This window comes from Pseudohongiella spirulinae, from assembly GCF_001444425.1.
GTDB classification, from domain to species: Bacteria; Pseudomonadota; Gammaproteobacteria; order Pseudomonadales; family Pseudohongiellaceae; genus Pseudohongiella; species Pseudohongiella spirulinae.
The window spans coordinates 1553307-1610454 of sequence record NZ_CP013189.1 but is presented as its reverse complement, the minus strand read 5'-3'; the positions used below and the strand labels follow the sequence as shown (position 1 = coordinate 1610454).

Below are 57148 nucleotides of genomic sequence, written 5' to 3'. Positions count from 1 at the left end.
CCGGCTCCAAGAAATTCGCCCGCCTGATTCGTGAGGAACACTACGCTGAGGCATTGGATGTGGCCTTGCAACAGGTCGAGAATGGCGCACAGATTATCGACATCAACATGGACGAAGGTATGCTTGATTCACGGGCCGCCATGGAGAAGTTCCTGCGCTTGATTGCTGCCGAACCCGATATCTGTCGTGTGCCAATCATGATCGACTCCTCCAAGTGGGAGGTGATAGAAACAGGTCTGAAAAATATTCAGGGCAAGGGCATTGTAAACTCCATCAGCCTTAAAGAAGGCGAACAGGACTTTCTGGAGAAGGCCCGCCTCTGTCGCCGCTATGGCGCAGCGGTTGTGGTTATGGCCTTTGACGAAAGCGGCCAGGCCGATACCCTGGAGAAAAAGCAGGCCATCTGTCAACGCAGTTATGACCTGCTGGTGGAAGAAGCCCGCTTCCCTCCTCAGGACATCATTTTTGATCCCAATATTTTTGCGATCGCTACAGGTATAGAAGAACACAATAACTACGCAGTCGATTTTATTGAAAGCTGTCGTTATATCCGCAAAAACCTGCCACACGCTCTGATATCGGGCGGGGTCAGCAATGTGTCGTTCTCCTTCCGTGGCAACGATCCTGTGCGGGAAGCCATTCACTCTGTGTTCCTGTTTCACGCCATACAGGCGGGCCTGAATATGGGAATCGTGAATGCCGGGCAGTTGGCTGTTTACGACCAGATTCCCGATGAATTGCGAGAACGGGTTGAAGATATCGTGCAGAACCGCAGGCCCGACGGGACAGACCGGCTCATGGAAATCGCTGCCAAATACAGTGGCGGGGCCAGCAATGAATCTCAGGAAGACCTGAGCTGGCGCGAACGTCCGGTTCAGGAGCGCATCACTCACGCACTGGTCAAGGGTATTACACGCTATATTGACGAGGATACTGAACAGGCTCGACAGCTGTTTGACAAGCCGATACAAGTCATCGAAGGCCCGTTGATGGACGGCATGAACGTAGTTGGTGACCTGTTTGGCAGCGGCAAGATGTTTTTACCACAGGTGGTCAAAAGCGCCCGGGTCATGAAGCAGGCAGTGGCCTACCTGCTACCCTATATTGAGGCGGAAAAGCTCAAGTCAGGTGACCAGCAACAGTCCAAGGGCAAGATGTTGCTGGCGACCGTAAAAGGCGATGTTCATGATATCGGTAAAAATATTGTAGGCGTGGTACTGGCTTGCAATAACTACGACATCATCGATCTGGGCGTCATGGTGCCTTGCGAAAAAATTCTGCAGCAGGCTCGTGAGCATAATGTTGATGTCATTGGACTTAGCGGATTGATCACGCCTTCATTGGACGAAATGGTGCATGTTGCGAAAGAAATGCAGCGGCAGAATTTTGATATCCCGCTCTTGATTGGTGGCGCAACAACCTCCAAAGCACACACAGCGGTCAAGATCGAGCAGCACTATAAGAACAATGCAACCATTTATGTTCCGGATGCATCACGCAGCGTTACAGTAGTCAGCAATCTGTTAAACAAGGAAAGTTACGGTCCTTTTGTTGACAATGTCAGAGCCGAGTATGACAAGATTCGGGCGCGTACGGCCGGGCGGGATCAACGCAGTTCCCTGCTGCCATTCAGCGAGGCGGTGGATAATGCCGGACGATTCAACTGGCATAACGATACCATAACCCGCCCGACCCTGATCGGCAGCCAGGTATTGGATGATTACCCTCTGGAGGCACTGGTCCCGTATATAGACTGGACCCCCTTCTTTATCACCTGGAGCCTTGCTGGCAAGTATCCAGCCATCCTGCAGGATGATGTTGTCGGGCAGGCAGCGCGCGACCTCTTTGACGACGCCCAAGGCCTGCTGTCTGATATCATCAAACACAAAAAACTCAAGGCCCAGGCCGTTTTTGGATTCTGGCCAGCCGCCCGAACGGCGCCCAATGATGTGACATTGTATGCTGACGAAGGCCATAGACAGGCGCTGCACACCTTTAACTTCCTCAGACAACAAAGTGTAAAGGGACAAGATATACCGAACCTGTGCCTGGCTGATTTTGTTGCCTCAGAAGAGCAGGCCGAAACTGACTATCTGGGTGCCTTTGCAGTGACTGCCGGAATTGGCGCACAGGAGTTGGCTGAGCAGTACCAACAGGAGAACAACGACTACAACGCCTTGATGGTGAAGGCATTGGCAGATCGATTAGCGGAGGCATTTGCAGAGCATCTGCACGAAAGGGTTCGCAAAGAGTTCTGGCCTTACGCCGTCAATGAGACTCTGGATAATGAGTCACTGATAAAGGAAAAATATCGCGGAATTCGCCCGGCCCCAGGTTATCCCGCCTGCCCTGAACATTCGGATAAAGTCGCAATATTTGAATTATTGGGTGTCAAAGACAAGATCAATATGTCTTTAACAGAGAGTTATGCCATGTTGCCGGCAGCGGCTGTGAGCGGTTTCTATTTTGCACACCCAGAGTCCCGCTATTTTTCAGTAGGCAAAATTAACGATGATCAGCTCGAAGATTTCGCTTCCCGGCGCGGTGTAGACATTGCCACAGCGAAGCAGCTACTGCAGCCAAATCTTCTTGATTGAATTTAAAATGAACAGGACATCTAATGACTGAGCATCAAAATCAGCCTGACCAGAAGCAGTCTCAAGAACCGCAGAAAGAAAATAGAAAGTTGTCATTCTGGCAAACCATGGGCAGTGTCATTGCCGCCAGCTTTGGTGTACAGAGTCAGAAAAACAAAGAGCGCGACTTCGAAAAAGGCTCCATTTCGGGCTTTATCGCTGCCGCGCTCATTTTTACGGTTGTGTTCGTGGTAACTTTGGTCGTGATAGTCAGGCTGGTCTTGCCTTGAGTTAACCGGCGACGTAAAAAATCACTAACCCCACAAGCACAACCACTATTGCAAAAATCGCCAGCGCATCAACGCTGCTGTTAGCCTGCAATTCTTCTTCGGTATAGCCGTTGTCAGTGTGATCGCTCATAAAGTCCGCCTGTGCGTAAGGTTTTTGGATGCGAAGGCATTTTAATGGATTCCACCCTAATATCAAGAGTCCCGCAGAAATCACTTCTGGTCATACTGATATGAAAAAGCACCATATTCCATTACGTAGTAATCAGTATATGTTTTTATTACAATAAGAACCTAAATTAAATGAGCAGTACTGATCTATGTACCGATATGACAACTACGATCACCAGATGCTGGCTGATCGGGTCGCTCAATTCCGTGACCAGACCAATCGTTATCTTGCAGGCAAACTGTCAGACGCCGAGTTCCTGCCCCTGCGACTGCAGAACGGATTATACGTCCAGCGCCTCGCCCCTATGCTGCGCGTTGCCATCCCGTACGGCATGCTGTCCAGTCACCAAATGCGCAAGCTGGCGTTTATTGCCGATCATTACGATAAGGGTTACGGCCACCTGACGACACGTCAGAACATACAGTTCAACTGGCCCAGGATGGCGGATGTGCCTGATATCCTTGCACACCTGGCCGAGGTTGAAATGCACGCCATTCAGACCAGCGGCAATTGCATCCGCAATACAACAACCGATCAGTTTGCTGGTGTGGCGGCCGAAGAGACCGAAGATGCGCGCCACTATTGCGAAATCATCAGGCAGTGGTCCACCTTCCACCCAGAGTTCGCTTACCTGCCGCGTAAATTCAAGATCGCCGTTTGTGGCACAAAGCAGGACCAGGCAGCCACCCAGGTGCACGACATTGGTCTGTACATCATAAAAAACGCCGAGAATGAAACCGGCTTCAGGGTCCTGGTGGGCGGCGGCCTTGGCCGCACCCCGGTTATTGGCAGTGAAATCTGCGACTTTCTGCCCAAACGGCATCTGCTGAGCTATCTGGATGCGATACTGCGCGTTTACAACAGCGAGGGGCGAAGAGACAACAAATACAAGGCTCGCATCAAGATACTGGTTAAAGAAACGGGTGTAGAGGCATTCCGGGATAAAGTAAACCAGGAGTGGCAGGCCGTAAAAGACGGACCCTTGACGCTTACTGATGAAGAAATAGCTCGTTGCGCCGCCTTTTTCCACGACCCGGCCTATAAAGTGCTGCCCGATAGCAGCGACACCCTCTCCGCCTCCGTGCATTCAGATTTGCTGTTCGCCTCCTGGTTTGAGCAAAATGTCAGTCAGCACAAACGTCTGGGCTACAGCATTGTGACCCTTTGCCTTAAGCAGACCGGCTTCGCGCCCGGGGATATCACTTCCGATCAGATGCGGTTTATCGCCAACCTGGCGGACGAGTTCAGTTTTGGTGAAATGCGCATCACACACACTCAGAACCTCGTGCTGGCTGATGTGGAATCAGACCGCCTTTACGAACTTTGGCAGGCACTCAAGGCGTTTGACCTGCAGGCCGATAATCTCGGTTTACTCAGCGATATCATCTGCTGTCCGGGAGGTGACTTTTGCGCCCTGGCTAATGCCAAGTCCATCCCGATTGCTGAGTCCATCCAGCGTTCATTCAGTCGTCAAGAGCTGCAAGACCTGGGGCAGGTATCATTAAATATCTCCGGCTGTATGAATGCCTGTGGACATCACCATGTTGGCAACATTGGCATTCTGGGTGTTGATAAAAAAGGCGAAGAGTTCTATCAAGTATCGCTTGGTGGTTCTGCCAGTAACACCACGGCACTTGGCAAAATTGTAGGTCCGGCATTCTCGGCTGAGGAAATCCCCGGCGTTATTCGCTGTATCATGAATGTGTATCAGCAGCACCGGACTGGCAAAGAGAGCTTCCTGGACACCTACGACAGGATTGGAATGGAACCTTTCAAATCGGCGCTTTACAGCAAGCCGACAACCGATACAGCTGCTCTGTCACACATGGCCTGACAATGAGCAGAGCGACAGGACATCAACTATGACAGTTGCAGCAGACTGGATTATCAAAGACGCACAACAATTACCACAGCCATGGCGCATTCTGGACGAGTCACTGGGCGTTGATGCGCTGGCGGAGCTGGAGGGTGTGGATATTATCGTGCCTCTATGCTGCTGGCTTGCAGAACAGGGATTCATCAGCAGCCGTCCAGGTCGGACCGGAGTGTGGCTGGACAGTCATGAAAAAACTGACACACTGCTGAGCGCCCCCGAGGTCGATATTAACGGGATTGACATTATTGCCGTGCATTTTCCGGTGTTCAGTGACGGGCGTGGATACAGCCTTGCCCGATCGCTGCGGCAAAATCTTCGCTACCAGGGTGACGTGATGGCATTCGGCGACATTCTTCGCGATCAGGCTTTTTACTTGACGCGATGCGGCTTTAATGTGCTGGCACCAAGGCCAGATCAGAACCCTGAAGATATGATAAGAGCCCTGTATGATTTCAAGGACGCTTATCAGAGCAGCTCCGTGCAGGAGCTGCCCCTGTTCAGACGTCGCGCCTGATAGCTGTATCCGACATCAGGCGTCTGATCAGTCGTGCAGGCTCAATACCAACCGGCCTGTTGAGCGTCCCTGAAACACCTGATCAAGAGCATCAGAAAGATCTTCCAGCTTCACACTCGAGTGGAGCCTTCGTAATTGCGCCGGTTTCCAGTTGCCTGCCAGTTTATTCCACATCTGGCGCTTGTGCTCAATCGGCAGATTGACAGAATCGACACCCAACAGATTCACACCACGCAAGATAAAAGGGAAAACCGACGCCTCAAAATTCGGCGATGCAACCAGGCCACAACAGGCCACGCTGCCACCGTAGCGTAATGACTTGACGACGTTGAACAGAATATCTCCGCCGACGGCATCGACCGCCCCTGCCCACTGTTCTTTCAGCAAGGGTCTCGGATTGACCGATTGAAAGTTTTCGCGACCAATAAGCTCAGTTGCACCCAGCTCTCTCAGAAACTGCTGCGCAGACTCTGAGCCAGTCATTGCTGTCACCTGAAACCCAAGCTGAGACAACAAGGCGACCGCAAAGCTTCCAACTCCACCGCTGGCGCCGGTCACCAGGACCGGGCCCTGATCTTGGTGCAGACCGTTTAACAGCAATTTTTCAACGCATAGCGCAGCAGTAAAGCCCGCCGTGCCAATGATCATGCTTTCTTCAAGGCTCAATCCAGCCGGTTTTTTGACGATCCAGCTTGCCGGCACACGAATGAACTGGCCAAATCCTCCATCGGTATTCATACCAAGGTCATAACCGATGACAATTACCTGATCACCGGCCTGGAAGGCCGGATCCAGAGATTCTGCGACGATGCCGGCTGCGTCAATACCTGGCGTATGCGGATACTGTCGAGTCACCCCCTTGTTGCCCCGGGCAGACAAAGCATCTTTGTAATTCAATGAAGAATAAGCCACTCTGATGAGCACTTCTCCCTCGGGCAACTCGGCCACCTTGCGAGTGACCAGCTGCGAACTGTAAGTAGCTTTGCCTTGATCCGACGTCTGTTCACTAACTCTCAATGCCCGAAAGTCCTGTTGATCCAGTTCCATGTTAAATCCTTACTTGATAGGTGCCTAGAATTGTTCAGGTGTGCGCGCTCTTTGCCACCAGCGCAGTAATGTTTTATCCATCGCATGATGCAGGCTGGCACCGATTTTCTCGCCCAGAGGAATGCGTATTTCATAGGTGACTTCATAGACATCAGCCTGGTCACAGGCCTGGACAATGTAGTCATCACTGGTGCCGATCATATCCACCATATTCCGGTCCTGAGCTTGCAGTCCAACCCAGGTTTCTCCGGTTGCTATTTCATCAATATCAACAACCGGGCGGTACTTTTTAACCCAGTCTTTGAATAGTCCATGCATGTCCTCAACATCCTGCCGGACCTTATCACGCCCCTTTTCAGTGACTTCTGTAAAGGGTGTCAGCGTGCGCTTGTATTCTCCGGCGGTGATCATTTCGAAGTCCACATCGTTCTTTTTCAGCAAGCGATGCACATTAGGCATCTGCACCAGCACCCCGATGGAACCGAGAATCGCAAAAGGTGCCGCCATCACCCGGTCTGCAACACAGGCCATCATGTAACCACCACTGGCCGCCACCTTATCGACACAGACAGACAGCGGAATATCCTTCTGTTTAATCCTTAGTAACTGAGAGGCCGCAAGTCCATAGGCATGCACCATCCCGCCCGGACTTTCCAGTCGCAACATGACCTCATCCTGTGGCTCTGCCATGGTCAGCACAGCCGTAATCTCCTCTCGTAGCGAATCCAGTCCACTGGCTTCCATGTCACCATCAAAACTCAGCACATAAACCCGGCGGCGGCGCGATTCTTCAGCGCTGCTGTTCTGTTTATGTTGTCTGGCTTCTGCTTTTTCCTGTTTTTTATGTTGTTTGAGTAACTTTTTAAAGGCAGTTTTGTCGAGCACAGTTCGTTGCAAAGACTCCTTGAGGGACTCAATTTCTTTATTAAGGTGCACAACACTGAGAGTGCCGCGCTGCATGCTGCGCTTGCTTCGCTGACCTGCCGCAACGATAAGCGTGACTACTGCAAAGACCGCAACAACTATAGTCACTGCCCGTGCCAGAAACATCAAATAGTCAATCAAATATTCCAATGCCTAATCTCCTTTAATCGCATTTATTCGCTGTACAAATTGCTCGATTAGCTGCCCCGCCACGCTGATGGCTGCCGAGGGAATCCGGGGCAGATGATCGACTGAAAACCAAGCCGCATCGGATAATTCTTCCGGACAAGGTGTGATCTCTCCGTCCAGGTAGTCTGCATAATAAGCCAGCATCAGCTGAGAGGGAAATGGCCAGGGCTGGCTGCGCACGTAGCGGATATTATGTATCCGGATACCCACCTCTTCATAAACTTCGCGGGCCACCGCTTCCTCGGCACTTTCGCCCGGCTCAATGAAACCCGCCAGACAACTGTAAAAATCCGCACCCGGGCGACTGCTTCGGGCCAACAGAACCTGCTCTCCCCTGGTTACCAGAACAATAATGCAGGGATTTATACGCGGATAATACTCACGGCCACAGTCTGCACAGCTCAGAAACCGTCCGGACTCCGCAATGGTGGTGGCGGCGCCACAGGCCCCACAATACCGATGTGTCATATACCAATGACTAAGCTGGCTGGCTCTGCCCAGCAGGGAGAATGCTTCGAAGCCATTATCCAACAGGAAGTTCCGGACTGAAATTGGCTCTGCACCATCAAGGTTGCAAAGTGATTCAAGCTGAACCAACTGGCATGCGTCGTCGTGTCCGAATACACCATCCACAGGCAGAACAGACTCCACGTCCAGTTGCCTGGTTTGGCAGATATCAGCGGGCCATAAAAACTGCTGCCCGTTAAGTATCACTTTGCCTTGATATAGAAGGATAACAGCAGCTGGCATCAAGCGGTGGGCTCTTGCAACCAGAGACAGCCTCCGCCGCTGCTCTTGTTAATCCGCTCGAGTAATTTTTTGTGAGCCAGTTCCTCTTCAGCGCTGACCCGGGAGATAAACAACTGCACCCCGTCACGATTTACCCGTTGCGTCGTCAACCTCTCTCCATGTGCAGAACTCTCATCGGCGCCGAGACCCAGGTCGGTTTGACCACCAGTTAACAGCAGATAAACATCGGCCAGAATTTCAGAGTCCAGCAGTGCCCCGTGCAGTTCGCGGTGCGAGTTATCAACCTCGTAGCGCTTGCAGAGTGCGTCAAGACTGTTTCGTTGACCAGGATGTTTGCGTCGAGCCAGTGCCAGGGTGTCAGTAACCTGGCAATAGTCTGACATGCTCCCGTATGTACTGCCCAAACGCTCCAGCTCTGCATCCAGAAAACCGATATCAAACGCCGCGTTGTGAATCAGCAATTCGGCACCGGACACAAAAGCCAGAAATTCGTCAGCAATACCGGCAAAGTCTGGTTTATCAGCCAGAAACTCATTGCTGATACCATGCACCTGCTGCGCCCCTTCGTCGATCTCCCGATCCGGCCTGATATACTGATGATAGTGCCTGCCAGTCAAACGACGATTTTCCAGCTCAACACAACCGATTTCGATAATACGATGTCCCTGGGAGGCTTCCAGGCCTGTCGTTTCAGTATCCAATACAATCTGACGCATTAGTTCATCGCTCCGCTTGATTCATCAATACCCTGATTCGCCAGTTGATCAGCCAGCTCATTCAAAGGATGTCCGCTGTGTCCTTTGACCCAGTGCCAGCTAATCCTGTGCTGCTGACTCAACTCATCAAGCACCTGCCATAGATCCTGATTAAGTACCGGCTTTTTTGCTGCCGTCTTCCAGCCACGCCGCTTCCAGTCGCTCATCCACTCACTGATGCCGTTCAGCACGTAGCGCGAATCGCTGTAAAGTTGAACCTCACAATCATCACGTTTAAGTGCCTGCAGCGCCTTAATTACCGCAGTAAGTTCCATACGGTTATTCGTTGTTGCCAGCTCACCACCATAAAGTCGCTTTTCAGAGCCTTTGTAACGAAGCACAGCACCCCATCCACCGGGTCCAGGATTACCCCTGCAGGCTCCATCTGTATATATTTCAATTACATCCTGCAAAATACTAACCTTGATTATTTATTTGGAATTGTTCTCGCCAGGCTCTGTTCTGGGCCGAAACGGCAACACACGGCTTTCCCTGACTGGCTGAACGCGCGCTGTATCTACCAATGACACACCCAGTGTCGGGCGCCGCAATTTGCGCCAGCGCGGCGTAACCGGGATAAGAGGCGTACGCTGCTTGCTGGCAACTACCAGGTAAAACGCGCCTGTGGGATTACCCAGGCGATCAAGCCAACGTTCAATATCATGCGCCCGGGCCAGTAACCGTGGGTGTTTAAGCGGGGGCAGAAATCCACCATAACTCACGGAGTCAATGTGGAAGTCCAGCAGGCTCAGCCAATCGGCCAGACGCCTGCGTGACAGAAACCTGGCATTCCAGGGGGTTGTTGGACGCCAACGTATCAAACGGGCCAGGCCCCATAAACTCAGTGGATTAAACCCCACTATCAACAGTCGACCGCCCGGTCTCAGTACGCGCGTCGCTTCGCGCAACAAGCGGTGACTGTCCTGGGTATAGTCCAGCGCATGATGCACAAGTACTGCGTCAATACTGTCTGTCTCCAGGGGCAAGGCTTCGATGCTGGCAACAGCATGACGACGCTCGGGGCGCCAAACGGGGGCAAATTTGATTTTATGAGCGACCAGACAGTCGCCCAGCATGTCGACGTCCGGGGCACAGCTCAATTGCAGAACGTGATAGCCAAATACTCTGCTGAGCACGGGCGACAATGAGCGCCGCTCGGCCTCAAGCAGGGCGCTGCCCAGCGGCGAACTCAGCCACTCGGTGAGAGCTGGTTCCAACGCTGCCGCATCTGGCAGCGCGGCACGGCGATCAGATCTATTCGTCATTTGAGATTCCTTGATCCAGGGATTCTAGCACCCACCCGGCTCGGGACCAAAGCGGATCTGTTATCATTCAGGTTAATTGTATCGGAGGCAGACTATGACTTTAAGCGTTTATCCCATACCGGCATTTAACGACAATTATATATGGGCCATCCATGATGGCACTCAGTGTGTAGTTGTTGATCCAGGTGATGCAGCACCGGTTCGCGATTTTCTGCAACAGCACTCACTTGGGCTGAGCACGATTCTGATCACCCATCATCACCCTGATCACACCGGCGGTTTGAAGGCACTGCTTACGGATTATGACGCTGAAGCGTTTGGCCCACAGGGTGATCACATTGCCGGAATTCAGCATCCGCTGGGAGAGAATGACGAAATAGTAGTTCTTGGTTCCTTGCGTATGCGAGTGTTGGAGGTTCCTGGTCATACGCTGGACCACATTGCATTTTACGCCGCACCAACTCCTACAACCCCCGATGCAGCCACCGCACAGCCCATGCTGTTTTGTGGGGACACTCTGTTCGCTGCTGGTTGCGGTCGGATATTCGAGGGTAACGCAGAGATGATGTATCAATCACTGCAAAAACTCGCCAGACTACCCAAAGATACCTTAATATATTGCGCTCACGAATATACATTGAACAACTTGCGCTTTGCAGCGATGGCGGAGCCCGGCAACAATGCCATTACTGAGCGCGTTAAAAATGAATCGGCCAAACGGCAACGAGATGAGCCAACCCTGCCATCAAACATTGACCTTGAGCTGCGAACCAATCCGTTTTTACGTTGTCACATTGAAAGTTTGGGCAATCACCTGGCCGCCAATAACAAACTTTCCGTAAGTCACAGCGACCAGCAGGTTTTTGCTGCGCTACGGAACTGGAAAGACAGCGTTTGAGTCGCCGTTATAAAACAGGAACAAGCCGTTAAATGATATCAGTTTTACATAAACCCCGTTTCCGTCGCCGGCGATTGGCCGCTCTGATCAGTTTTACACTTCTGATTAATGCCTGCTCCACCCTTCAGGATGAAATTCCGGAAGAGCCAGGCTCCCTCAGCGAAGCCCGCAATCAGACAAGCACTGCAAACCAGACCAGACGCCGGGACATCAACCGGCCACTACCAACAGCTGAACAGGCAACCCCCTTGTCAGAGGCTGAAATTGCCTTCCGTGACAGCATCTGGTCCAGAATCAGCGAGGGTATGCAGTTTTACCACCGTCACTACAACGATGATATTCAGGAAGCAATCGACTGGTTTGTCGAAAACCCGGACTATTTAACAGAGGTCAGCGAACGAGCTACCCCGTTTATATTTGAAATTACAGACGAGATTGAGCGTCGCGGTTTGCCAATGGAACTGGCGCTGCTGCCTGTCGTGGAAAGCGCTTTCCGGCCGGAAGCAAGATCCAGGGCTAACGCGGCTGGACTCTGGCAATTTATGGCCCCTACCGCCCGCAGCATGGGCTTAAAACGAGACTGGTGGTATGACGGCCGTCATGACCCGATTGCATCAACCTCTGCAGCACTTGATTACCTTGAACGACTGTATCAACAGTTTGATCAGGATTGGCTGTTGGCCCTGGCGGCCTATAACGCCGGTCAGGGCAACGTATCCAGAGCGCTCAGCCGTAATCAGCAACGTGGTCAGAACAGTGACTTCTGGTCATTGGCATTGCCCCGGGAGACTCGGCGACATGTACCCAGGTTACTGGGTTTATCGTATGTGATGGCTGACCCGCTCAAGTATGGTCTGACTCTCAGCCCGGTGCCGGATGAACCCTGGCTGGCGCGGGTAGATGTAGGAAATCAGATTGATCTGACACTGGCAGCACAATTGGCTGACCTGGAGCCGGAGGTCTTCTATCAGTTAAATCCAGGCTATCTCCAATGGGCAACACATCCTGACGGGCCTCACATCGTGAACCTGCCAATCGACAGACAGGAACTCTTTGAAAGCCGGCTAGAGGATCTTGGAGACCAGCAGATTACCTGGGATCGCTATCAAATCAAGCCGGGTGACACCTTGATAGCCATCGCCCGCAACTATCGCACGACGGTCGGTGCCCTGCAGCAGGTCAATAATATTTCCGGCAGCCGGATTCGTGCAGGCGACTCACTGCTCATTCCTCGCGCCTATCGTGAGGGCGACCTGCTGCCGTCGATACAGCTGGCAGCCGATAATCAAAGCCCCATCCCGGCCGGTATTTACACAGTAAGAAGCGGCGATAGTCTCTGGGGAATTGCTAATCGCTATCGGCTGACGGTAGCGGAACTGATCAATTGGAATCAACTGAGCTCTGAAGCCATCCTGCAGCCGGGTCAGCGTTTGATGTTGCAGGACCCTGCGCTGACTGCATCCACCAATATACGCAGCAGCCAGAATCCTGACATGCAGGTCACCCGCTACGAAGTGAGATCCGGTGATACCCTGGTCAGAATTGCCCGCAGCCACGGCATCAGCGTCGATCAGATCCTTCAGTGGAATAACATACGCCGCAATGCGCTCATCCATCCTGGCCAGGAACTGCGGCTGTATCTTAATCAATAATCAGCTAATCCCGCGCTTACGGCATATCGGGCGCCTTCCTGTTACAGGAAGCGCGCCCCGAGCAATATCACCACCAGCATGGCAGTTACCCACAGCAACATGCTGCCGGTAGGCCAGCTTCTGGCCAATGGACCATCAGGTCCATGATAGCGCATCAAAAACGCCGGAATACCGCGAGCAGGTGCTGACAGCAGATTAGTCAGCAGTGTCGAGCCTGCTTTTAAAGCGGACTCGAATGACCGCCATATCACTGGCCCAAGTCGACGGTAAAAGAAGTCAATATCCAGGCTGATCGTCAGCGTGCGTTTCATCAATGGCAAGGTGACAAAGAACGCCAGCCCCGCAAACAACAACAACTGCAGTTGAGTGACCAGATGATCCGCTGTATAGGGCTCATAAGTCGCTTCAAACGGCAGGAAGGTGTACAGCAACTGCGGGAATACACCGATCAGCACACAAGCTGCCGCAAAGAAAATCATGGCTGCCTGCATATTCCAGGACGGATCTTTAGGCCGCAGACCAGAGTCTTTCTGGAAAAATACAAACCACGGGAACTTGATACCGGCGTGCAGAAATACACCCGCAGATGCTGCCACCAGACAGTACCAGACAAAGGCATACTGCTCGTAGGCTGCGCCGGAGCTGATCATGGACTTGGAAATGAAACCGGAAGTGTAAGGAAAGGCGGAGATTGCCAGAGCTCCGATTATGCCACAAACCGCCGTTACCGGCATGGTCCGGTAAAGGCCGCCCAGGTCAGTACATTTGCGTTTACCGGTCTGCACCATAACTGCACCGGCGCTCATCAGCAGCAGGGCTTTGTAGATGATATGCGAAAAGGCATGTGCCGCCACGCCATTCAACGCCATCTCTGTCCCTATACCCACACCAACTACCATGAACCCGACCTGGTTAACAATCGAGTAGGCCAGAATTCGACGCATATCATTTTCCATGAGCGCATAGATGATGCCATAGAAAATCATATACAGGCCTACCCAGATCAGCACCTGCTGGCCCGGGAATAACAGCCATAATGCCAGAACAGCCGTCTTGGTGGTGAACGCTGATAAAAACACCGAGCCCGTCGGACTGGCTTCAGGATAGGCATCTGACAGCCATGCGGATACGGGTGGCGCGGCCGCATTGATAAGCACACCGATCAGCATCATCCACGTGGCAAAGCTGTCCAGTTGCAGCGGCTGAATCGCGATCGACCCCGTCTGAACGGCAACCCCTTCAATACCAATCTTGAGAATAATACCGCCTATCAGGTGCATGATACCGTAGCGTATACCGGCCCGCCTCGCCTCTTCGGTGCCGCCACACCATACAACAACAGTCGAGAACAGAGCCATGAATTCCCAAAAAAGGAACAAAGTGATCAGATCACCTGCAAATGAGACACCCACAGCACCTGCGGCGTAGGCCATGGCAGCAGACAATTCAGCAACTTTGGCATGACGGAACGCAAAAAAGCCGCCAACCATTGCCATCAGTGCAAAAATTGTAGCGAACAGCCTCCTGACGTTGCTGGCTTCGACCAGTTCTACTTCATAACCCAGAAAGCGAGCTGTCAATAACACGCCATCATCCAGATTCCAGATCATCAGCAGAGTCAGAAGCGGAACCAGGATCATCAGTACAGGTCTGAAACTCTCGCGCACGACCGGCATCAGCATCGCGCCGAATATCATGATGAACGCGGGTGGGAACATTAATTCAGAGATCGTCATAATACGTATCCGGACGCTTTAACAATACACCCAGCAGTTTGGCGAATACCACCATGCCCAGGCAGCTGACAAAACCGTAGATGGCATAAAAACCAAACCAGCCATCTATAGAGAAATACTCATGTACATGCACAAAAAATTGCGCAATCACAGTCAGGGCCAGAATGCCCGAGAATACCCACCACAGAATTTTTATAGTGCCCTGGCGCACCAGCCAGTGCGGCTTGCCATCATGCAGCTCCGGCACCTCTATCCGAGGACAATCCGCACCATATTCATTGGCGACCAGGCCGCGACCGGCCTTCGGCGAAATATGCTTTATCTCGTCAGTGTTCTCAGCCATCACGGCATCCCTCCGACAATCTGAGTTTCGAGATCCAGAACCGGACCGTTAAAGAAGAAGAACAACAAAGTCAGAGATGCAGTTACACACAGCGCGATAACCATATTAGCAGGCGCCTCGCTATGGTCTTTAGCCGGAGTCACGTCCTCTGCCTTGAAGAAAGCATTAAATATGATTGGCAGGAAATAGGCCGCGTTCAGTGCTGTTGACAGGATAAGTACCAGCAAAACGAAGTAGTTATCAGTCTGGAACGCGCCGGCAATAATAAACCACTTTGATACAAAACCGGCAGTTGGCGGCACCCCTATCATGGACAAAGCACCCACTGCAAACGCTGTCATGGTGTATGGCATTCGCCATCCGATCCCGTTGAGCTGGGTCACTTCGGTCTTTTTGGAAGCGACATATATAGCACCTGCCGTAAAGAACAGTGTGATCTTTCCGAAAGCGTGCGCGGCAATGTGAATGGCCGCGCCAACTTCAGAGAATGGCGCCAGCGCCATGGCAGCCATTACGATGTAGCCTAACTGCCCGACAGTCGAATAAGCCAGCAGACGTTTGATGTTTGTTTGCCGAAGCGCGATACAGGATGCCGCAACCACGGTAAAGCCTGCCAGGTAAACCGCGATCTGTTCGTAGGGCACCTGGGCAAGGTAGTCGGTACCAAAAATGTAAATCACGACTTTGATCAGCGTGAAAACACCCGCTTTTACAACTGCTACCGCATGCAACAGCGCCGACACCGGGGTGGGAGCCACCATGGCTGCCGGCAACCATCGATGTACCGGCATTACGGCTGCCTTGGCGACACCAAACAGGAACAACAGCAACAGAAGCGTTGCAGAGGTTGCTTCCAGCTTGCCATCCAGAATCCCGCCAGGAACAAAGTCCAGCGTCCCGGCCGCCGCATATGTCCAGATGACGGCAGGCAGCAAAAACACAATAGACGTAGTCATCAGAATCCCAAGATAGGTCCGACCACCAGCCTTGGCTTTGGCATCACCTTTGTGTGTCACCAGTGGATATGTAGACAGCGTCAAAACTTCGTAAAAGATGAACAGCGTCAGTAGATTTGCAGAAAATGCCACACCCATGGCGCCAAACAGTGCTAACGCAAAACAGACATAGAAGCGCGTCTGTTTGGTTTCGTGTGTGCCACGCATATATCCAATTGCGTAAACAGAAGTAACAACCCATAGTCCACTGGCAATCATGGCGAACAGAATGGAAAGCGGCTCTGTATTGAAAGCAATTGGAACGCCAGAGAATACAGTGACAACTTCAACGCTAATATCGTCTCCGGCATTCAGCCCGAGTAAAACCCGAATGACCAGGCCGAACAGACTCAGCGCCGTGACAATAGTGACTGTTTCTCTCAGATTAGGCCATCGTCCGGCAAGACCAATCAGAATTGCGCCCAACAAAGGCACAATCAGGGTCAAAATCAATGCGGTGTTAGCACTCATCGGATTACACCTCCGGACATCAGCTGCGCAGCCGCCGCTTCGGCTATATCCACGGTCAGACGAGTATCAATACCGAACCAGATATTCGCGATAATCAGCACCCAAAGCGGTATCAGCAACCCCAGCGGTGCTTCGCGTCGCGTCGTATCTTCAGGCTCACCGAAAAAGCCAACCTCTACGACTCGGCCTACATACAAGACGGCCAGCATGGAGCCAACAAGAATCACCACAACTACCGGCCACCATCCCAGCTCCATTGCAGCCAGAATCAAATGCCATTTACTCACAAATCCGACAGTCAAAGGGACACCGATCAAACTGAGCCCGCCGATAACAAAAGCCCAGAACGTCAGTGGCATGGTTTTGGACAGGCCGTTCATATTACTGATGTCTGTACCCCCCATGCGATAGGCTACCGCACCCATAACCATAAACAGCGCACCTTTCATCAAGCCGTGATTGAACATATGCAGCAAAGAAGCGGTAAGCCCCATGGCGGTCCCCATGGCCAGGCCTAGAACAATGTAGCCAATCTGCGCAACACTGGAATATGCCAGCATTCGCTTGATGTTGGGCTGCGTGATGCTGACAGTTGAAGCACTCAACAATCCAATAATTGACAGCGGGATCAATACTTCTGCCAGAGGTTCCATGCCAAAGCTGAAATCGACGCCGAAAATCGTGAATACGAATCGGATCAGGACGTAGACGGCTACTTTAGTCGCTGTTGCGCCGAGAAAAGCGGTTACAGCGGAGGGGGAATAGGTATAGGCATTGGGAAGCCAAAGATGCAAGGGAAATAACGCCAGCTTCAGGCAGATGCCTGTGACTATAAACGCGAAAGCCGTTCTGACTGTGCTGCTGTCACTCATGGCAGGCAGGCGTTCAGCCAGGTCAGCCATATTAAGCGTGCCAGTCATCACATATAAAAAGCCAATGCCAATCAAATAGAATGTCGCGCCGATGGTGCCCATGATCAGATACGAGAATGAGGCAGTCAGAGCCCTTCGATCACGTCCCATGGCAATCAATGTGTAAGTTGCCAGTGAAGATATTTCAAGGAATACAAATACGTTAAAAGCGTCTCCGGTGGCACTGATACCACACAAACCCAGAATCAGCAGCAACAGGGCCGCGTAAAACAGCGGGCTTTTCTCAGCGCCAATCTCCTGCTCAACACTAAGACGTGCATAAGGCAGTACAACGCTGGCTAAACCGGTTATGAGTACCAGTAACAGCGAGTTGGCAAAATCCAGACGATACTCAATACCCCAGGGAGCTTCCCAGCCGCCCATTGTATAGATAATGGTACCTTCATTATTGACCTGCATAAGTAACAGTACACTGCAGATCAATGAAAACCATGATATCAGGGTGGCAAGAAGCCACGGCCAATTAGAACCACGCAGCAGCGCAGCAACCGGAGCACCCAGCAAGGGCGCCAGAACTATCAATACAGGCAGGTGCGTTAACATTAGATAGAGGAGTCCATATTGTGCAAATCGTCTTCTTCAATAGTTCCGAACGATTCTTTGATTCTTATAGACAGCGCCAGACCAACAGCCGTCGTTGCAACACCCACAACAATCGCTGTCAAAATGAGCACATGAGTCAGCGGGTTCGAGTAAAGAGTAACGCCTTCAGCCAGAACCGGACCGGCACCGCCGTCGATGTAACCGAAACTGATGTAAAGAAAAAACACAGAGGTCTGAAACACATTCAACCCAATCAGCTTCTTCACCAGGTTGCTGCTCGACATGACCATGTAAAGACCTATCATCATAAGCGCGACGATAATGACGTAATTCCAGATTCCCAATCCACTCACGCCTGTTCTCCCCTGTCGGCGAATGTAAAGAACAACAGCATCATCACTGATGCCACTGTCAAACCGACACCGAATTCAACAAGAATAATTCCGATATGCTGACCGGCAATCGGGTCTGCAGCCAGCACATCGTAATCAAGATAAAGTCCACCCATAAGGAGAGTAGCAACACCCACGCCGGCGTACAGCAATACACCAGAGGAAGAGATAATTTTAAGCACCCATGGCGGGGCAATTTTCTGGGTGCTTTGCACCCCAAACAGCAAGGTGTGAATCACGAATGCCGAGGCGAATATAACCCCGGCCTGGAACCCACCGCCCGGCCCGAAATCACCATGAAACTGCACATACAGAGCAAACAACATTATGTACGGTATCAGGAACTTACCGACAATCCTCAGAATCAGGTGATCGCTCACGATGCACGCTCCTTTTTCTCATCTCTGCGACGGCGCCCGATCAGCAATAGAACCCCCACACCAGCCGTAAAGATCACCACAACTTCACCCAACGTATCAAAGCCTCTGTAACTGGCCAGGACTGCCGTCACAAAATTCGGCACGTCGATTTCCTCGGGAGACTGTTCGATATAACGCGGCGTAACATGGGTATGAGGCGGATTGTCGGGCGCTCCAAATGGCGGCAAATCCAGAATGCCGTAAATCAATGTAGCACCGGTCACCAAAACGATAATCAAGGGCAGCATTTTGGCTTTCTTCTGCAGGGATTTTTCCTTGCGGCCCGTCAACGACAATGTGCAGAGCATAAGAATTGTCGAAATACCTGCCCCTACTGCCGCCTCAGTAAATGCGACATCGGCGGCATCTAGCACCATAAACAATGACGCGGATGTCAGGCTATACAATCCGAATAACATGACGGCGCCGAATAGATCGCGCATTCTCAGCACGGCAATCGAAATAACGGCCAGAAACGCCAACAAAAACACATCAATTAATTGTTCCAGGATCACTGACTCGCACCCCCGTTTGCAGCACTATCGCGAGTCCAGGGCTTCAGACCGCCATGACGGGCTGACTTGGCCAGTGCATGAGAGGCTGTCGGACAGGTAAACAACATGAAGAGGAAAATGAGCAACAATTTGGCGCTGGCCAGCGTTAATCCGAAATGAATCATCAGACCGCCGAAGAACAGACCCGCACATAATGTATCCGTCACGCCCGCGGCGTGCATGCGCGTGTAGAAATCAGGAAAACGGATTATGCCAACACCACCAATTATGCCCAGCGCACAACCAGACAACAGCAGGATGGCTGACAGCCATTGCAGAATATCCATGACTTACTCCTTGGGACTGTCAGACTGGTCGGCAGTCAGGGCATCCTGACCTGAATGACCAAGGTTGCCGTATTCAAAAAACTTCATCACGGCAATCATGGCAATGAAGTTAATCATGGCGTAAACCAGCGCTATATCCAGATAATCGCCTCGACCTGCCAAAGCGGCAATCAGGGAGATTAACATAACCGTTTTGGTGCCAAACATATTGACCGCCAGCATCCGGTCGTAAATCGTCGGACCCAAAAAAGCCCTGATCATGGCGAGCGTCATGGTCACCAATATCGCAATTGCGGCAGCAGCCAGAATCATGATTTAACCTCAATTCCTTGGGGAACACGACGATCCATATCACCCTGCGTTACACCATCAGCCGCAGCCTGGTTTATAGCATGAGCCTCGATCTCATCACCGGCAATTTCCAGGGTCACCGTACCGGGCGTCAGCGTAACAGAGTTACCCAGAACCACGCGTCCCAGTGCACTGTCCTGAGTAATTCTGGTTTTTACGATACGGGGATCAATATCAGGACGCACGCTCAGGATTATCTTGATGGTCTGGAAGTTGGCAATAACGATTTGCCATAACAGATAGGCCCAGTAGCGAACCAGTTTGCCGCTCAGATGAAGAGGATGACTCTCGTCATCAACTACGTCCATGCGAATCGCGAGCCAGGTCGTAAACAGAACAGAGACTGTACCAAGAGATATAAGCAATACTTTGGTGTAACCCGACAGTATCCACCAGAGAACGGCCAGAATGACCAACAGAGCTGTAAAATGTTTCATTATTAAGGCGCCTCAGGATGGTAACTTAAAACGACACCACCCAATCTGACCAATTTCTTATACCGGATTTTAACTCCGGAACAGACCACTTGGCTGCACCAATCTGATAACAAATTACAGCAAATTGTGTCAGCGATCTGCCTGAATGACAAAAACGTCAATATGCTGTCAATAATCCGACTGACGGACAAAACAGCCAAAACTTAGCAGGTGAAAACTAGCAAACCCGGCAATTCTTGGCAAGAAAATCCGGGTTTATTCGCGCCTTATCGAATGTCAGCCGTTCTCTGTAGATTACTCATCAAGCCATCAAATGTATTGCGCCCCCGACTCTCCATAAGCCCAGCTGCCAATTGTTGACGCTGACCCTCAGGGAGGGCTTCCAGACTTCCCGGGTTAACGGCCTGTAAATCGATAATGACAAACGCACCATTGTTAAGCTGAAAGCCTTGCAGCGAACTGCCAGAATCAGACTCGGCTGGGGCGGACATACTGAATGCGTTACGTACAATCTCAGTATTCATGTCAAACTGGTTACGATTGATATTTTGACGCGTATCCCAGGCAATCGACTCGGCGCTCAACATATCGTCGACAGACTCACCATTAGCCAGTCGCTCAAGAATCTGCTCACCGATGGCTCGCGCTCGCGCGCGTTCCATGTCCGTTCTGAGCGCTACTGCAATATCTGCCCGCACTTCATCAAGTGGCTGCAGAGCTGCCGGTCTGTAGTCATTTAAATGCACCACGACGGCACGGGAGTCGTTTAACTCGATGACATCGCTATTTAGATCCTGCTCCAGTATATCTTCTGAGAATGCTGCATCCAGGACCGCCGGATTGGAACTGACCACACCGGTTCCGCCTGCCGTACCGAAAAACTCGGTTGTTTGAACAGGAAGCCCCAGCTCTTCATTGATTGCCTGTAGATCAAATGTCTCAAAAGCGAGATTGGCCAGCGTTTCAAGACGACTGAAATAAAGCTGATCAACCTCAGCCTGTTTCAGTTCGCGCTCAATGCGCTCAGCCACTTCGTCAAACTCCGGAAATTCCTGCACATCGTATTCGGTCAATTTCAAAAGGTGTACACCAAACTCAGACACGACCGGTTCAGAAACCTGCCCCACTTCGAGTTCAGCAAGTGCGGACTCCATTTCTGGCGGGAACACGCTGCCATCTGTATAACCGATATCCCCGTCATCCTGAGCTGACACATCATCAATGGAGAACTCCCGGGCCAGCTCACCGAAATCCTCTCCTGCGTCCAGACGCTCCCGCACTGCCGCTGCTTGTGTTATGGCAGCCTGCTCACCGTCTGCCGATGGGTCAAAAAGAATATGTGAAACCCGGCGCTCTACGCTGGATACAGCTTCCGAACGCTCTGTCTCATATTGTTGTCGAACGCGCTGCTCGTCGACCTCAACTTCGTTAAAAATCTGCTCTTTATCCAGGATCACGTAATCGAGAGACACTTGTTCGGGTGTTGTAAATTCTGCAGGGTTATTATCGTAATAAGCCTGAATATCCTCAGGGTTAACGGCCTCACCAAGAGTACGGTTCCCAAGCGGTATAGACAGAAAACGGAAGTCACGAGTTTGTGTCTGAAGTTCGGCTACCCGCTGCAGATCTGCATCGGTCACAAAGGCTGTCGCCGCATAAGCGTTTGCAAGCTGCCCCATCAACATCCTTTCGGCCAACTCCGCGCGGTATAGTTGCGGAGTATAACCCTGTGCGGCCATGGTACGCCTGGCCAGATCGTTATCAAAAACACCGCCTAGCTGAAACTGCGGTGTCCTGAGAATTTCTCTGTCCAGTGAGTCATCGGAAATGACCATCCCTGACTCGCGCGCAGCTTGCAGCAGGAGCTTGTCTTCAATCAACTGCCCCAATGCAATTTCACGTAGTAATTCTTCATCAAAATCCTGAACGTTAGCCCCGATCGATGCCATCAGGTTCTGAATACTGACCGCCAGCTCCTGCTCGGTAATATCCTCTCCGTTTACGGAGGTGACGTTGTTACTGCTGAAGAAACCACCCACGATAGATTCGGCGCCAAATAATGCGAATATACCGATAATAAAACCGATGATGATTTTGGCAACAACGCCCTGGGAGTTGTCTCTGATAGTCTGCAGCATACAAGATCCTGAATTTAAACAGTTAAACTAAAAGGGCGCATCAAAGATGCGCCCTCTGCGGCACCGTTGCAGCAAGGCACGGTGCCCGACCCACAAATTTTACGCCAGGCTGGCGTAATCAGGTCAGATCAGACTCAGGCATTAACAGCGTCTTTCAGCGCTTTGCCTGGTTTAAAGCTCGGCACCTTGGCCGCTTTGATCTCAATGGTCGCACCGGTTTGTGGATTGCGACCAGTCCGGGCAGCGCGATCCTTGGTGGCAAACGTACCAAACCCGACCAAGACCACAGGCTCGCTTTTCTGCAACGCTTCTGTCACGCTGTCGATCATGGCATCAATGGCACGAGCTGCAGCTGCTTTTGGCAAGTCGGCGCTGGCTGCAACGGCTTCGATCAATTCTGATTTATTCACGATATCCCCTTTTTTTGTAGCTGTTTATGAAGATTAGGATTGAGTCCGGCACCCGATTAACTTCCCATCGGGCGATAACAAGTTACACCGCAATCTACCCGGCCACCCGGTCGGCAGATATGCCTTCATCTCAGGCGACGTGCGGCTCAGAGGCCGCAACAACCGTGACTTTATACCAATTGCCAGAAATGAATGTCAACATAAAACACTATACTCAATGCGTACTGACAACATTTTTGTCTTTTGCAGCCGCATGCTCATCAATCAAGCCCTCGGGCGGTGGTAACGGTGATGGCATTCTTTCCAGCGCCAACTCGAGCACCTGGTCAATACTCTGTACCGGATGGATCGACAAATCAGCTTTGATATTATCCGGTATTTCTTTCAGGTCACGCTCATTATCCGCCGGGATGATGACAGTTTTGATATTGCCCCGATGAGCTGCCAGCAACTTTTCCTTCAGCCCACCGATGCGCAGCACCTGGCCACGCAAGGTGATCTCACCTGTCATCGCCACATCAGCACGCACCGGTATTCCCGTCAGCACCGATACCAGCGCCGTGCACATTCCAATACCCGCACTGGGGCCATCTTTAGGGGTCGCACCCTCCGGCACATGGATATGAAGATCAACGGATTCGTGGAAGTTCGGCTTTAAGCCCAGTATTGCTGAACGGCTTCTCACCACCGTCAAAGCCGCCTGTATGGACTCCTGCATCACATCGCCAAGCGAGCCGGTTTTGACAGTCTTGCCCTTGCCTTCGACCGCCACAGCCTCGATGGTAAGTAACTCACCCCCGACCTGTGTCCATGCCAGACCGTTTACCTGTCCGACGCGGTTCTGCTCCTCAGCGCGCCCATAGTCAAATTTGCGGACACCTGAATACTCTTCCAGCATATCCGGGGTCAGTACCAGCGTCTTTGGCCTGCCTCGCGAACTGCCTTCGAGAGCAGCCTTCTTGACCACCTTTCGACAGAGTTTGGCTATTTCTCGCTCAAGCCCCCTCACACCAGCTTCCCGGGTGTAATAACGAATCAAATCTCGAATCGTTTCCTGTGGAACCTCTAGCTCATCTTTGGCCAGCCCATTGGCTTCGAGTTGCTTGGGTAACAGGTAGCGGGAAGCAATACTGGTTTTTTCTGCCTCGGTGTAACCGGGTAACCGGATAATTTCCATACGATCCAGCAGCGGCCCGGGGATATTCATGGTATTAGAGGTACAGACAAACATGACCTCAGACAGATCAAAGTCCACTTCCAGATAATGGTCATTAAAAGCTTTGTTCTGCTCAGGATCCAGCACTTCGAGCAAGGCAGACGCCGGGTCCCCGCGGTGATCCATGCCCATTTTATCGATTTCATCCAACAGGAAGAGCGGATTTTTCACGCCCACCTTGGACAGCTTTTGTAACAGTTTGCCTGGCAGTGAGCCGATATAAGTGCGACGATGCCCCCTTATCTCAGCCTCATCCCTGACACCACCCAGTGCCATTCGAACAAATTTACGGTTGGTTGCGCGCGCAATGGACTCACCAAGTGAAGTCTTGCCAACGCCGGGCGGACCAACAAGACACAAAATCGGTCCCTTGAGTTTGCGCACACGTTTCTGTACTGCCAGGTACTCCAGAATTCGCTCTTTTACCTCTTCAAGCCCATAGTGATCGGCATCCAGAATTTTCTCGGCTTTGTCCAGCTCGAGACTGATTTTGCTCCGCTTTTTCCACGGTACATTTACCATCCAGTCCAGGTAGGTGCGCACCACCGACGCCTCTGACGACATCGGTGACATCATCTTGAGTTTATTCCACTCAGCCAGGGCTTTGTCCTTGGCGTCTTTGGGCATACCCGACTTTTCAATGCGGTTCTTGAGTTCTTCAGCTTCATTGGGGCCATCTTCAAGCTCCCCCATTTCTTTCTGGATAGCCTTCATTTGCTCATTCAGGTAGTACTCGCGCTGACTTTTCTCCATTTGCTTTTTGACGCGACCGCGAATGCGCTTCTCAACCTGAAACAGATCAATCTCTGCCTCGATAAGGCCCATCAGATGCTCGATACGGGACTGCAGGCTGACCAGCTCCAGCAAATTCTGTTTTTCCTGTAACTGCAGAGACATATGAGAGGCGATGGTATCAACCATACGACCCGGATCTTCGATGCCGGAAATGGAACTCATAACCTCTGGAGGTATTTTGCGACTGAGTTGCACATACTGCTCGAATTGAGACATCAAAGAACGCAGCAGAAGTTGGCCCTGCTTGTCAGGGAGCGCTTCCGAGTGGAGGGGGGTCACCTCACTCTGAAAGTAGTCGTCTTCCAGCTCGACAGACTTGATGCGAGCGCGGGTAACACCTTCGACCAATACTTTAACCGTGCCATCTGGCAGGCGAATGAGCTGCAGGATGGTGGCAATCGTACCAACAGAAAATATATCCCTGATACCGGGGTCGTCATCTGATGCATTTTTCTGGGCAACCAGCAAAACCTGCTTGTGGCTGTGCATTGCCATCTCCAGCGCCCGAATAGATCGGGGCCGGCCAACAAACAAAGGCTGAACAATTTGCGGATAAACAACCACGTCGCGCAACGGCAACAGTGGCAGACTGGAATTCAGTGTTGCAGGGTTATCTGATACGTCGCCCATAAATTCTCTCGTCGATAGAAATTTGACTGTCAGGACTCTAATGTGAGGCCTGCAAGTAACTATTTCAAGAGTATATCAGGGCTGAGAAAAACAAAATGGGATTAAAACAACGGCGCACCGGATCAGTCCGCCGTTTTACTGCCAGCAGCCTGCTCTGGCTCGGTTTCATACATCAACAGTGGCTCAGACTCGCCCCTGATCACTGCTGCATCAATGACGACCTTGGCAACGTTGCTCATGGATGGAATCTTGTACATGGTGTCGAGCAGGACGTTTTCCATTATAGAGCGAAGCCCTCGGGCCCCGGTTTTTCTCTGCTTGGCCTTCTTTGCCACGGCTTCCAGTGCATCGTCCCTGAACTGAATTTCAACATCTTCCATTTCGAACAGTTTGGAGTACTGTTTGACCAGTGAATTCCGGGGTTCTTTAAGGATTCGGACAAGAGCGTCAAGGTCGAGCTCTTCAAGCGTCGCGATCATGGGCAAGCGACCAACAAATTCGGGAATCAATCCAAACTTGACGAGGTCTTCAGGCTCGACATTCCGGAAAGCTTCGCCCGCCAGTTTGTTTTCGTCCTTGCTGCGCACTTCGGCATTAAAGCCAATGCCACTTTTTTCGGAACGGTCTCGGATAATCTTGTCCAGACCGGCAAACGCCCCACCACAGATAAACAGGATATTAGAGGTATCTACCTGCAGGAATTCCTGCTGTGGGTGCTTTCGCCCACCCTGCGGCGGCACCGACGCAACGGTTCCTTCGATCAACTTCAGCAGGGCCTGCTGCACACCCTCTCCCGACACGTCGCGCGTAATCGAGGGGTTATCAGACTTACGGGAAATCTTGTCGATCTCGTCGATATAAACAATGCCTATTTGAGCCTTTTCAACGTCATAGTCACATTTTTGCAGAAGCTTCTGAATAATGTTCTCGACATCCTCACCCACGTACCCTGCTTCGGTCAGTGTGGTCGCATCGGCGATCGTGAATGGCACATCCAGCAGACGGGCAAGTGTTTCAGCTAACAGGGTCTTACCTGTACCGGTCGGCCCAATCATCAGAATGTTGCTTTTGCCAAGTTCTACATCGTTGCCACGGCTTTCGTAACCCAGACGTTTGTAGTGGTTGTATACGGCAACGGAAAGGACCTTTTTAGCACGCTCCTGCCCGATGACATAATCATCCAGTGTGCTTTTGATTTCTTCAGGTGCGGGCAGCTTTTTGCGGCCGGCTTCCGCCTCTTTTTCCTGGATCTCCTCACGAATAATATCGTTACACAGATCCACACATTCGTCGCACACAAAAACTGAAGGGCCAGCGATCAGCTTGCGAACCTCATGCTGACTCTTGCCGCAAAACGAGCAATACAGCAGCTTGCCATTGTCGTCACCCTTACTGTAGCGATCATCTGCCATGCAAAAACCCTTAAATCAACTGCCAGAGCTCTAGACTGCCCTGCGCGATATCACTTTGTCAATCAGACCGTAGGCCACCGCTTCTTCCGCATTCATGAAATTATCACGTTCAGTGTCGCGCGCAATTTCTTCCAGCGGCCGACCTGTGTGATGCGCCATGATCTTGTTAAGCTGTTGACGCATCTTCAGAATTTCATTGGCCTGAATCTCGATATCTGAGGCCTGCCCCTGCGCACCACCGCTGGGCTGATGAATCATCATGCGCGAGTTGGGCAGCGCGAACCGCTTACCAGGCGCCCCGCCCGTCAAAAGAAAGGCTCCCATACTGGCCGCCTGTCCGATACACATGGTGCTTACATCAGGCATGATGAACTGCATGGTGTCATAAATGGACAATCCAGCTGTTACCGCGCCTCCCGGAGAGTTGATATAGAGATGTATATCCTTGTCCGGATTTTCCGACTCAAGAAACAGCAGCTGGGCGACCACCAAGTTGGCCATGTGATCTTCAACCGGACCCACCAGAAAGATCACTCTCTCTTTCAGCAGGCGTGAGTATATGTCATACGCACGCTCGCCACGGGCACTTTGTTCAACCACCATGGGAACCAGATTGGCTTCTATCATGGCCAGCATGCTATCGCCTGAAACTGCTGCATTATTCGGCATTAACCAGACCTTTATTGGCTATCGTTATCTTTTTTGGCAGCCGCTTTCTTTTTAGCGGTTTTTTTCGGCTTTTCTTTATGATCTTTTTCTGCCGTTGCGTCCTGTGCAGGACGAGTCAGCTCTTCGTAGCTGACTTTTTTCTCTTTGACATCAGCTTTCTCGACGATCAGATCAAACACCTGATCTTCCAGGACTGCTGACTCAACAGCTTCGAGCTGCTCCTTATTGCCATAATACCAGTTGATTACTTCTTCTGGCTGCTCATAAGTCATGGCTATGTCTTCAATGGCTTCACGCACCTTGGCGGCATCTGCGCGCATCGATTGCTGCTTGATCACTTCTCCAAGTATCAGGCCCAATTTTACACGCTTATCTGCCTGCTCCCGGAAGAGCTCATCAGGCAACAGACCCGGATCCAGATTCTTTGCCCCTGCGCCAAACTGCTGCAATGCCTGTTGACGCAGCACATTGATTTCAGCATTAACCAGAGCTACCGGCACGTCAACCGGATTCTGCTCCAGCAGAATGTCCATCAAACCGGTCTTCAGCCGATTTTTACTGGCCTTGCGCAGTTCTCGCTCCATATTGGCTTTGACTTCACTGCGAAAACCAGCCTCGCCGCCTTCATTGACGCCAAACGCTGCGAAAAACTCGTCATTCAACTCAGGCAGTTCCGGAGCCGAGACACTGTTCACGTTCACTTTGAACTGAACCGGCTTACCGGCCACGTCGGCGCTGCGATAGTCCTCCGGGAAAACAAGATCCAGTACAACTTCATCACCGGCTTTGGCCTTCAACAGACCTTTCTCAAAACCTTCGATCATACGACCCGAACCCAGAACCAGATTGGTGTTTTTTGCAGAACCACCCTGGAACTCTTCACCGTCAATCGTACCGACAAAATCGATATTCAGTTGGTCATCATTACGCGCCTGGCGCTTTACTTCCTTCCAGCCCTGGCGTTGTTTGCGCAGGTTTTCGATCATATTGTCGACGTCTTTATCGGTCACCTCGGCAACCAGCTTTTCAGCCTTGATCGCCCCGAAATCGGCCAGCTCTACCTCCGGGTAAACCTCGAACAATGCCACAAACTCGAGATCCTTGCCTTCATCCAGGGTCTTGGGTTCAATCTTTGGCTGACCGGCAGGTTTGACACCCTGCTCATTGAGCGCGGCATAGTAGCTGCGACTCATCACATCACCGACAACTTCCTGACGGACGCCAGCACCAAAGCGGTTTTTGATGACCTTCATGGGCACTTTGCCCTTGCGGAAACCGTTGATCCGAACAGTTTTGGCGGCCTCATTCAGACGGGCTGCTACCGCGTTTTCTACTTCCGCTGCCGGTACTGTCACAGTCATCCGGCGCTCTAATCCAGTGGTGGTTTCAATCGAAACTTGCATGAAATTTCCTCGCAAACCGGCGCGCCCATCACGCCCGGTCAGTGTCAACGGTATTTATGGGCCAGCTAATACGATTTCCATCAAGCTTTTCAATAGCTTAAGTGGAAACCAGGGTATTTTGAAGAGCGCGATTGTCCCACATCACCAAGCTTTATTCAATAAATAATCAATGCAAGCACCTTTTGGCGATCAGTACGCTGAATATTATTTTTTCTGAACAAGGGGGATATTTTTATCTCAAATCGTGGTCTACTGAACATGATACTAAAAAGAACTGAAAGCCTATCCGGAGAGTCACCATGTCTTTTAACCATGAATTCAAACACGGATCCGACATAAGCCAGCCAATGCGCGCCACCGACCGTGGTTCCGCCGACCATGTGCGCAGTGATCGACTCTTCAATCAGTCTGGTCTCTGGTATTTCAAAACGCGGGAAGGCAGAGATGTTGGCCCATTTCGATATCGGGACGAAGCTGAACTGATGCTCACACGTTTTGTCCGCGAGCTGGCTGAGCAGCAACAGAAAGCTTTGAGTAGTATCAAACCGCATTTCCGCATCAGTGCACTGATGGGTCGGGACTCTAGATAGCAGCCGTAGCTGTTTCTGCGCGAAGGATTTGACGGCACTGCCGGAAAATGTCGTCAGCCGCTACTGTGAAAAACAGGTGCCCTTGACGCGATACAGTGTGCAGGTCAGCTCCCGGCAGTATTGACTGAAGTCGAAGCGCCGAGTACGGCACGGATAAATTATCAGCACCACCCTGCCACAAATGCACAGGCGCACTGATCGTGGCCGGGTCAAAATCCCATTTCCGGAAGCTCATAGTGCAGTCAGCGGCCACGCCACGAACACCCTGCCGGACCGCCTCCTGCGCATCACGCGTTAATATTTGATTTATACGCGGGCTGTCGAACAACTTCTGGTCAGAGAGACACATCTGTTCGCGCACCAGTGCAAGAAAGCCGGCTGGCTTTCTTCCTGCCCCGAAATAGCGCAGGCGAATGACAATTCTTAGCAGGAACAACAGAGCTCTTGAAACGCGCGATTCAGATTGCGGCATGACCGGGAACGGAGAAAGCAGATTGACAAACCCAACGCGACGGGAGCCTTTATCGCACTCAGATGCAAGTGCAAGCGCGTAGGGACTGCCGCCAGCCCAGGCCATCAAGCCCAGCTCACTAATGCCCAGAAATTCCAGCAGGAATTGTACGTCGTTATTCAGTTCTGAATGCCCGTTAATTTTTCTGAAGCCGGAGCATCCGACACCGGGTCGATCCATACTGATCAGTCTGAATCCGGCAGACAGGGCTGCTTCATGCAATAACAGCGCTTCCAGACGACTCCCCCCCTGACTCGGGAAGTAGAGTACCGGATATCCATGCCGATTACCGAACTCTGACCAGGCGATGACACGCCCATCACTCAAAGTAAGCGTCCGCAGTGGCTCTCCCGGCCATGTATCACCCGCAAGTGACGGCCGTTCAGTCAAACCTGTCTGTCGAACTTTAAGCAACATAATCCATGTCCTGATGACAATAGACTTATGTTAGGTGGGAATTATTCCCACGTCAAGTGGGATTCAAATAGTTGTGGGAACAATTCCCACCTGATGTATACTGAAACCATGGACAAGCAAACCATCGACCAGAGTAAAGAGCAGACAATGGGTCAGCCACCACCCAGGCTGCTTGCTGCCATCGTTAAGGTTTTGAGACCACTGGTTCGACTAATGCTATCCTTTCAGATCACCTACCCCATGTTGATCAACGTATTAAAGCGGCTTTATGTAGAAGTCGCTGAGCAGGAATTCTCTGTCCACGGCAAACGACAGTCTGACAGCCGAATCACCATGCTCACCGGAGTGCACCGAAAAGACGTCAAACGTCTTAGGGAAGAAAAGCAACCTCTGACATCTGTTCCGGCAAACATATCCGTAGGTGCCCAACTGATCGCAATCTGGACAGGATCCGACAGATACTGCGACGCAGGCGGACATCCAGTCGCATTACCAATGACTTCAGGAGACAATACACCATCCTTCGAAGAGTTGGTGGAACGCGTTTGTCGAAAGGATATACGGCCACGAGTCATTCTTGACGAATGGTTGCGTCTGGGGGTCGCTCAGGTTAATACCGACGACCGCATCAGCCTCAACACCGGTGCTTTCACGCCAGAAAAAGGATTTGATGAAAAAGCCTTCTTTTTTGGCAAATCCCTGCACGATCATATCAGTGCTGGCACGCACAACCTGCTGGGGAAACAGCCCCCGTTCTTTGACCGGACTGTTTATTATGATCAACTGAGCGCCGAATCCGTTGAAGAAATCTCAGATCTCGCCCGTCAGCTCGGCATGGAGGCCCTGCTCAAGGTCAACCACCGCGCCCTGACTCTGCAGCAGCGCGACCAGGGCGATAATGCAAATTATCGTATGAATTTCGGCATATTCCATTACAATGATCTGCACGACCAGAAGGTCGGGGACGGAGATCATGCCTAAAGCCATTCTTGCATTGCGACAATACCCGATTGCACTTCTGGTTGCAGCGGCCATGTTCCTGTGCAGTCTCATCATTGCTACGCAGAGTCTGGGCCTGATCCGCGGCGGCGGTGGTGACGACCAGGGTAGCGGCATGGGCGGCACGGGCAAATCCGGCAGCTTTGGTGATAGCGGGTTCGGCGGCACTGGCGGCCCGGTACCTTATCTGGGAGACAGCAGCCAACAGGAAGTCCAACAGGGTGACAGCGTAGATGGCCCGCAGGCGGAATGGCCCGCCCCCTGGTTTCCGCGTGAACTCGAAACGGCAGACATTCCTGAAGAAATGCAGCCCCTGATTGAACTGCAAAGGAATCCTCCTGTCGATCCGTTTACTCAGCCAGCAATGCCTGTCGCTACTGATAGTGATGCACTACGCATCCAGGATTTGGCGAACGACAACCTCATCGCGCCGGAAACCCGCCGAATAATAGAGCTGGCGAACCGTCAGGACAGTACCATGATAGAAGAAGCATCGCTCGAAATTCAGGCCACCATACCTGAGATGCCTCCGCTTGTGGAGACTCTGACCGAGTCTCTGGCCCAGCAGAATCAACGGCCTGCAACCGAATCTGTCGATGCTGAATACTTGAATCATGAGCCTGAGCAGAATGATCTGCCGCCTCTGAGTGTTCCAGAGCTGGCGAACAGCCCGGATACTGACGGGATGAATGAACCGGAAGGCCAACAAGCGCCCGACCAGACAAACGAAGAACTGCGGCGCGATACTCCCGAGCGCATCAGTCGGCCAGAATTACCTCCTTTTCAGCGCATGCGGCCTGCTGTGGACAGGGCCTCAATCAAACCGCCGCGCCCTCAGCCCATGCGAATCTGAGCACCTTACCAGCGCAATCCGAGCTGCATACCTGCTGCCCGGTCTGCGCTGTCGTCGGTAAAACCTTTGACCGCATACAACATCAGGCTCCAACGATCACTCAATCTCCAGTTCACATACGGCACCCACTCCCGGGTTGCACCACTAAAATCAGATACGGCCTGCTGGTAGTCATAAAAAAAACCGACCTGAGTAGAGTCAGTCAGCGGTATCGAGGCACCTGCCGACAGCAGCCAGGAATTGCGAAGTTGCGGGAAAAATTCCGATGACTGCCTGTACTTCCATGCTGCGGTGCCAAACAAAGTAATATTGCCAACCGTCTGAAAGAAATCCAGCTGCATGCTGCTATCCACTTTGCCCGTACCCAGCCCCCTGTTCTCATCGGCCGTCGGAATTTTGATTTCAACACCGATATCGAAAAAAGGCAGTCGATTCGAGATCGTCGGCACTTCGTAAGTCAGATTCAGCAGCACATCGCCAGCGCCGGACTCTGATCCTGCCCCTTCCCCGGCGCGACCGATATTGCCCACGTTAACCAGTACATTCCCTGGGCCGGCTATCTCCACCCGGGACAGTGTCGCTTTCGCACGCCACGGACCTGACGAAACTTCATGTGATACCGGCGAATAACGAATTCGTGTGGCTTGTTGTTCACCATAAGTGCCGCGACTGTAATAGATGCCAGCCGAAGTGGTATGAGACAAGCTGGATTCGTCTGACTCCGCGGCATAAGCCACCGTTGACACCCAGGGCGCAATGACCAGGCCAAAGACAAAGCGAATCATCCGCCCCCTGATCAACTCAACGAGCCTGCAGGTTCAATGCAGCTGAATTTATGCAGTATCGAAGACCTGTAGGCGGCGGCCCATCGGGGAATACATGCCCCAAATGCGCCTCACAGTTGCCGCACAGGATTTCAGTCCTGACCATACCAAGGCTGATATCCTGCTGTTCTTTGACCGCAGACTCGGTAACAGGCTGAAAATAACTGGGCCAGCCCGAGCCAGAATCATATTTGGTATCCGAGTCAAATAAAGCCTGCTGACAAACAACACAATGATAGACACCTGGCGTTTTGCAATCCCAATACTTACCGGTAAAGGCCGGCTCGGTTCCACAGTCGCAGACAATGCGGTAAGTTTCCTCGTCCAACGATTGCTTGAGTGCGTCTCTATTCTCCGACACTTTCTGACTCATAGTTTTATCACCTGCTAAAAATTATCTGCATAATCACATTCAATCAGCGCGTTGGGCAAAGCGCCCCTATCATTTTTCTGATGTCAGTTTACAATATCCGCCATTATCGCACACCCCGGATACCTGACTATGGATATGATTGGACAATCGGAGAAGCTGGCCAAAGTTTGTTACGACATTCGGGGCCCCGTCCTGGAAGTTGCCAAACAGCTTGAGGAAGAAGGCAATCGAATTCTTAAGCTGAATATTGGCAACCCGGCCCCCTTCGGATTTGAAGCGCCTGACGAGATCATTCAGGATGTAATCCGCAATCTTTCCAACGCGCAGGGCTACAGCGACTCCAAAGGACTCTTTTCAGCCCGCAAGGCCATTATGCAGGAATGCCAGAAAATCGGCATAGACGGGGTTGATATCGACGACATCTACCTTGGCAACGGCGTCAGTGAACTGATCGTCATGTCCATGCAGGCCTTGTTGAACAACAATGATGAAGTTCTGGTACCCGCTCCTGACTACCCGCTGTGGACTGCTGCTGTCAGTTTGGCAGGTGGTAATCCGGTGCATTATATCTGTGATGAACAAAGCGACTGGTATCCGGATATCGACGATATCGAGAAGAAAATTACCTCGCGGACCCGCGCGCTCGTGCTGATCAACCCTAATAATCCAACCGGAGCAGTTTACAGTCCGGAATTATTGATGGAATTGATACGGGTCGCCAGAAAGCATCAGCTGATCTTATTTGCTGACGAAATTTACAGCAAGATCCTGTACGATGATGCCGTGCATACTCCGATCGCCTCGCTGTGCGATGATCTGTTTATTGTGACTTTCAACGGACTGTCAAAATCTTACCGCCTGGCAGGTTTTCGCTCCGGGTGGATGATTCTCAGTGGCGCCCGGGAACGGGCTGCCGGCTACATTGAAGGCCTGGAAATACTTTCCAACATGCGCCTTTGCGCCAATGTACCTGCGCAATATGCCGTACAGACCGCCCTGGGCGGCTATCAGAGTATTAACGAGCTGATCATCCCCGGAGGCCGGCTTCGCGATCAGCGTGACACTGCCTATAATGCGCTCACGCAAATCCCAGGTGTTTCTTGTGTTAAACCCAAAGGCGCCATATACATGTTCCCGCGACTGGATCCATCACGTTACAACATCGTTGATGATCAGCAGTTTATTCTGGAGCTATTGGAACGGGAGAAAATTCTGTTGGTACAAGGCAGCGCGTTTAATATTCAGGATACACATCATTTACGTATCGTATTTTTGCCAACTGTCGATGTCCTGCAACAGGCCGTCACGAAGTTTGAGAAATTCCTGGCGAAATGGTCACGCCTCTATTAATCAGGCCTGCAGTACGAATCCCGCTGAATGTAACCAGGACGCCACCTGTGGTGTCACAGCGGCAGCCTGGACATGACATGCTGAAAACTCGCGGCGCTCTGCCAACTGCTTTCTGAGCTTGTCAAATACCTTACCTTGCGACACTTTTTCTGGATCCGCCTTCTTATTCGCTCTGCGAAACGATTGTGTCAAGTTAGACAGCGACAAACACTGGTTAATCAGTTCCGCAAATATCTGCTGATCGGTCTGTTGCAACTCTGTGTGCGTTATATCCTGCACCAGCCGCGGCAAATGCGCCGGTGAGCCGACAAATGAATTATCCAACGCGAAAGCCTGGCACAGCGCATCTACAATACAGCGACTAGCTGCAAGTTTTGCCTCAACGCTGTATCCCGCTATATGCGGTGTGCCCACAAAAACCTGTTCCAGCAATTCAGAATCGGGCGAGGGTTCATTCTCCCAGACATCCAGCATGGCCAAAAAGGAGTCATGGCACCGCAAGTGTTGCAAGAGCTGCGCATTATTGACGACTTCACCGCGCCCTGCATTAATGAGCACGGCATCTTTACGCATGTTTGCCAGCCGCTCTTTGTTGATCATATAACGGGTAGGATGTTTGCCATTTTCGACCAGGGGAGTATGCAGGCAGACAATGTCAGCCTGCAGAGCATCATGCAGTGAGACATAGTCAAGCTGTTTTAAAAGCTGTTGATGCGGGTCACAGGCAACACACTTCATTCCCATATTGTGCAGTCGCTGACCGAGTGCGGAACCAACATGCCCCGCACCCACAATAGCGATAGTCTTCTGCCATACGTCCACATCATGGGTACGAATCAGCTCCGCAAGACAGGCAATAACATACTCCGCTACCGAATTGGCATTTGATCCGGCGGCATCCGCAACCTTAATGCCTTTGGATGCAAGCCATTCCAGATCCAGATGATCAGTACCACTGGTAGCAGTCCCGACAAATCTGACCCGGCTATCCCGGAGCAACTCACGATCAACCCGCGTAATAGACCGCACCAACAAAGCATCTGCATCTTTGACATGCGCAGGACTAATTTCTCGACCTGCTACGAGGTGCAACTCGTGATGATCCATTTTCCAGGTATCGATAGCCAGAATATTCTGATCTGCCACTATCTTCATAAAGATGCCTGACTCACCAGACTATTATAAGTATATTCGTCCAGTTCCATGTCCCGCAGCAATTCACGAAACGCAGTGTCATTCCCGGACTCCAGCAGCAAGTGTTCGGCACTCAGGGCTGCGAATGGCTCGTCAGCCGTATCGCATATGCGGGCCAGTGTCCGGCTAAGAAGCGCCTGCTCTTCGTATTGCTGCAGTTTATCACCACACCTTCCCGCACCGCGAAATTTCAGGTTCGGGATTTCACTCAGACGACCATACAGATCATCCAGGTTGACAAAGTGTGATAACAGACTCCTTGCTGTCACCGGCCCAATGCCCGGGACGCCGGGAATACAGTCCACAGCATCTCCTACCAACCCCAGATAGCAAGGAAACTGCTCTGGCCAAATCCCGTACTGCTCAAAAATATCGACCCGCGACCGGGACATGCGGGATTGCATATCGACCAGGCGATCACTCTCATTGCTGAGTAACTGAGCCAGATCCTTGTCGCGACTGACAATTTTTACTGCTGACGGGCCGGCAACGCGTCGCTTGAGTGTACCTATAATGTCATCCGCTTCATACGCCTGGCTGGCAAACGATTTGGCCCCAAGCACGTTGCAGAGTTGTTGGCAGGCTTTTAACTGCAGTGACAGATTCTCGTCGGGCAATACCCGGTTGGATTTGTAGTCCTGGTACAACTGATGCCTGAATCCACTAAACAGGCTTTCATCAAACGCTACTGCAACCGAAGAATTTTTTGACTCCTGTCTGATGCTATGCAGTAGTCTCAACAGAAATCGAGAAAACCCCACAAAAGCGCTACGATCGTGTCCCGTAATTGAAAAAGACTGCTGATAAGGTGAGAAATGCGCTTGAAACACATAAATCGAGGCATCTATCAGATACAACGATTCCTTCATTCACATTTTCTCAGGAGATAGTGAAATTCACCCTCTGACTCGGTCTGACGGAGCAGCTCGTGACCTAGAAACTGACAGAATCTGGGTACATCACGCGTCGTCGACGGGTCAGTGGCAATCAGCTCAAGCACCTGTCCTCCCGACATGTCTCTGAAATGACTGTGCAACATCATTACCGGTTCGGGACAAAAAAGTCCCCTGGCATCTACACTGACGTCGACACTGATCGACTCGGACATCCGATTCATCTCTCCTGCGTTCTATTTTGTAACAGCCACGATATTACAGGTGCTGCTCTCGACATCAAAATCGATCTCGGCATCTCCGCATTTCAGTTGCCTGCGTACGTGACTGACTTTTTCTTCCAGAGTGTACTCATGCTGGCCATAATCAGTACCTTCACGAGATACGAACTCCTCTATAAGTGCGGTCAGCGTCTCATCCGCCAATGACTGCCAAGGGATGCGCATACTCAGGCGACATTCACGACATTGATACGAGTTTTATCGCTGACTTCCTGTTTAAGATCCCGGAACGGAAAAAGCTTGGTATCCGCCAGCTGTGAAGGTTCAACATTACAGATGCTTCTGAATATATTATCAATCCGCCCTGGCCACTTTTTCTCCCAGCCCTGAAGCATAGCCTTCATTTCCTGGCGCTGCATGTTGTCCTGGGTGCCGCAGAGATTGCAGGGGATTATGGGAAACCCCCTGAGCCTGGCATAACGCTCAATGTCTTTTTCGGCCACGTAAGCAAGTGGCCGAATAACAATGTTTTGCTTGTCATCACTTAGCAGCTTGGGTGGCATTGCCTTGAGTTTCGCGCCAAAAAACATATTCAGGAACAATGTTTCCACAATATCGTCACGGTGGTGTCCGAGCGCGATTTTATTAGCTCCTATCTGCCGCGCGTAGCTATACAGGTTGCCTCTTCTCAGGCGTGAACACAACCCACAGTAAGTTTTGCCTTCCGGAGTCTTCTCCTTGACGATGGAAAACGTATCCTGTTCGATAATGAAATAATCAACACCCAGTTTATCCAGGTAGTCAGGTAACACGTGTTCCGGGAATCCCGGCTGTTTCTGGTCAAGGTTGACAACCTTTATCCGGAAATCAATCGGGGCATGTTTCTGAAGGTGCAGCAATACATCCAGCATTGTGTAGGAGTCTTTTCCACCACTCAGACAGACCATGATGAGGTCGCCATCTTCAATCATATTGTAGTCGGCAATAGCCCGACCAACATCACGCCGCAGACTCTTGCGTGCCCGATTCAGCTTTTTGTCTGACGATTTATCCTCCGCAGAGGGCGATGCATTACTGAATAATACGTCCACAACAACCAATCTCAATAAAATGTTTTGTCGGCTGCGGCCATTTCTCGCAAGCCAGCCGTGGGATGATACAAGGCGCCCAGATCGGCATACTTATCAGCCATGGCACAGAATTCGGGCAAGCCGTAATTATCAATATAGCGCAACGCACCGCCCCTGAAACGGGGGTAACCCAGCCCCAGAAGCAGACCCATATCAACTTCGGCCGCAGAACTGACGATATTGTCCTCCAGACAACGCACGGCTTCCAGACACAGAGCAAGCATCATTCGTTCGCGTATTTCATCATCGCTGAAAGTTCTCAGGGAGACCTGCAAGGGCCTTAATTGATCCAGTATCGATTCGTCAAATTGTTTGACCGGACGTCCGCTAGCGTTCGCCTCATACTGATAGAACCCTTTGCCGTTTTTCTGTCCATAGCTGCCGGCCTCATAGAGATGATCGACAGCCGTTCGAAAGCTGTACTTCATGCGATCAGGGAATCCCTCTGCCATGACCTTCATGCAATGCGACGCTGTGTCTATGCCCACCACATCCAGCAAATAGGCAGGACCCATAGGCCAGCCAAATTGTTCCATCACACGATCAATGTCCCGAAAATCCGCGCCTTCGCTAAGGAGCTGACAGAAAGCACCAAAATAAGGAAACAGGATACGATTGACCAAAAAGCCGGGGCAGTCATTAACGACAATCGGCGTTTTACCGAGTTTCTGGGCATAGGCCACCGTATTTGCAATGGCATGTTTGCCTGTTTTTTGACCCCGGATAACTTCGACCAATGGCATTAATGGCACCGGATTAAAAAAGTGCATGCCACAGAAATTTTCAGGCCTTTGCAGATCCTCTGCCAGGCGAGTGATTGAGATAGTGGAGGTATTTGAAGTCAGCACCGTTTCTGGGCGCACAACGTTTTCAACTTCTGCAAGCACAGCTTTTTTGACCGCAACATTCTCAACCACAGCCTCTACAACAAAATCTACCTGCTTGAATTGATCATAATCCAGCGTTGCAGAAATTGACGTCAAGACACGATCCGCGGCTTCCTGACTCATTCGGCCCCTTTCAACCTGTTTGCGCAGTAGTTTGCCCGCTTCACCCAACCCAAGATCCAGGCCTTGTTGCGCTATATCTTTCATAACAATAGGCACACCGCGCAACGCGGATTGGTAAGCAATGCCGCCGCCCATAATGCCGGCGCCCATCACGGCGCTCTGCTGAATTTTACCAGCATCGGCCGATTGCTTTTTCGCCACAGATTTAAGGAACTGTTCATTGAGGAACAGCTGCACCAGATTACCGGCCACCTGCCCTCTGGCCAACGCCACAAACGCCTCATTCTCAAGCTTGAGCGCCGCAGCCCTCGATTTATCAGCTGCCTGCCACATGGCATCTACCGCGGTCGGTGCGGCTGGATAATGAGGCCCTGCATCTTTGTTTGTGCGAGCCAATCCAGCCGAGAATACTTTTTCAATACTGGCGGGACTCATCGCCAGCGCGCCGGTTTTCTGGGCGCGACGCTCTGTCATATCCAGCTCACCGCTCAACGCCTGTTGCACAAGATCTTCAGCAGCCTCTTCCAGCACGTCAGCCGACACGACACTGTCGACTATCCCCTGCTCAAGTGCCTGCCCGGCGCTCAGCGGTCGACCTGTCCTGATCAGGTCTATGGCATTATCCGCGTTCATGAGACGCGGAGCTCTCACCGTCCCACCAAATCCCGGGCATATACCCAGGTTCACCTCCGGGAAGCCAAGCATGGCCTGCTCTACAGCGACCCGGAAATCAGTTGCCAGGCAAACCTCCAGACCACCACCCAGCGCCATACCATTAATCGCTGATACAGTCGGGATGGGCAGATCCTCGAGTGCATTAAAGATCCGGTTGGTTTTATCTGCCCAATCCAGGAGTTCAGCCTCAGACAGTTTAAATTTAGCTGTAAATTCCTTTATATCGGCGCCAACCACATATGAGGATTTGGCACTGACACAGATAAGACCTTTTACATCGCTCGCCGCTATCGCAGTCACCGCCTGAGCCAGCTCGCTCAGCATCAATTCATTAAAAACATTGACTGCCGAACCAGGCAAATCGAAGCAGAGCCGGGCTATACCTGACTCCAGTCGTGATACCTGTATGGCTGAGCCTTGATAAATCATGAGAAATCCTCTGGTCGGGTCGTCAATTAAAAACCTGCATTATACGTGATCGATCTCGCCTTCGCCGAGTCGTGTCAGTTGATAATTCCCATTTAGCACACGTTGCCACCACACCCGATTATCCAGATACCACTGGACAGTTTTCCGCAAACCCGTTGCAAATGTTTCCTCGGGAGCCCAACCCAATTCATTTTGCATTTTACTGGCATCAATTGCATATCGTTTGTCGTGGCCAGGGCGATCTTTGACAAATCTGATCAAGTTTTCGTGGGGTACAACGGGCGATTCCGGATGCATTTCATCGAGCAGGCTGCAGATAGCCTTTACGACGTCGATATTCTGCTTTTCATTGTGGCCGCCAATATTGTAGGTATCCCCAACCCGCCCCTTGCGCATAACCAGATATAGTGCCCGGGCGTGATCGTCTACATACAGCCAGTCGCGGACCTGACGACCGTCGCCGTAAACTGGCAGGGGCTTGCCGTGAATTGCATTGAGAATAATATGGGGAATCAACTTCTCGGGGAAATGATAAGGCCCATAGTTATTTGAGCAATTGGTTACCACCGCCGGCAAACCGTAGGTGCGACTCCAGGCCCTGACAAGATGGTCCGAGCTGGCTTTGCTGGCTGAGTATGGGGAACTGGGCGCATAGGGAGTCGTCTCCACAAACAACGACTCCGGACCATCCAGATCGCCATAGACCTCATCGGTCGAGATATGGTGAAAGCGGAAATCGGACTGATCCCTATCCGAAAGCGTTTGCCAATATGCGCGACAGGCCTCTAAAAGCGTGTATGTGCCGACGATATTGGTTTCGATAAACGCCGCAGGCCCATCAATCGATCGGTCCACATGACTCTCGGCAGCAAGATGCATGACGGCATGCGGCCTGAATTCACTAAACAGCCCATCAACAGCCTGTCGGTCACAAATGTCCGCTTTAGCAAACTGGTAATTTCTATGCTGGCTGACGCTCTGCAGAGAATCGAGATTGCCTGCATAGGTCAACTTGTCGACGTTAAGAACCTGATCCTCTGTGTTGTTGAGAATATACCTGACAACAGCGGAACCGATAAAACCCGCCCCACCGGTTACCATAATACGTTTAATATCAGCCACCTGACTCACTCCTTGACAGTTTTTTTCAAATCAGCGATTGCCATATAGATCCACCAACTCGGTATAGACTTTCCGGGGAGAAATACCTCTCAGGCAGCCGTATCCAATCGCGCAGTGATGTCGACTGCAGTCAGGACGGCATACTGTCTTGTTGCTCAAAACCCGGGTTTTCTTCCCTAATGGCCGCCAGATCTCGATCTCGGTTGGCCCAAAGATTACCACACCTGGCACGCCCAGCGCAGAACCAAGGTGAGATGGTCCGCTGTCATTTCCAACCATCAACTGGCACTGAACAATCAGACCGGCGAGCCGGGAAAGATCAAACTGTCCGCTCAGATTATAGCAATCGGCGGAATCAGGGAGATTGCTGATAATACTCGAATTGGTCTCTTCGTCATCAGCACCATGACCGATCAGAAAAACTATAAACCCCCCATCGAGAAGATCCCTGCACAAATCGGAATAATGGGAAACAGGCCACTTTTTATAGAGTTTACCGGCTCCGGCATGGACAACCACCTTGGGCCTGGGATCCGCCAGGGGAGCGGAGAGCACCGATGGCAATTTGCTCAAGTCAGCTCTGGGTTTTACACCAAAACTGATATACGCATGGTCTGACGGAACCGGAAGTTGTAACTTTTCAAAGATTTCTCTGAATACATACCAGATGGAGCGCTCCCCAGCCGGACGCTGAGCACGCTCTACCTGTAATCTAACATCAAAGCCAGAGCCGGAGCGAGACGCGGCACTGTTGACCTTTCGTTTCGCACCCGATAACCGGGTCAGTCTTACAGACACTGAATCTTCTTCGAGGTGAAAGGCAAGATCAGCCTGGAAGTTGCGAATACTCCACACACAAGCAAACCATTTTTGCACCCTCGAAAGTATGCTTCCATTTTGCAGGGCAGCCCTTGGATAGAAAATCAGCTGCGTATTCCCGGAAAGTGGCACCATCGCGAGTAACGATTGAAACTGCTGATCAACCACAAGAAGCAGTTGCGCATTGTTGTTTTCACACCATTCTGAAAGAGTTTGAATGAACTGCCCGGCCAACAGCAAATTCCCCAGATACTTCGTTGGATTAATCAGGGCAATCCGGCTTGAGGTTGCTGAATCAAAATATGAAACGCTGTGAGTCATTGCCTGCTTATCTACAAAATGTCTTGGTGAGCATAGACACCGTTCCAGTCAGCTGGAGGCAATCCATTTAATCTCTGGATACGGCTAATGAATACATCCACAATGGCCTCTTTGTCATCACGATTCAGTCTCTCGAAAATATCAAGCGCAGCATCCCAATAACCTGACCTGTAATATCCAAGCGCTTCATGAAAGCTTTCAATACGCACCAGATCTTCATCACTGACATCCGTGCGCAGCCCTGCAAGTTCATAAAGAGTCACTGCTGATTCTCGTCCCTTGACTTTTACCCAATCGACCTCACGCCAGACAAACAGGGACTCAGCGGAACCCAGCGTGTGTTTAGAGTCTGCACTGACCAGTGCGCCGACTTTGTAAGTGCGCGTCATAGATTCAATTCTGGCTGCCAGATTAACCGCATCACCAATTACTGTGTAATTAAGTCTTGAAGACGAACCGGTATTGCCGGCTACCACTTTTCCAGAATGTACTCCGACCCTCAGGTCCAGATTAACCCTCTGCTCTGTAAGCAACCTATTGATCAGGGGCAGACTGGCCCGTATTTCAGCCGCCGTTTTAACCGCATTCAGACAATCATCCGGATATTCAATGGGAGCACCAAAAACCGCCATTACCCCATCTCCAGTAAATTTATCAACGACGCCATTGTTTTTTTCGATAATTTGGCAAAGTTTTTCAAGACAAGTGTTGAGGATTGACAACACTTGCTCGGGGGGCAATTTTTCACTGAGATTTGTAAAACCTGTTATATCTGCGAAAAGTATACTGACCACTCTCTCTTCTCCGCCAAGCTCAGGCTTCTTCCGCAACAACTCGTTTGCTACGCGATCTGAAACAACTTTTCCCAACAGGTCACGTACCTTTTCTTTCTCAGCGAGACCTCTTGACATATTTTCGACTGCAACAGCAAGACTCCCTAACTCATCCCCGCTTGTCACCACTGGCAAAGACTGATGACTCCCATAGTCACCACGTTGTATCTGCACAACCCGATCTGCGATACGCATTATAGGTTTTGAGAAACTGCGAGCCAGCAATATTACTGCAACAAGGCAGAGGCAGATAACCGCGATGGCGAAATCCAATAAACGCTGTCTTAGTACTGCAAGATTTTCCTCATTCTCGCGATAGGAGCGCTGAATAACCGCATAGACCCGATCATCCCCAATATCGTCAGCGTTGATCTGCCGGAATCGGGTGCCATAAGTTTCGCCTTGCAGAGCAATACGCTGGGTCTCAGTCGAGTCACTGAGATCCAGCTGCACTGACAATTCTTGCTGAACCTGATTTGACGCAAAACTCGAGGCGACGACACTCGTCGTCCTGGCACCAGATTCCTGCAGTTGCGACTGGATGATTGAAATATCTGAGGCAGTACTTTGTTCTATCAGGGAGACAAAGTTATTGTCCAGCGGGAATCCGGCGAAAATCCAGGCCACTGGTGTGGGCAAAAAAAGCGGGCTGACCGTTATCAGATAAGGCATACTACCAACCATCAGTACACCGTCGGCCAAACCATCGGGATGAAGTACTGCCTGATTGACGACAGCGCGCCAGGGGCCGGTCAGTGAATTAAAACCCTGATTCTCTGTATCAACAATAACCTCACCTTGCATATCTGCAATTAACATCAGACCAGCCGCACCATTGGAGCGATCCAGCAGATTACGAGCCGCGTCAAGTATAGTCTCTGTATCAGCGGCTCCAAATGCATTTCGGAACCCCCAATCTCGTGTGAGAGCACTACTGATAGTCAGTAGCGTATTGCTGTGCTCTGCCAGATTAAAGTCAAAAACCTGAACGCCAATATCCAGATATGAGTTGATTGTCTGGTCGGTGTACTTGATATTTTCTCGTGCCACAAACCAGTAAATCACACTCAGGGTGGGCAGCAAAAATATCAGCATAAGCAAGATGAAACGTGACTGGATACTCGGAAACCGCATATTGTTGCTGCAAAGGTGTCGATAGTGGTTGAATCTGACGCCCAAGATAGGCAGTATTTTACGGTATTACAATGCCAATAATCATGAGTTTTGATAATGCCTGCTAATTCAATGATTTTGATGCCCCCGTTGGTGCTGCTATCGGTATCAACAAGTGTTATTGCGCAACAGGATTTTCGTTTTATTGACGGAAACGGCGAACCTGTGGCGGGGCTGGTCATTGAACTCCACGATGAAGAGGCTACTGAAGTAAGCGGAGGTATCAGCATTATTGATCAGATCAACCGCACCTTTGTTCCCATGATCAGGGCGATTAACCCTGGACAATCAGTCAGCTTTCCGAATAGTGACAATGTTCGCCATCACGTTTATTCTTTTTCTGAAATAAAACAATTCTCTACACCGCTTTACGCCAATGAGAACATCGATCCGGTCACGTTTGAGCAGCCCGGCATTGCTGTTCTGGGCTGTAATATTCACGACAGCATGGTCGCTTATGTGTACGTTTCGTCCTGGGCAACCTGGTATCAGACTGACGAGCATGGAAAAGTCAGCGTCACAATTCCGCAACATATCAATGAAGTGCACCTCTGGCACCCGTGGCTTCAGACTACAGATAACCGCCAGGTTATCAACTCCACAGACCTGAATGGCCAGGATGTGACGATCCAACTTGACATACAAAGTCCGCAACAAACTTTAGGCTTTCGTGCTCTTCGTCAGGATGCACCGTGAATACCGGGAAATCCTTGTCTCTTCTTGTTATCTTGATTTGTGTGCTGTTGTTTTCGTCTTCGGCATCAGCAAGCAGATCAGGTGAACATAGTGCAACTACCCGCCAGGGCAAGATCCTGGGAACAGGCGCTGTCAGCAGCCTGTCAGGAGCAAGCGGTGGCGGGCTTTTTCCCTGGGCAACTATTGGGACCTACGCCAGCTCAGGACAGAAAGGCCTGAACCTGTTTAAAACAAGCGTATGGCTCGATGATTACAGATTGACAGTCGATGGTGCCGCCATCGCGATCGGAGACAGATTTGAGCTGGCTTATGCCAACCAATCTTTCAGGATCAAAAATACTGGGGCGGAGATACAACAGGACAAATTCACCGCCAGCTATAAAATTCTGGGGGACCTGCTTTATGGCTCTGCCCCACAGATCACACTTAGTTTTGAGCACGGTGCGTTGGCCGACAACCAAATCGCCTCCTCTGTCGGAGCTCGTGATGACACCGGCACAGATTTCCTGTTGAGCGCAGGCAAAGTCTGGCTAGACGGTCTGGCACATCGGACGACGCTACTGAACGTCAACATCAGATATGGAAAGCAGAATCAGTTCGGACTTCTGGGGCATGGAGGTGATGCAGAGTCAGGCAAACTGACTACAGAAATTGCGACAGCCGTTTTCCTCAATCGTAACATAGCGGTAGGCCTGGAATTTCGCCAAAAAAAGGACAACCTGAACGCGATTCGCGAAGAGCATGCCCGCGACCTGTTTGTGGCCTGGTTCATAAACAAGCATGTCTCCGTCACAGGGGCCTGGGTTGATTTGGGGGCTATCGCTGGCGCGAGAGATCAAAGAGGGGTTTATCTATCATTACAGGCAACATTATGATACGAATTGCTTGCTTGTCAGTTTACCTTGGTTTAGTGAGTGCCTGTATGAGTGCTGACTCTGGGCGGACTCTGTATGAGGAACTCGGGGGAAGCTCGGGTATCGAGGAAATTGTCGACCGTTTTATCGTAGAAATCGCGTTTGACAACAGAGTCTTTGAGCGTTTTGCTGACTCCAACGTTGAACGCTTCAGAGAAAAAATTACCGAACACTTCTGTGTACTGGCTAATGGCCCATGTGTTTATACTGGAGATTCAATGATTGACACGCACGCAGGAATGCAAATCAGCGATGCAGAGTTTAACGCAATCGTAGAAAACCTGATCACGGCCATGGATGAATCAGGCTCTCCAATAGCCGCACAAAACAAACTGCTGGCCCGACTGGCAGTATTGAAAGATGAGATCGCGGGCATCTAATCAAGGCCAGGTAATGCAGATATCGCCTTGATATGCTCTGCAGAAAATCCCCTGCTTAACACAAGTCTATTCGTACGCTGCCATTCCGGACTACCAAATTCGGGCCATTCATATATGCGTTTTCGAGCAAGAAATTCTGCCAGTCTCTCGACCCAAAAATCCTCATCAAAGGACTGCAACAACCGATCAATGATGCCGGAAGACAGACCTGACCGCGAGAGCTGATGACGGATGTATAAAGGTCCATATCCGCGAGCAGACTTACTGTAACAATAGGACTCTGCGAACCGCTCGTCGGACAACAACTTGTCGGACTCCAGCTCATTGAGAACCTGATCTATCTCGGACTCTTGACTGTCCGGAAACTTATTCCTCAACTTGCGTTGCAGTTGTAACCTGCTGTGCTCGCGCCGTGCCAGGTAATCCATGGCCCGGCGCCTCAGCTTCAGATAAGTGTCGCGAGCAGCGGAAGTATCAGTCGGCATCCGCTTCGACAGCTTCGGAGTCAGATCCCGCTAACAGCGTATTACCACCCAGCAACTGAGCTCTGATTTTACTTTCAAGCTCCTGTGCAAGATCAGGATTCTCTTCCAGGTAGGTGCCTACATTCTTTTTGCCTTGTCCTATTTTTTCGCCGTTATAGGCATACCAGGCACCTGACTTATCGAGTAGATTCAGTTTTACACCCAGGTCGATGATTTCACCCATACGATAGATCCCCTTACCGTACATGATCTGGAACTCGGTCTGCCGGAAGGGTGGCGCCACCTTGTTCTTGACAACTTTCACCCGAGTTTCGTTACCCACGACCTCGTCACCCTCCTTAATCGAGCCGATTCGGCGAATATCAAGGCGCACAGAGGCATAGAACTTCAGCGCATTACCACCCGTGGTTGTTTCCGGTGAACCGAACATGACACCGATTTTCATACGGATCTGGTTAATAAAAATAACCAGCGTATTGGAATTTTTGATGTTGGCGGTCATTTTACGCAGTGCCTGCGACATGAGCCTGGCCTGAAGCCCCATATGACTATCGCCCATCTCGCCTTCGATTTCTGCTTTCGGTGTCAGGGCTGCCACAGAATCCACTACAACGACATCAACGGCACCCGAGCGGACAATCATATCGCAGATTTCCAGAGCCTGTTCTCCTGTATCTGGCTGACTGACAAGCAAATTTTCAACATCCACGCCGAGATTACCTGCATAGATCGGATCAAGTGCGTGCTCCGCATCAATGAAGGCGCATGTACCCCCGGCTTTCTGGCACTCAGCAATAACCTGCAAAGTAAGAGTCGTTTTACCCGAAGACTCTGGACCATAAATCTCGACGATACGCCCGCGCGGCAATCCACCAACGCCAAGCGCCACATCCAGACCAAGGGATCCGGTTGATATGGCAGGCACAGACTCCTTGCCTTTATCACCCAGGCGCATCATGGAACCCTTGCCGAACTGGCGTTCTATCTGCGCCAATGCAGCACCCAATGCTTTTTCTTTGTTGGGGTCGCGATTATGAGCTTCAGCCATTAGAAATATCCCGTTAATATTTAATTGATGATATACGTGTTAAAGTTATTAAAGCAGAGCGGTACTGTATATTCAACCAGTATTATATATTTTTTATCCGACCGTCCCGCAGCAGACCCTCCAAGCCTTCGAGTGCCGCAATAACAGACTGACGTCGAATGCTCTCCCGGTCGCCTGAAAACAGGAATTCCCGTGCCGCCACTGCCGCAGTCCCGCCATCGCGACGCCACGCCCAGGCCAGCCAGACAGTACCCACAGGCTTACTGACAGAACCTCCTCCCGGACCTGCAATTCCACTACTGGCGATGGCAAAATCCGAGTCTGCAGCCTCCAGAGCACCACGAGCCATCTGCTCAACGGTTTCTCTGCTCACCGCACCGGGAGCCTGATCACCTTCAAGATAGCTGAGTGGTACCTGCAAAAACGCATGTTTCGCACTGTTTGCATAGGTAACAAGTCCGAGATGAAACCAGCCGGAACTACCGGGTATGGCAGTCAGTGCCTGTGCTATCCAGCCTCCGGTACAGGATTCCGCTGTACTTACGCTGGAACCGCGCCGGAGCAGTAAGCTGCCTATGGATTCTGCGAGGGTGCAAATATGAGTGTCCATGGCGCGCAGTCTAGCATTCGATGTGAAAAAACTGTACGGTTTGCAGCAGTTCGATTTTCACGTCGCTATGTCTATAATAGCCACCCATCTCCAGCAGCAGGATGCCGTTTTGACCACTTCGGATCTCTCCGCACACACCCCGATGATGCAACAGTTTCTACGCATCAAGGCCCAGCAGCCCGAACATCTGTTGTTCTATCGTATGGGTGATTTCTACGAGCTGTTTTTTGACGATGCTACCAAGGCCGCAGAATTGCTGGATATTACGCTGACAGCAAGAGGTCATTCGGACGGCAAACCAATTCCTATGTGCGGAGTTCCATATCATTCAGCCGAGCGTTATCTGGCCAGGCTGGTTGAACTGGGCTTCTCCGTTGCAATCTGTGAGCAAACAGGCGACCCTGCCACCAGCAAAGGGCCGGTGGAGCGTCAGGTGGTGAGAATTGTTACCCCGGGCACTGTCAGCGATGAGGCGCTTCTGAAAGAGCGCCGTGACTGCATAGTATTAGCCGTGACAGGACATAAAACCTCATCTTCCAGGCCTGAATATGGTCTGGCCTGGATGGATGTCAGCGGCGGCCGCTTCAGGGTGTGCGAGGTCAGCGGCCATGAAGCCATGCTGGCTGAGGTGGAAAGGTTACAACCGTCCGAGTTGCTATTCGACGACAGTCTCTCATTGCCCGCAGAGATCAGCTCACGAATCGGAGCGCGGCGCCGACCGGTCTGGGAATTTGACACTGATACATGTTACCGGCAACTGACCTCCCATTTCAGATCACGGGACCTGCGGGGCTTTGACTTTGAGCACCGATTACAGGCTATACGCGCCGCCGGAGCCCTGCTGAGCTATGTAAAGGACACTCAGCGTTCGGAACTGCCGCATATCCAGACTGTCCAGGTTGAACAGCCTGACGACGCCCTGATTCTGGATGCTGCCAGTCGCCGCAACCTGGAAATTGACCGCAACCTCAATGGCGGGTCCGGCAATACGCTGATGTCGGTCATAGACAAGACAGCAACAACAATGGGCAGCCGCCTGTTGAACCGCTGGCTTAACCGGCCGCTGCGCTTTGGCACAGAACTGAGACATCGCCAGCAAACTGTTGCCGACCTGCTGCAGAACTACCACTTTGAAACCATACAACCGATATTAAAAAAAATTGGCGACCTTGAGCGCATCCTGGCGCGGGTGGCGCTGGGCAGCGCTCGGCCGCGTGACATGGCCCGCCTGCGTGACGCTCTGGCAGCACTGCCAGAGCTTCAGCAGATTCTGACCACCGCATCTCGGGCAACGCAAAGCGACAGAGTTAAAAAACTGGCTCAGCGGATCAGCGAATTTCCGCAGCTTTGTCAGCTACTGAGTCACGCGCTCGTTGCAAACCCACCGGTTGTTATTCGAGAAGGCGGCGTCATTGCTGAGGGTTACGATGCCCAACTGGATGAATTACGCAGCCTGAGCTCTAATGCCGGACAATATCTGATTGATCTGGAGCTGCGCGAGAAGCAGCGCACTGGCCTGAGTACTCTGAAAGTCGGTTATAACCGTGTTCACGGTTACTTCATAGAGGTCAGCAAAGCGCAGGCAGAACAGATGCCCGCTGAATACCAGCGTCGCCAGACCCTGAAGAATGCCGAACGTTTTATTACCCCGGAGCTTAAAACATTCGAGGATAAAGTCCTCAGCGCCAACAGTAAGGCGCTGGCGCGCGAAAAAGATCTTTACGACCGGCTTATGCAGGAAGCCGGAGAATTTCTTGCGGAACTGCAAGGCTCGGCAGCTGCACTGGCGGAACTTGACGTGCTTTGTAATTTTGCCGATCGGGCACTGAATCTGAACTGGGTCCAGCCTGTCCTGGTCGAGCACACAGAAGTCAATATCACTCAGGGCCGCCACCCGGTTGTCGAGCAGGTTCTGGAAACACAATTTGTTGCCAATGACACGCATTTGAGCGCACAGCGACAGATGTTGATTATTACCGGTCCGAATATGGGCGGAAAATCTACCTATATGAGGCAGACCGCGCTCATCGTGCTGCTGGCTTTTTGCGGCAGCCATGTACCTGCCAGCGCCGCCTCAATCGGACCGATTGACCGGATTTTCACCCGCATAGGCTCATCCGACGATCTGGCTGGCGGGCGCTCTACCTTTATGGTCGAAATGACCGAGACTGCCAATATTTTGCATAATGCCTCAGCCAACAGTCTTGTGCTGATGGATGAGGTTGGCCGCGGTACATCTACATTCGACGGTTTATCACTGGCCTGGGCCTGCGCCTTGCATATCGCCGATAAAATCGGTGCATTGACCCTTTTTGCAACCCATTATTTTGAGCTGACTGTATTAGCCGACTCTTACCCGCAAATCGACAACGTGCACCTTGATGCCACTGAACACCAGCAAGGTATCGTTTTTATGCACACGGTAAAACCGGGTCCGGCCAATCAGAGCTATGGGCTGCAGGTTGCCCAACTGGCAGGCATACCGCCGGATGTCATCCAGCAGGCACGCCAAAAATTACTGGCTCTCGAAAAGCTGGCCGGCAAACCTGCGCTGTCGTGCCAGGGTCCCATACAGGATGATCTGTTTGTATCACCGGATCATCCAGTAGTTGACAGGCTGAGAGAGCTCGATCCTGACGCTCTGACACCTCGCCAGGCCATGGATCTGCTATATCAACTCAAACAGAGCTGCTCCTGAGGCTTGGCAGTCAAAACACCTGAGGTCTTTGCCGATAGCAGCAAGGTACCTTATAATGCCGCTTCGTTTTCAAGACGCATCGCTAATACAGGACTGGAACACAACATGACATTTGTAGTCGGTGAAAATTGTATCAACTGTAAACACACTGATTGTGTGGAAGTCTGCCCGGTTGACTGCTTTTATGAGGGACCCAATTTTCTGGTAATACATCCGGATGAGTGCATCGATTGCGCTCTTTGTGAACCAGAATGTCCTGTGGATGCCATCTTTGCCGAAGATGAACTACCTGATGATCAGAAACAGTTCCTGGATCTGAATGCTGAACTTGCCGAAAAATGGCCCAACATTACCCAGATGAAACCGCCAATGGACGATGCCGAAAAATGGAACGGCGTGCCTGGCAAAATCGAGCACCTGGTCAAGGGCTGATAGCTCAGAACATCGACTACAGGAATGAATCCAGATCACACCCCTCGGCGTTCGCCATTCGTCTGAGGCGTCTCAATCCCTCGATTTGCAACTGCCTGACACGTTCTCGCGTCAGGCAGATCTCGAGACCAACATTTTCCAGCGTGTCAGCCTTGTGTCCATTCAGGCCATAACGGCGTTCTATCACAGCGCGCTGTCTTTTGTTGAGTGCTGATACCCATCTCTTCAACGTCCGGTCTCGTGACTCCGCGTAGATGTGTTCCGCCGGATCTACAGGTGAGATTCTGTCGAGATACTCGCGAGCACACAGCTCGTCAGGCTCAGGAACAATCATTGCTGCATCCTGACTGGACTCGTGGCAATCCAGCAAAGCATCCAGAGTCGCCAGCGGCATATTGACGTATTCCGCCAGCTCGGTTCTGCTCGGCTCACGTCCCAGCTCTGCATACAGCTTCTGCTGCTGTCGTCGACACTGACTGATATTCTTGATGACGTGAACCGGCAGCCGGACATTGCGCGCATGATTCATGATTGCCCGTTCAATATTTTGACGTATCCACCAGGTCGCATAAGTAGAAAAACGATAACCCCGCTCGGGGTCGTATTTATCAACGGCTGTTATCAATCCAAGATTGCCCTCTTCGACCAGATCCATCAATGCCAGACCGCGATTGCGGTAACGGCGCGCCATGCTGACAACCAATCGCAAATTATGCCGGATCATCGCCTGCCGACCATGCTCACAGCCCTGACGCGAGGCTCTGGCCAGGTTTACTTCGTCATCAAATTTGAGAACACGAAAGCGGGAAATATCACGAATATAGCTGGTTTCGGCATCCAATGCCGCGATCGAATAATCCATATCAACAACCATTCCTTGTGTGTGTTTTTAAACGAACGATCGTTACGCTAACACACCGAAGAAATGAATCAACTACCGGTTTAGCGAATTGTGAGCCATGTCACAATGCCAATATTACTTACCTTGCAGGCAAAAACTGCACCGGATCAGCGGGCTTGCCATCAACCCGGACCTCAAAGTGCAGCATGTCACGACCGGTGGGACCCGTGCCGAATTCTGCAATTTTGTCACCGGCTCGGATGCGATCACCTTCCTGAACCAGCATCAGGCTATTGTGCATATAGGCACTGAGAAAGCGTGCGCTGTGGCGAAGAATAATCAGATTGCCGGCACCCTGAATCCCCTGCCCCGCATAAACCACATCGCCATCAGCAGCCGCATATACGGGATCTCCGCGCATGCCTGCGATATCAAGCCCTCGACTCGCTCCATTCGCGGTGAAGGTAGCAAGCAAGCGACCATCAGCAGGCCATTGCCAGGTAACACCGTCAACCTGTCGGGTATTAACGCTGCCAGTGCGTCTGGCATCTATCGCCGACTGGGGTCGATTGCCCGCTCTGCTTATGTTCTCCTCGCCGGCGGGTGAAGCAGGAATCGATGGCATCTGGCTGAGTGTAGAACTGGCCACATCATCGGCGCTTACGCGCAGACGTTGACCCGGGAAAATTGTGTACGGCGGATTTAGCTGATTTATCAACGCCAGCGTGCGGACGTCCAGATCATAATTCCAGGCAATCGAATACAAGGTGTCACCTCGCACGACAACATGCGTCTGCGCCGCCAGGGTTGAGTCCTGAGCGGATGAACCTGTTTCACTGACTACCCGCTCAGTCACCCGTCGAATACCCCCGCCGACAGTAACAGCCCTCACCACAGTTTCACTGGACCCGACAGTATCCTGCCCGGCGCCCGATGAAGAAGTCACGCTGGCCGGCGTTCTACGCGCAGTGCTTTCTATTGACTGGCCACTTTCAATGATAACAGCGCGCTCACGAACCAGCTGGTCACTCCTGTCATCAATCGGCGCCTCATACGAACTGGCACAACCCAGGACCAACAAGAAAGACATGAACAGCAAAGGCATTTTTTTCATGTGACAGCCCCGTCCTCTGATAGGGATTTTGCCGACAGTTTCGCAAACAAAACAATGAGTGCTCCCCCCAGACATGCCAGGCCTGTAGCGGCAACAATGCCTGACAAGCTTGAGTCGGCAACTTGCTGACCAGGCCACAGTACCAGCAAAGAGGCGGCCAGCATGCCTGTCAGTGTGGCATAGGTCTGCTCTCGATAATAATAAAAAGTCCACGACAGGACATGTGAAAAACCAAGAAGACCAATTGCACAGCCAGATGCAAAAACAGCTATCACTAACAGATCCATTTGTCGTAACGCGTCCAGCACATACTCATACATGCCCAGCAGAATCAGTATAAAGGCCCCGGATATTCCTGGCAGAATCATGGCACAAATGGCTATCGCACCACTCACAAACACGTAAAAAAGATGATCGCTGCCCGACACCGGATTAAACCAGGCGGTCACAGCCGTTAATAAAAAGCCAGCCCCAAACAGGCACAGCGCACGCACATCCCAGCGGCTGATTTGTTTACTCAACAAAAAACAGGATGCCAATATCAATCCTATAAAAAACGCCATCACCAGCAACCGATGATGGTCCAGCAGCCAGATCACTGCGTTAGCCATGATTATCAGGCTGCTTAAGATGCCAAGCCCCAGCGTCAGCAAAAAAGAACCATGAATCGTCCGCCAGAATGCAGCGGGACCACGTCGCCAAAGCACCTGCAAGGAGACGGGATTACAGGAGCGCAGTGCATTTACCAGATTTTCGTAAATTCCGCTGATCACGGCTATTGTGCCACCGGATACACCCGGGACCGCATCGGCAATACCCATGGCCATGCCTTTCAGAAACAGACTGATGCGAGCTTTGCCGTTTATGTCCATTTAATACTGAACCTGTCCCAAATAAAGCGGCACAAAATTGACCGCCTCCAGAATCTGTGTGTGAAATTCGTCTGCGGAGCGCTCAATCAGTCTTAACTCCTGGCCGCCCCGTTCGCTGCCAACCGGAATCACCAATCTCCCGCCATCAGCCAGTTGCTGCAACAACTCCTCCGGAACCTGTTGAGGTGCTGCTGCCGCGATAATGGCGTCAAAAGGACCATACTCGGGCCAACCCAGACTGCCGTCATCATGTTTGCTGCGAACATTACGGATTTTTAGCAGCCCCAGGTTCTTGCGGGCCTTATCCAGCAAGGGCTGTATCCGTTCGACACTCCAGACACGATCGGCCAGTTGCGCGATAATGGCTGTCTGATAGCCGCAACCTGTGCCAATTTCAAGCACACGCGATAGACGCCCGCTACGCCCGGCCAGGACCGCCTCGGTCATGCGCGCCACCACATAGGGTTGTGAGATTGTCTGGCTGAATCCAATTGGCAGGGCCGTATCCTCGTAGGCTCGGTGTGCAAGCGCTTCATCCAGAAAAATATGGCGGGGTGTAGTTCGCATCACATCAAGTACTGCCCAGTTCTTGATGCCTTTATCGAGCAGGGACGCTATCATCCGCTCTCGGGTTCGCTGGGACGTCATGCCGATACCGGCAAGGTTTGGTGTATTCACAATCTGTTACTTCTGTGTCTGATACCCCAGCAACTCATGAAGAACTGCAGTTGCATAGGTACCTGTCGGTAGATTGAAAGACAGCTCCAGGCTGTCATCGGCGCAAAAACAATAGTGTAAACTCTTCACGGCCAGACGCAAACTGCGCCGTTCCTGTTTAAGCCCCAGACGCTGAAGACCCTGGCAATATATCGGCCAGTGAGCCAGCAAGTCTTCTTCAAGCGCCTTTGCCTCGCCTTGCGTTTTCAGCTCGCCCGCCCCCCACATGGGACCAGTCGGGTGTATATCAAGTTCCGCCAGGCGATCATCAATTTTCGGATCATTCTGCTCATCGGCAAAAACACTGGCCGTGCCTTCAAGATTGAATACATCACCTGACAGTCTGCTGTTCCAGGTTCCGGTCTCAACCCGGTTCGCCAGCAACACATTAAAGAGGGCGGAGCGAGCTGAGGAAAGCAGCAGTCCACGTTGATGGCGGGAAATTCTACCCACTTTTCCTTCAAAAAGCGCTGTCGCCTTGTTCAGGTTGTCGTAGCCGAAGCGTTGCTCGCCAAAATAATTGGGAACACCGCCTTGCTGAATCAGCATCAGCCTGTTTAGCAAATTCTGCCTGTACTCAGACCCGGAAAGCTGACGAATCCGGATATAAAACGAATTGCCTTTGTGTGCTCCTCGGCGTAATTTACGGCCGTTCCTGACAACTTCCATAATACGCAGATTGTCATTCTCACAGATTCTTAATTGCTCAGGACGCAAGGCGGCATTATGTATACTGAACCATTGTGAGCACACTCCCTGCCGGTCCTTAAGTCCGGAATAGCTGACCTCCCTGTTGCTTACACCGGCTGCTCTGGCAAGCCGATCAGCCACTTCAACAGTATTCAGAGCAATTTTCTGGATACGAACCCAAAGGTGCTCGCCTTCACCGCTGCAGGTAAAACCGAGTTGCTCTGTTACTCTGAAATCCTCGGGACGTTGCTTAAATAAGCCCTGCACAGCAACCTGCCCATAAGCGCGAGGCAAATTGTGCATCAAGTTACTCAGGTCTGCGGGGTGGATCTGCAAGTTAGCGGCCAAGCAACACCACTGCATGAGTTTCTATACCTTCACGGCGTCCGACAAAACCCATGCCTTCAGTTGTTGATGCTTTTACATTGACACATTCAGCTGAAACGCTCAGCAGTCCGGCCATCTGTTCTCTCATGGCCTCAATATGGGGTGACATGCGGGGCTCCTGCGCCAGAATTGTCAAATCCGTGTTAACCAGCCGCCAGCCCTCTTTGTGCACCATGCTCATTACCTGTGTCAGTAGAACACAGCTATCAACGTCCTTATAACTGGCGTCGTTATCCGGAAAATGGCGACCAATATCACCCCTGCCCAACGCGCCAAGCAACGCATCACACAAGGCATGAATCAGGGCATCACCATCAGAATGGGCAAGCAGCCCACGGTCATGCGGAATGTGAACGCCGCCCAGCATCAGGGGCCGTTGATCTTCAGGTTCAGCAAATCGATGGGCGTCATATCCGTGCCCAATACGTATGTCCGAAAGTTGAGTCATAAAAGCGCCTGAAAATTATCTGCAATACGATCGCCGGCTGA

At 51.5% G+C, this 57148-nt stretch carries 59 protein-coding genes and 1 pseudogene (2 of these 60 only partly in view); 15 read left to right on the top strand and 45 right to left on the bottom strand.

Annotated elements, in window-relative coordinates; translation table 11 throughout:
* Positions 1–2597, top strand: the 3' portion of a protein-coding gene (gene metH / locus PS2015_RS07265) for a methionine synthase (protein ID WP_418054916.1). It extends 1105 nt beyond the left edge of the window; only the last 2597 of its 3702 coding nucleotides appear in the window; its start codon lies beyond the left edge, outside the window; the stop codon is at positions 2595–2597.
* A 23-nt stretch (positions 2598–2620) separates the two neighbouring features.
* Positions 2621–2866 carry a DUF2970 domain-containing protein gene (locus tag PS2015_RS07260; RefSeq protein WP_058021588.1) on the top strand — a complete coding sequence of 82 codons (246 nt, stop codon included), beginning with the start codon at positions 2621–2623 and terminating at the stop codon, positions 2864–2866.
* 1 nt (position 2867) lies between these two features.
* Here the strand turns inward: PS2015_RS07260 and PS2015_RS15895 are convergent, their stop codons facing one another.
* Complete coding sequence (locus PS2015_RS15895; protein ID WP_257721211.1) at positions 2868–2996, bottom strand: hypothetical protein; 129 nt, start codon at positions 2994–2996, stop codon at positions 2868–2870.
* Between the two features lie 187 nt (positions 2997–3183).
* Between PS2015_RS15895 and PS2015_RS07255 the strand changes: the two genes are divergently transcribed.
* Entirely contained in the window at positions 3184–4869 is a 1686-nt protein-coding gene (locus tag PS2015_RS07255; protein WP_058021587.1) for a nitrite/sulfite reductase, read from the top strand.
* 28 nt (positions 4870–4897) lie between these two features.
* A complete protein-coding gene (locus tag PS2015_RS07250; protein WP_058021586.1) occupies positions 4898–5425 on the top strand; it encodes a DUF934 domain-containing protein in 528 nt (175 codons plus the stop codon).
* A 27-nt stretch (positions 5426–5452) separates the two neighbouring features.
* Here the strand turns inward: PS2015_RS07250 and PS2015_RS07245 are convergent, their stop codons facing one another.
* Genes PS2015_RS07245 through PS2015_RS07220 form a run of 6 tightly spaced genes read right to left on the bottom strand, consistent with a single transcriptional unit; the run spans position 5453 to position 10355 of the window.
* On the bottom strand, positions 5453–6472 hold the full coding sequence (locus PS2015_RS07245; RefSeq protein WP_058021585.1) for a YhdH/YhfP family quinone oxidoreductase: 1020 nt from the start codon (positions 6470–6472) through the stop codon (positions 5453–5455).
* Between the two features lie 24 nt (positions 6473–6496).
* Positions 6497–7546, bottom strand: a complete 1050-nt coding sequence (sohB, locus tag PS2015_RS07240) for a protease SohB (RefSeq protein ID WP_058021584.1) — start codon at positions 7544–7546, stop codon at positions 6497–6499.
* A 3-nt stretch (positions 7547–7549) separates the two neighbouring features.
* Complete coding sequence (nudC, locus tag PS2015_RS07235) at positions 7550–8335, bottom strand: NAD(+) diphosphatase (protein ID WP_058021583.1); 786 nt, start codon at positions 8333–8335, stop codon at positions 7550–7552.
* Positions 8335–9051 (bottom strand): DNA polymerase III subunit epsilon, encoded by a 717-nt coding sequence (gene dnaQ / locus PS2015_RS07230; RefSeq protein WP_058021582.1) that lies wholly within the window; start codon positions 9049–9051, stop codon positions 8335–8337. Before dnaQ ends, nudC begins: the two co-directional genes overlap by 1 nt.
* Positions 9051–9503: a ribonuclease HI gene (gene rnhA, locus PS2015_RS07225; protein ID WP_211271219.1), complete on the bottom strand. Its 453-nt coding sequence runs from the start codon at positions 9501–9503 to the stop codon at positions 9051–9053. Before rnhA ends, dnaQ begins: the two co-directional genes overlap by 1 nt.
* Before the next feature lie 18 nt (positions 9504–9521).
* Positions 9522–10355 (bottom strand): class I SAM-dependent methyltransferase, encoded by an 834-nt coding sequence (locus PS2015_RS07220; RefSeq protein ID WP_058021580.1) that lies wholly within the window; start codon positions 10353–10355, stop codon positions 9522–9524.
* 94 nt (positions 10356–10449) lie between these two features.
* Between PS2015_RS07220 and gloB the strand changes: the two genes are divergently transcribed.
* Both gloB and PS2015_RS07210 read left to right on the top strand, forming a co-directional pair.
* Entirely contained in the window at positions 10450–11253 is an 804-nt protein-coding gene (gene gloB, locus PS2015_RS07215) for a hydroxyacylglutathione hydrolase (protein ID WP_058021579.1), read from the top strand.
* 32 nt (positions 11254–11285) lie between these two features.
* Positions 11286–12905, top strand: coding sequence for a lytic transglycosylase (locus PS2015_RS07210; RefSeq protein WP_082628025.1), 1620 nt, complete (start codon positions 11286–11288; stop codon positions 12903–12905).
* 41 nt (positions 12906–12946) lie between these two features.
* On the opposite strand, the gene PS2015_RS07205 is transcribed toward PS2015_RS07210, so the two are convergent.
* The 16 genes and pseudogenes from PS2015_RS07205 to tig all read right to left on the bottom strand — a co-directional run.
* Entirely contained in the window at positions 12947–14641 is a 1695-nt protein-coding gene (locus PS2015_RS07205) for a Na(+)/H(+) antiporter subunit D (RefSeq protein ID WP_058021578.1), read from the bottom strand.
* A complete protein-coding gene (locus PS2015_RS07200; protein ID WP_058021577.1) occupies positions 14628–14984 on the bottom strand; it encodes a hypothetical protein in 357 nt (118 codons plus the stop codon). The genes PS2015_RS07205 and PS2015_RS07200 overlap by 14 nt, the downstream gene beginning before the upstream one ends.
* On the bottom strand, positions 14984–16450 hold the full coding sequence (locus PS2015_RS07195) for a monovalent cation/H+ antiporter subunit D family protein (protein ID WP_058021576.1): 1467 nt from the start codon (positions 16448–16450) through the stop codon (positions 14984–14986). The genes PS2015_RS07200 and PS2015_RS07195 overlap by 1 nt, the downstream gene beginning before the upstream one ends.
* The gene (locus PS2015_RS07190) at positions 16447–17925 is read right to left on the bottom strand and encodes a monovalent cation/H+ antiporter subunit D family protein (RefSeq protein ID WP_058021575.1); all 1479 of its coding nucleotides are present in this window, start codon (positions 17923–17925) and stop codon (positions 16447–16449) included. Before PS2015_RS07190 ends, PS2015_RS07195 begins: the two co-directional genes overlap by 4 nt.
* A complete protein-coding gene (locus tag PS2015_RS07185; RefSeq protein WP_082628024.1) occupies positions 17925–18278 on the bottom strand; it encodes a cation:proton antiporter subunit C in 354 nt (117 codons plus the stop codon). Before PS2015_RS07185 ends, PS2015_RS07190 begins: the two co-directional genes overlap by 1 nt.
* Positions 18275–18697: a Na(+)/H(+) antiporter subunit B gene (locus PS2015_RS07180; protein WP_082628023.1), complete on the bottom strand. Its 423-nt coding sequence runs from the start codon at positions 18695–18697 to the stop codon at positions 18275–18277. The genes PS2015_RS07185 and PS2015_RS07180 overlap by 4 nt, the downstream gene beginning before the upstream one ends.
* Positions 18694–19251, bottom strand: a complete 558-nt coding sequence (locus tag PS2015_RS07175; RefSeq protein WP_335338262.1) for a DUF4040 domain-containing protein — start codon at positions 19249–19251, stop codon at positions 18694–18696. The genes PS2015_RS07180 and PS2015_RS07175 overlap by 4 nt, the downstream gene beginning before the upstream one ends.
* Positions 19248–19577 (bottom strand): monovalent cation/H(+) antiporter subunit G, encoded by a 330-nt coding sequence (gene mnhG / locus PS2015_RS07170; RefSeq protein ID WP_058021574.1) that lies wholly within the window; start codon positions 19575–19577, stop codon positions 19248–19250. Before mnhG ends, PS2015_RS07175 begins: the two co-directional genes overlap by 4 nt.
* Positions 19578–19580: 3 nt before the next feature.
* Positions 19581–19889 carry an MrpF/PhaF family protein gene (locus tag PS2015_RS07165; protein WP_058021573.1) on the bottom strand — a complete coding sequence of 103 codons (309 nt, stop codon included), beginning with the start codon at positions 19887–19889 and terminating at the stop codon, positions 19581–19583.
* Positions 19886–20365: a Na+/H+ antiporter subunit E gene (locus PS2015_RS07160; RefSeq protein ID WP_058021572.1), complete on the bottom strand. Its 480-nt coding sequence runs from the start codon at positions 20363–20365 to the stop codon at positions 19886–19888. Before PS2015_RS07160 ends, PS2015_RS07165 begins: the two co-directional genes overlap by 4 nt.
* Positions 20366–20631: 266 nt before the next feature.
* Positions 20632–22503, bottom strand: a complete 1872-nt coding sequence (locus PS2015_RS07155) for a SurA N-terminal domain-containing protein (RefSeq protein ID WP_058021571.1) — start codon at positions 22501–22503, stop codon at positions 20632–20634.
* Between the two features lie 134 nt (positions 22504–22637).
* Positions 22638–22913 carry an HU family DNA-binding protein gene (locus tag PS2015_RS07150; RefSeq protein ID WP_058021570.1) on the bottom strand — a complete coding sequence of 92 codons (276 nt, stop codon included), beginning with the start codon at positions 22911–22913 and terminating at the stop codon, positions 22638–22640.
* A gap of 214 nt (positions 22914–23127) precedes the next feature.
* The gene (lon, locus tag PS2015_RS07145; RefSeq protein WP_058021569.1) at positions 23128–25554 is read right to left on the bottom strand and encodes an endopeptidase La; all 2427 of its coding nucleotides are present in this window, start codon (positions 25552–25554) and stop codon (positions 23128–23130) included.
* Between the two features lie 122 nt (positions 25555–25676).
* Entirely contained in the window at positions 25677–26966 is a 1290-nt protein-coding gene (gene clpX / locus PS2015_RS07140) for an ATP-dependent Clp protease ATP-binding subunit ClpX (protein ID WP_058021568.1), read from the bottom strand.
* 30 nt (positions 26967–26996) lie between these two features.
* Entirely contained in the window at positions 26997–27602 is a 606-nt protein-coding gene (gene clpP, locus PS2015_RS07135; RefSeq protein WP_058021567.1) for an ATP-dependent Clp endopeptidase proteolytic subunit ClpP, read from the bottom strand.
* 119 nt (positions 27603–27721) lie between these two features.
* Positions 27722–29038: pseudogene (tig, locus tag PS2015_RS07130) on the bottom strand (trigger factor); the annotation flags it as partial.
* Positions 29039–29337: 299 nt separating this feature from the next.
* On the opposite strand from tig, the gene PS2015_RS07125 reads away from it, so the two are divergent.
* Positions 29338–29628, top strand: coding sequence for a DUF6316 family protein (locus PS2015_RS07125; protein ID WP_058021566.1), 291 nt, complete (start codon positions 29338–29340; stop codon positions 29626–29628).
* Here the strand turns inward: PS2015_RS07125 and PS2015_RS07120 are convergent.
* Positions 29621–30556 carry an alpha/beta fold hydrolase gene (locus PS2015_RS07120; protein WP_058021565.1) on the bottom strand — a complete coding sequence of 312 codons (936 nt, stop codon included), beginning with the start codon at positions 30554–30556 and terminating at the stop codon, positions 29621–29623. The two genes, PS2015_RS07125 and PS2015_RS07120, sit on opposite strands and share 8 nt — an antisense overlap.
* 93 nt (positions 30557–30649) lie before the next feature.
* On the opposite strand from PS2015_RS07120, the gene PS2015_RS07115 reads away from it, so the two are divergent.
* Both PS2015_RS07115 and PS2015_RS07110 read left to right on the top strand, forming a co-directional pair.
* On the top strand, positions 30650–31537 hold the full coding sequence (locus PS2015_RS07115; protein ID WP_058021564.1) for a DUF6502 family protein: 888 nt from the start codon (positions 30650–30652) through the stop codon (positions 31535–31537).
* The gene (locus PS2015_RS07110) at positions 31530–32408 is read left to right on the top strand and encodes a hypothetical protein (RefSeq protein ID WP_058021563.1); all 879 of its coding nucleotides are present in this window, start codon (positions 31530–31532) and stop codon (positions 32406–32408) included. Before PS2015_RS07115 ends, PS2015_RS07110 begins: the two co-directional genes overlap by 8 nt.
* 5 nt (positions 32409–32413) lie before the next feature.
* On the opposite strand, the gene PS2015_RS07105 is transcribed toward PS2015_RS07110, so the two are convergent.
* Entirely contained in the window at positions 32414–33193 is a 780-nt protein-coding gene (locus PS2015_RS07105) for a transporter (RefSeq protein WP_058021562.1), read from the bottom strand.
* Positions 33194–33209: 16 nt separating this feature from the next.
* Positions 33210–33605 (bottom strand): peptide-methionine (R)-S-oxide reductase MsrB, encoded by a 396-nt coding sequence (msrB, locus tag PS2015_RS07100; protein ID WP_058021561.1) that lies wholly within the window; start codon positions 33603–33605, stop codon positions 33210–33212.
* A 135-nt stretch (positions 33606–33740) separates the two neighbouring features.
* On the opposite strand from msrB, the gene PS2015_RS07095 reads away from it, so the two are divergent.
* On the top strand, positions 33741–34955 hold the full coding sequence (locus tag PS2015_RS07095; RefSeq protein ID WP_335338271.1) for a pyridoxal phosphate-dependent aminotransferase: 1215 nt from the start codon (positions 33741–33743) through the stop codon (positions 34953–34955).
* Here PS2015_RS07095 and PS2015_RS07090 read toward each other — a convergent pair whose 3' ends face one another.
* From PS2015_RS07090 to PS2015_RS07050, 9 genes are read right to left on the bottom strand one after another with little or no spacing between them, the layout of a single operon-like run.
* Entirely contained in the window at positions 34956–36110 is a 1155-nt protein-coding gene (locus tag PS2015_RS07090; RefSeq protein ID WP_058021559.1) for a 4-phosphoerythronate dehydrogenase, read from the bottom strand.
* Positions 36107–37018 carry a 5'-3' exonuclease gene (locus tag PS2015_RS07085; RefSeq protein ID WP_058021558.1) on the bottom strand — a complete coding sequence of 304 codons (912 nt, stop codon included), beginning with the start codon at positions 37016–37018 and terminating at the stop codon, positions 36107–36109. Before PS2015_RS07085 ends, PS2015_RS07090 begins: the two co-directional genes overlap by 4 nt.
* Entirely contained in the window at positions 37015–37257 is a 243-nt protein-coding gene (tusA, locus tag PS2015_RS07080) for a sulfurtransferase TusA (protein ID WP_058021557.1), read from the bottom strand. The genes PS2015_RS07085 and tusA overlap by 4 nt, the downstream gene beginning before the upstream one ends.
* A 21-nt stretch (positions 37258–37278) precedes the next feature.
* Complete coding sequence (locus PS2015_RS07075; RefSeq protein ID WP_058021556.1) at positions 37279–37488, bottom strand: YheU family protein; 210 nt, start codon at positions 37486–37488, stop codon at positions 37279–37281.
* Between the two features lie 2 nt (positions 37489–37490).
* Positions 37491–38354, bottom strand: coding sequence for a tRNA 2-thiocytidine(32) synthetase TtcA (ttcA, locus tag PS2015_RS07070; RefSeq protein WP_082628216.1), 864 nt, complete (start codon positions 38352–38354; stop codon positions 37491–37493).
* A gap of 11 nt (positions 38355–38365) precedes the next feature.
* A complete protein-coding gene (gene fadB / locus PS2015_RS07065; RefSeq protein ID WP_058021555.1) occupies positions 38366–40507 on the bottom strand; it encodes a fatty acid oxidation complex subunit alpha FadB in 2142 nt (713 codons plus the stop codon).
* A gap of 39 nt (positions 40508–40546) precedes the next feature.
* Entirely contained in the window at positions 40547–41608 is a 1062-nt protein-coding gene (gene rfbB, locus PS2015_RS07060) for a dTDP-glucose 4,6-dehydratase (protein ID WP_335338270.1), read from the bottom strand.
* Positions 41609–41659: 51 nt separating this feature from the next.
* Entirely contained in the window at positions 41660–42769 is a 1110-nt protein-coding gene (locus PS2015_RS07055) for a glycosyltransferase family 9 protein (RefSeq protein WP_058021554.1), read from the bottom strand.
* Positions 42770–42780: 11 nt separating this feature from the next.
* Positions 42781–44421, bottom strand: coding sequence for an adenylate/guanylate cyclase domain-containing protein (locus PS2015_RS07050; RefSeq protein WP_237113404.1), 1641 nt, complete (start codon positions 44419–44421; stop codon positions 42781–42783).
* 411 nt (positions 44422–44832) lie between these two features.
* Between PS2015_RS07050 and PS2015_RS07045 the strand changes: the two genes are divergently transcribed.
* From PS2015_RS07045 to PS2015_RS07035, 3 genes are read left to right on the top strand one after another with little or no spacing between them, the layout of a single operon-like run.
* Positions 44833–45471: a methylamine utilization protein gene (locus PS2015_RS07045; RefSeq protein WP_156412680.1), complete on the top strand. Its 639-nt coding sequence runs from the start codon at positions 44833–44835 to the stop codon at positions 45469–45471.
* On the top strand, positions 45468–46346 hold the full coding sequence (locus PS2015_RS07040; protein WP_058021551.1) for a DUF3034 family protein: 879 nt from the start codon (positions 45468–45470) through the stop codon (positions 46344–46346). The genes PS2015_RS07045 and PS2015_RS07040 overlap by 4 nt, the downstream gene beginning before the upstream one ends.
* A 47-nt stretch (positions 46347–46393) precedes the next feature.
* Entirely contained in the window at positions 46394–46765 is a 372-nt protein-coding gene (locus PS2015_RS07035) for a group I truncated hemoglobin (protein ID WP_237113403.1), read from the top strand.
* Here the strand turns inward: PS2015_RS07035 and PS2015_RS16025 are convergent.
* From PS2015_RS16025 to PS2015_RS07020, 3 genes are all read right to left on the bottom strand, one after another.
* Positions 46762–47193, bottom strand: a complete 432-nt coding sequence (locus PS2015_RS16025) for a regulatory protein RecX (protein ID WP_169792280.1) — start codon at positions 47191–47193, stop codon at positions 46762–46764. The genes PS2015_RS07035 and PS2015_RS16025 overlap by 4 nt on opposite strands.
* 46 nt (positions 47194–47239) lie before the next feature.
* On the bottom strand, positions 47240–48298 hold the full coding sequence (recA, locus tag PS2015_RS07025) for a recombinase RecA (RefSeq protein WP_058021548.1): 1059 nt from the start codon (positions 48296–48298) through the stop codon (positions 47240–47242).
* 82 nt (positions 48299–48380) lie between these two features.
* Entirely contained in the window at positions 48381–48908 is a 528-nt protein-coding gene (locus tag PS2015_RS07020; RefSeq protein WP_058021547.1) for a CinA family protein, read from the bottom strand.
* Positions 48909–48975: 67 nt separating this feature from the next.
* Here PS2015_RS07020 and mutS point away from each other — a divergent pair, with 67 nt between their 5' ends.
* Together mutS and fdxA are read left to right on the top strand one after the other, a co-directional pair.
* Positions 48976–51606 carry a DNA mismatch repair protein MutS gene (gene mutS / locus PS2015_RS07015; RefSeq protein ID WP_058023194.1) on the top strand — a complete coding sequence of 877 codons (2631 nt, stop codon included), beginning with the start codon at positions 48976–48978 and terminating at the stop codon, positions 51604–51606.
* A 105-nt stretch (positions 51607–51711) separates the two neighbouring features.
* On the top strand, positions 51712–52038 hold the full coding sequence (fdxA, locus tag PS2015_RS07010) for a ferredoxin FdxA (protein ID WP_058021546.1): 327 nt from the start codon (positions 51712–51714) through the stop codon (positions 52036–52038).
* Positions 52039–52054: 16 nt separating this feature from the next.
* Here the strand turns inward: fdxA and PS2015_RS07005 are convergent, their stop codons facing one another.
* From PS2015_RS07005 to ispD, 7 genes are all read right to left on the bottom strand, one after another.
* The gene (locus PS2015_RS07005) at positions 52055–52900 is read right to left on the bottom strand and encodes a sigma-70 family RNA polymerase sigma factor (RefSeq protein ID WP_058021545.1); all 846 of its coding nucleotides are present in this window, start codon (positions 52898–52900) and stop codon (positions 52055–52057) included.
* A 118-nt stretch (positions 52901–53018) separates the two neighbouring features.
* Positions 53019–53993, bottom strand: coding sequence for a peptidoglycan DD-metalloendopeptidase family protein (locus tag PS2015_RS07000; RefSeq protein ID WP_058021544.1), 975 nt, complete (start codon positions 53991–53993; stop codon positions 53019–53021).
* Positions 53990–54865 (bottom strand): DUF368 domain-containing protein, encoded by an 876-nt coding sequence (locus tag PS2015_RS06995; protein ID WP_058021543.1) that lies wholly within the window; start codon positions 54863–54865, stop codon positions 53990–53992. Before PS2015_RS06995 ends, PS2015_RS07000 begins: the two co-directional genes overlap by 4 nt.
* On the bottom strand, positions 54866–55513 hold the full coding sequence (locus PS2015_RS06990; protein WP_335338269.1) for a protein-L-isoaspartate(D-aspartate) O-methyltransferase: 648 nt from the start codon (positions 55511–55513) through the stop codon (positions 54866–54868).
* A 36-nt stretch (positions 55514–55549) separates the two neighbouring features.
* The gene (gene truD, locus PS2015_RS06985; protein ID WP_058021541.1) at positions 55550–56575 is read right to left on the bottom strand and encodes a tRNA pseudouridine(13) synthase TruD; all 1026 of its coding nucleotides are present in this window, start codon (positions 56573–56575) and stop codon (positions 55550–55552) included.
* 34 nt (positions 56576–56609) lie between these two features.
* Positions 56610–57089: a 2-C-methyl-D-erythritol 2,4-cyclodiphosphate synthase gene (ispF, locus tag PS2015_RS06980; protein WP_058023193.1), complete on the bottom strand. Its 480-nt coding sequence runs from the start codon at positions 57087–57089 to the stop codon at positions 56610–56612.
* Positions 57090–57103: 14 nt separating this feature from the next.
* Positions 57104–57148 carry the 3' end of a 2-C-methyl-D-erythritol 4-phosphate cytidylyltransferase gene (gene ispD, locus PS2015_RS06975; protein WP_058021540.1) on the bottom strand. It continues 702 nt past the right edge of the window, so the window shows 45 of its 747 coding nt (coding positions 703–747); the start codon falls outside the window, past its right edge; it ends in the stop codon at positions 57104–57106.

What these genes read in the sequence shown, in the direction of transcription:
- PS2015_RS15895 (WP_257721211.1), bottom strand. Translation starts at nt 2,996, where the DNA reads ATGAGCGATCACACTGACAACGGCTATACCGAAGAAGAATTGCAGGCT.
- lon (WP_058021569.1), bottom strand. Translation starts at nt 25,554, where the DNA reads ATGGGCGACGTATCAGATAACCCTGCAACACTGAATTCCAGTCTGCCA.
- PS2015_RS06990 (WP_335338269.1), bottom strand. Translation starts at nt 55,513, where the DNA reads ATGACGTCCCAGCGAACCCGAGAGCGGATGATAGCGTCCCTGCTCGAT.
- msrB (WP_058021561.1), bottom strand. Translation starts at nt 33,605, where the DNA reads ATGAGTCAGAAAGTGTCGGAGAATAGAGACGCACTCAAGCAATCGTTG.
- PS2015_RS07155 (WP_058021571.1), bottom strand. Translation starts at nt 22,503, where the DNA reads ATGCTGCAGACTATCAGAGACAACTCCCAGGGCGTTGTTGCCAAAATC.
- PS2015_RS07250 (WP_058021586.1), top strand. Translation starts at nt 4,898, where the DNA reads ATGACAGTTGCAGCAGACTGGATTATCAAAGACGCACAACAATTACCA.
- mnhG (WP_058021574.1), bottom strand. Translation starts at nt 19,577, where the DNA reads ATGGATATTCTGCAATGGCTGTCAGCCATCCTGCTGTTGTCTGGTTGT.
- PS2015_RS07195 (WP_058021576.1), bottom strand. Translation starts at nt 16,450, where the DNA reads ATGAGTGCTAACACCGCATTGATTTTGACCCTGATTGTGCCTTTGTTG.
- PS2015_RS16025 (WP_169792280.1), bottom strand. Translation starts at nt 47,193, where the DNA reads ATGGATTACCTGGCACGGCGCGAGCACAGCAGGTTACAACTGCAACGC.
- PS2015_RS07020 (WP_058021547.1), bottom strand. Translation starts at nt 48,908, where the DNA reads ATGGACACTCATATTTGCACCCTCGCAGAATCCATAGGCAGCTTACTG.
- PS2015_RS07165 (WP_058021573.1), bottom strand. Translation starts at nt 19,889, where the DNA reads ATGATTCTGGCTGCTGCCGCAATTGCGATATTGGTGACCATGACGCTC.
- clpX (WP_058021568.1), bottom strand. Translation starts at nt 26,966, where the DNA reads ATGGCAGATGATCGCTACAGTAAGGGTGACGACAATGGCAAGCTGCTG.
- PS2015_RS07120 (WP_058021565.1), bottom strand. Translation starts at nt 30,556, where the DNA reads ATGTTGCTTAAAGTTCGACAGACAGGTTTGACTGAACGGCCGTCACTT.
- dnaQ (WP_058021582.1), bottom strand. Translation starts at nt 9,051, where the DNA reads ATGCGTCAGATTGTATTGGATACTGAAACGACAGGCCTGGAAGCCTCC.
- PS2015_RS06995 (WP_058021543.1), bottom strand. Translation starts at nt 54,865, where the DNA reads ATGGACATAAACGGCAAAGCTCGCATCAGTCTGTTTCTGAAAGGCATG.
- clpP (WP_058021567.1), bottom strand. Translation starts at nt 27,602, where the DNA reads ATGCTGGCCATGATAGAAGCCAATCTGGTTCCCATGGTGGTTGAACAA.
- PS2015_RS07090 (WP_058021559.1), bottom strand. Translation starts at nt 36,110, where the DNA reads ATGAAGATAGTGGCAGATCAGAATATTCTGGCTATCGATACCTGGAAA.
- PS2015_RS07050 (WP_237113404.1), bottom strand. Translation starts at nt 44,421, where the DNA reads ATGTTAATTGCAGATATGCAAGGTGAGGTTATTGTTGATACAGAGAAT.
- truD (WP_058021541.1), bottom strand. Translation starts at nt 56,575, where the DNA reads ATGCACAATTTGCCTCGCGCTTATGGGCAGGTTGCTGTGCAGGGCTTA.
- rfbB (WP_335338270.1), bottom strand. Translation starts at nt 41,608, where the DNA reads ATGGTAACCGGTGGGGCGGGTTTTATCGGTTCCGCTGTTGTCAGGTAT.
- PS2015_RS07125 (WP_058021566.1), top strand. Translation starts at nt 29,338, where the DNA reads ATGTCTTTTAACCATGAATTCAAACACGGATCCGACATAAGCCAGCCA.
- PS2015_RS07115 (WP_058021564.1), top strand. Translation starts at nt 30,650, where the DNA reads ATGTATACTGAAACCATGGACAAGCAAACCATCGACCAGAGTAAAGAG.
- tusA (WP_058021557.1), bottom strand. Translation starts at nt 37,257, where the DNA reads ATGTCCGAGTCGATCAGTGTCGACGTCAGTGTAGATGCCAGGGGACTT.
- mutS (WP_058023194.1), top strand. Translation starts at nt 48,976, where the DNA reads ATGTCTATAATAGCCACCCATCTCCAGCAGCAGGATGCCGTTTTGACC.
- PS2015_RS07110 (WP_058021563.1), top strand. Translation starts at nt 31,530, where the DNA reads ATGCCTAAAGCCATTCTTGCATTGCGACAATACCCGATTGCACTTCTG.
- gloB (WP_058021579.1), top strand. Translation starts at nt 10,450, where the DNA reads ATGACTTTAAGCGTTTATCCCATACCGGCATTTAACGACAATTATATA.
- PS2015_RS07105 (WP_058021562.1), bottom strand. Translation starts at nt 33,193, where the DNA reads ATGATTCGCTTTGTCTTTGGCCTGGTCATTGCGCCCTGGGTGTCAACG.
- fadB (WP_058021555.1), bottom strand. Translation starts at nt 40,507, where the DNA reads ATGATTTATCAAGGCTCAGCCATACAGGTATCACGACTGGAGTCAGGT.
- PS2015_RS07220 (WP_058021580.1), bottom strand. Translation starts at nt 10,355, where the DNA reads ATGACGAATAGATCTGATCGCCGTGCCGCGCTGCCAGATGCGGCAGCG.
- PS2015_RS07260 (WP_058021588.1), top strand. Translation starts at nt 2,621, where the DNA reads ATGACTGAGCATCAAAATCAGCCTGACCAGAAGCAGTCTCAAGAACCG.
- PS2015_RS07035 (WP_237113403.1), top strand. Translation starts at nt 46,394, where the DNA reads ATGAGTGCTGACTCTGGGCGGACTCTGTATGAGGAACTCGGGGGAAGC.
- PS2015_RS07205 (WP_058021578.1), bottom strand. Translation starts at nt 14,641, where the DNA reads ATGACGATCTCTGAATTAATGTTCCCACCCGCGTTCATCATGATATTC.
- PS2015_RS07200 (WP_058021577.1), bottom strand. Translation starts at nt 14,984, where the DNA reads ATGGCTGAGAACACTGACGAGATAAAGCATATTTCGCCGAAGGCCGGT.
- PS2015_RS07095 (WP_335338271.1), top strand. Translation starts at nt 33,741, where the DNA reads ATGATTGGACAATCGGAGAAGCTGGCCAAAGTTTGTTACGACATTCGG.
- PS2015_RS07245 (WP_058021585.1), bottom strand. Translation starts at nt 6,472, where the DNA reads ATGGAACTGGATCAACAGGACTTTCGGGCATTGAGAGTTAGTGAACAG.
- PS2015_RS07075 (WP_058021556.1), bottom strand. Translation starts at nt 37,488, where the DNA reads ATGCGCATCCCTTGGCAGTCATTGGCGGATGAGACGCTGACCGCACTT.
- PS2015_RS07255 (WP_058021587.1), top strand. Translation starts at nt 3,184, where the DNA reads ATGTACCGATATGACAACTACGATCACCAGATGCTGGCTGATCGGGTC.
- PS2015_RS07085 (WP_058021558.1), bottom strand. Translation starts at nt 37,018, where the DNA reads ATGAAGGAATCGTTGTATCTGATAGATGCCTCGATTTATGTGTTTCAA.
- PS2015_RS07055 (WP_058021554.1), bottom strand. Translation starts at nt 42,769, where the DNA reads ATGACTCACAGCGTTTCATATTTTGATTCAGCAACCTCAAGCCGGATT.
- PS2015_RS07160 (WP_058021572.1), bottom strand. Translation starts at nt 20,365, where the DNA reads ATGAAACATTTTACAGCTCTGTTGGTCATTCTGGCCGTTCTCTGGTGG.
- PS2015_RS07210 (WP_082628025.1), top strand. Translation starts at nt 11,286, where the DNA reads ATGATATCAGTTTTACATAAACCCCGTTTCCGTCGCCGGCGATTGGCC.
- nudC (WP_058021583.1), bottom strand. Translation starts at nt 8,335, where the DNA reads ATGCCAGCTGCTGTTATCCTTCTATATCAAGGCAAAGTGATACTTAAC.
- recA (WP_058021548.1), bottom strand. Translation starts at nt 48,298, where the DNA reads ATGGCTGAAGCTCATAATCGCGACCCCAACAAAGAAAAAGCATTGGGT.
- PS2015_RS07045 (WP_156412680.1), top strand. Translation starts at nt 44,833, where the DNA reads ATGCCTGCTAATTCAATGATTTTGATGCCCCCGTTGGTGCTGCTATCG.
- fdxA (WP_058021546.1), top strand. Translation starts at nt 51,712, where the DNA reads ATGACATTTGTAGTCGGTGAAAATTGTATCAACTGTAAACACACTGAT.
- PS2015_RS07190 (WP_058021575.1), bottom strand. Translation starts at nt 17,925, where the DNA reads ATGTTAACGCACCTGCCTGTATTGATAGTTCTGGCGCCCTTGCTGGGT.
- PS2015_RS07000 (WP_058021544.1), bottom strand. Translation starts at nt 53,993, where the DNA reads ATGAAAAAAATGCCTTTGCTGTTCATGTCTTTCTTGTTGGTCCTGGGT.
- PS2015_RS07005 (WP_058021545.1), bottom strand. Translation starts at nt 52,900, where the DNA reads ATGGATTATTCGATCGCGGCATTGGATGCCGAAACCAGCTATATTCGT.